This is a genomic window from Mesorhizobium sp. M0518, assembly GCF_040321125.1.
Classification (GTDB): domain Bacteria; phylum Pseudomonadota; class Alphaproteobacteria; order Rhizobiales; family Rhizobiaceae; genus Mesorhizobium.
The window spans coordinates 1-45,703 of record NZ_JAMYQY010000034.1; the positions used below are offsets into that span (position 1 = coordinate 1).

43 protein-coding genes and 1 tRNA gene are annotated in these 45,703 nt (G+C 63.6%); 25 read left to right on the forward strand and 19 right to left on the reverse strand.

What is annotated here, in order from left to right; all coding sequences use genetic code 11:
- The first annotated feature begins 58 nt into the window (after positions 1–58).
- The 10 genes from NKI66_RS30465 to NKI66_RS30510 all read left to right on the forward strand — a co-directional run bounded on the left by NKI66_RS30465 (position 59) and on the right by NKI66_RS30510 (position 12,327).
- Positions 59–135 (forward strand) — tRNA-Met (locus tag NKI66_RS30465).
- 830 nt (positions 136–965) lie between these two features.
- Positions 966–1,997, forward strand: a complete 1,032-nt coding sequence (locus NKI66_RS30470; RefSeq protein WP_013529471.1) for a substrate-binding domain-containing protein — start codon at positions 966–968, stop codon at positions 1,995–1,997.
- Between the two features lie 96 nt (positions 1,998–2,093).
- Entirely contained in the window at positions 2,094–3,629 is a 1,536-nt protein-coding gene (locus NKI66_RS30475; RefSeq protein WP_023812423.1) for a sugar ABC transporter ATP-binding protein, read from the forward strand.
- 76 nt (positions 3,630–3,705) lie between these two features.
- A complete protein-coding gene (locus tag NKI66_RS30480; RefSeq protein ID WP_236383556.1) occupies positions 3,706–4,629 on the forward strand; it encodes an ABC transporter permease in 924 nt (307 codons plus the stop codon).
- A gap of 25 nt (positions 4,630–4,654) precedes the next feature.
- A complete protein-coding gene (locus tag NKI66_RS30485) occupies positions 4,655–5,635 on the forward strand; it encodes a sugar-binding transcriptional regulator (protein WP_023812425.1) in 981 nt (326 codons plus the stop codon).
- Entirely contained in the window at positions 5,632–6,627 is a 996-nt protein-coding gene (locus NKI66_RS30490) for an aldo/keto reductase (RefSeq protein WP_023812426.1), read from the forward strand. Before NKI66_RS30485 ends, NKI66_RS30490 begins: the two co-directional genes overlap by 4 nt.
- 19 nt (positions 6,628–6,646) lie before the next feature.
- Positions 6,647–8,344, forward strand: a complete 1,698-nt coding sequence (locus NKI66_RS30495; protein ID WP_023812427.1) for a glycerol-3-phosphate dehydrogenase/oxidase — start codon at positions 6,647–6,649, stop codon at positions 8,342–8,344.
- Positions 8,335–9,177, forward strand: a complete 843-nt coding sequence (locus NKI66_RS30500; RefSeq protein ID WP_352753818.1) for a class I fructose-bisphosphate aldolase — start codon at positions 8,335–8,337, stop codon at positions 9,175–9,177. The genes NKI66_RS30495 and NKI66_RS30500 overlap by 10 nt, the downstream gene beginning before the upstream one ends.
- Positions 9,178–9,199: 22 nt before the next feature.
- The gene (locus NKI66_RS30505; RefSeq protein ID WP_352753819.1) at positions 9,200–10,714 is read left to right on the forward strand and encodes an FGGY-family carbohydrate kinase; all 1,515 of its coding nucleotides are present in this window, start codon (positions 9,200–9,202) and stop codon (positions 10,712–10,714) included.
- A complete protein-coding gene (locus tag NKI66_RS30510) occupies positions 10,711–12,327 on the forward strand; it encodes a GMC family oxidoreductase (protein ID WP_352753820.1) in 1,617 nt (538 codons plus the stop codon). The genes NKI66_RS30505 and NKI66_RS30510 overlap by 4 nt, the downstream gene beginning before the upstream one ends.
- A 12-nt stretch (positions 12,328–12,339) precedes the next feature.
- On the opposite strand, the gene NKI66_RS30515 is transcribed toward NKI66_RS30510, so the two are convergent.
- Entirely contained in the window at positions 12,340–13,257 is a 918-nt protein-coding gene (locus NKI66_RS30515) for a LysR family transcriptional regulator (protein WP_352753821.1), read from the reverse strand.
- A gap of 131 nt (positions 13,258–13,388) precedes the next feature.
- Between NKI66_RS30515 and NKI66_RS30520 the strand changes: the two genes are divergently transcribed.
- On the forward strand, positions 13,389–14,027 hold the full coding sequence (locus NKI66_RS30520; protein ID WP_352753822.1) for a DsbA family protein: 639 nt from the start codon (positions 13,389–13,391) through the stop codon (positions 14,025–14,027).
- Between the two features lie 35 nt (positions 14,028–14,062).
- The gene (locus tag NKI66_RS30525) at positions 14,063–14,674 is read left to right on the forward strand and encodes an NAD(P)-dependent oxidoreductase (RefSeq protein WP_352753824.1); all 612 of its coding nucleotides are present in this window, start codon (positions 14,063–14,065) and stop codon (positions 14,672–14,674) included.
- A gap of 25 nt (positions 14,675–14,699) precedes the next feature.
- Here NKI66_RS30525 and NKI66_RS30530 read toward each other — a convergent pair whose 3' ends face one another.
- From NKI66_RS30530 to NKI66_RS30555, 6 genes are all read right to left on the reverse strand, one after another.
- Positions 14,700–14,822, reverse strand: a complete 123-nt coding sequence (locus tag NKI66_RS30530) for a hypothetical protein (protein ID WP_352753825.1) — start codon at positions 14,820–14,822, stop codon at positions 14,700–14,702.
- Between the two features lie 23 nt (positions 14,823–14,845).
- A complete protein-coding gene (locus NKI66_RS30535; protein WP_352753826.1) occupies positions 14,846–15,622 on the reverse strand; it encodes an ABC transporter ATP-binding protein in 777 nt (258 codons plus the stop codon).
- Entirely contained in the window at positions 15,619–16,623 is a 1,005-nt protein-coding gene (locus tag NKI66_RS30540; RefSeq protein ID WP_352440806.1) for an ABC transporter ATP-binding protein, read from the reverse strand. Before NKI66_RS30540 ends, NKI66_RS30535 begins: the two co-directional genes overlap by 4 nt.
- Complete coding sequence (locus tag NKI66_RS30545; RefSeq protein WP_352753828.1) at positions 16,620–17,450, reverse strand: ABC transporter permease; 831 nt, start codon at positions 17,448–17,450, stop codon at positions 16,620–16,622. Before NKI66_RS30545 ends, NKI66_RS30540 begins: the two co-directional genes overlap by 4 nt.
- Entirely contained in the window at positions 17,447–18,433 is a 987-nt protein-coding gene (locus NKI66_RS30550) for an ABC transporter permease (RefSeq protein WP_352753830.1), read from the reverse strand. Before NKI66_RS30550 ends, NKI66_RS30545 begins: the two co-directional genes overlap by 4 nt.
- Before the next feature lie 264 nt (positions 18,434–18,697).
- Positions 18,698–20,308, reverse strand: a complete 1,611-nt coding sequence (locus NKI66_RS30555) for an ABC transporter substrate-binding protein (RefSeq protein ID WP_352753831.1) — start codon at positions 20,306–20,308, stop codon at positions 18,698–18,700.
- Positions 20,309–20,679: 371 nt separating this feature from the next.
- On the opposite strand from NKI66_RS30555, the gene NKI66_RS30560 reads away from it, so the two are divergent.
- On the forward strand, positions 20,680–21,870 hold the full coding sequence (locus NKI66_RS30560) for a M24 family metallopeptidase (protein WP_352753832.1): 1,191 nt from the start codon (positions 20,680–20,682) through the stop codon (positions 21,868–21,870).
- 197 nt (positions 21,871–22,067) lie between these two features.
- Here the strand turns inward: NKI66_RS30560 and NKI66_RS30565 are convergent, their stop codons facing one another.
- From NKI66_RS30565 to NKI66_RS30575, 3 genes are read right to left on the reverse strand one after another with little or no spacing between them, the layout of a single operon-like run.
- Positions 22,068–22,484, reverse strand: a complete 417-nt coding sequence (locus NKI66_RS30565; RefSeq protein WP_352753833.1) for a cupin domain-containing protein — start codon at positions 22,482–22,484, stop codon at positions 22,068–22,070.
- Between the two features lie 7 nt (positions 22,485–22,491).
- Positions 22,492–23,355 (reverse strand): phosphoenolpyruvate hydrolase family protein, encoded by an 864-nt coding sequence (locus tag NKI66_RS30570; RefSeq protein WP_352753834.1) that lies wholly within the window; start codon positions 23,353–23,355, stop codon positions 22,492–22,494.
- Positions 23,356–23,368: 13 nt separating this feature from the next.
- Positions 23,369–24,565, reverse strand: coding sequence for a Tm-1-like ATP-binding domain-containing protein (locus NKI66_RS30575; RefSeq protein WP_352753836.1), 1,197 nt, complete (start codon positions 24,563–24,565; stop codon positions 23,369–23,371).
- 111 nt (positions 24,566–24,676) lie between these two features.
- Between NKI66_RS30575 and NKI66_RS30580 the strand changes: the two genes are divergently transcribed.
- From NKI66_RS30580 to NKI66_RS30610, 7 genes are all read left to right on the forward strand, one after another.
- Positions 24,677–25,372 (forward strand): TetR/AcrR family transcriptional regulator, encoded by a 696-nt coding sequence (locus NKI66_RS30580; RefSeq protein WP_352753837.1) that lies wholly within the window; start codon positions 24,677–24,679, stop codon positions 25,370–25,372.
- Between the two features lie 359 nt (positions 25,373–25,731).
- Positions 25,732–27,048 carry an ABC transporter substrate-binding protein gene (locus NKI66_RS30585; RefSeq protein WP_127293507.1) on the forward strand — a complete coding sequence of 439 codons (1,317 nt, stop codon included), beginning with the start codon at positions 25,732–25,734 and terminating at the stop codon, positions 27,046–27,048.
- Between the two features lie 65 nt (positions 27,049–27,113).
- Entirely contained in the window at positions 27,114–28,019 is a 906-nt protein-coding gene (locus NKI66_RS30590; protein ID WP_013529495.1) for a carbohydrate ABC transporter permease, read from the forward strand.
- 1 nt (position 28,020) lies between these two features.
- Positions 28,021–28,980 carry a carbohydrate ABC transporter permease gene (locus NKI66_RS30595; protein ID WP_013529496.1) on the forward strand — a complete coding sequence of 320 codons (960 nt, stop codon included), beginning with the start codon at positions 28,021–28,023 and terminating at the stop codon, positions 28,978–28,980.
- Positions 28,977–29,198 (forward strand): hypothetical protein, encoded by a 222-nt coding sequence (locus NKI66_RS30600; protein ID WP_127293505.1) that lies wholly within the window; start codon positions 28,977–28,979, stop codon positions 29,196–29,198. The genes NKI66_RS30595 and NKI66_RS30600 overlap by 4 nt, the downstream gene beginning before the upstream one ends.
- Positions 29,195–30,298, forward strand: coding sequence for an ABC transporter ATP-binding protein (locus NKI66_RS30605; RefSeq protein ID WP_023812449.1), 1,104 nt, complete (start codon positions 29,195–29,197; stop codon positions 30,296–30,298). Before NKI66_RS30600 ends, NKI66_RS30605 begins: the two co-directional genes overlap by 4 nt.
- Entirely contained in the window at positions 30,298–31,401 is a 1,104-nt protein-coding gene (locus NKI66_RS30610; protein ID WP_128304526.1) for an ABC transporter ATP-binding protein, read from the forward strand. The genes NKI66_RS30605 and NKI66_RS30610 overlap by 1 nt, the downstream gene beginning before the upstream one ends.
- 13 nt (positions 31,402–31,414) lie before the next feature.
- Here NKI66_RS30610 and NKI66_RS30615 read toward each other — a convergent pair whose 3' ends face one another.
- From NKI66_RS30615 to NKI66_RS30625, 3 genes are all read right to left on the reverse strand, one after another.
- The gene (locus NKI66_RS30615; RefSeq protein ID WP_127293503.1) at positions 31,415–31,846 is read right to left on the reverse strand and encodes a DUF4437 domain-containing protein; all 432 of its coding nucleotides are present in this window, start codon (positions 31,844–31,846) and stop codon (positions 31,415–31,417) included.
- A gap of 171 nt (positions 31,847–32,017) precedes the next feature.
- Entirely contained in the window at positions 32,018–32,989 is a 972-nt protein-coding gene (locus NKI66_RS30620; protein ID WP_352612888.1) for an AraC family transcriptional regulator, read from the reverse strand.
- A 298-nt stretch (positions 32,990–33,287) separates the two neighbouring features.
- Positions 33,288–34,271: an AraC family transcriptional regulator gene (locus NKI66_RS30625; protein ID WP_352612890.1), complete on the reverse strand. Its 984-nt coding sequence runs from the start codon at positions 34,269–34,271 to the stop codon at positions 33,288–33,290.
- Between the two features lie 92 nt (positions 34,272–34,363).
- Here NKI66_RS30625 and NKI66_RS30630 point away from each other — a divergent pair, with 92 nt between their 5' ends.
- Positions 34,364–35,578 (forward strand): MFS transporter, encoded by a 1,215-nt coding sequence (locus NKI66_RS30630; protein ID WP_128304523.1) that lies wholly within the window; start codon positions 34,364–34,366, stop codon positions 35,576–35,578.
- Positions 35,579–35,674: 96 nt separating this feature from the next.
- Here the strand turns inward: NKI66_RS30630 and NKI66_RS30635 are convergent, their stop codons facing one another.
- Positions 35,675–36,022: a GFA family protein gene (locus NKI66_RS30635; protein WP_023812455.1), complete on the reverse strand. Its 348-nt coding sequence runs from the start codon at positions 36,020–36,022 to the stop codon at positions 35,675–35,677.
- A gap of 106 nt (positions 36,023–36,128) precedes the next feature.
- Here NKI66_RS30635 and NKI66_RS30640 point away from each other — a divergent pair, with 106 nt between their 5' ends.
- Positions 36,129–37,424, forward strand: a complete 1,296-nt coding sequence (locus NKI66_RS30640) for an amidase (RefSeq protein ID WP_352723238.1) — start codon at positions 36,129–36,131, stop codon at positions 37,422–37,424.
- A gap of 18 nt (positions 37,425–37,442) precedes the next feature.
- Here the strand turns inward: NKI66_RS30640 and NKI66_RS30645 are convergent, their stop codons facing one another.
- The 5 genes from NKI66_RS30645 to NKI66_RS30665 are packed head-to-tail and all read right to left on the reverse strand — an operon-like array spanning position 37,443 to position 41,694.
- Positions 37,443–37,829, reverse strand: coding sequence for a hypothetical protein (locus NKI66_RS30645; protein ID WP_352723236.1), 387 nt, complete (start codon positions 37,827–37,829; stop codon positions 37,443–37,445).
- A gap of 42 nt (positions 37,830–37,871) precedes the next feature.
- Positions 37,872–38,852, reverse strand: a complete 981-nt coding sequence (locus NKI66_RS30650) for a hydroxyacid dehydrogenase (protein WP_352723235.1) — start codon at positions 38,850–38,852, stop codon at positions 37,872–37,874.
- A gap of 5 nt (positions 38,853–38,857) precedes the next feature.
- Positions 38,858–39,574 carry a FadR/GntR family transcriptional regulator gene (locus NKI66_RS30655; protein ID WP_023812459.1) on the reverse strand — a complete coding sequence of 239 codons (717 nt, stop codon included), beginning with the start codon at positions 39,572–39,574 and terminating at the stop codon, positions 38,858–38,860.
- Positions 39,575–39,576: 2 nt separating this feature from the next.
- Positions 39,577–40,746 carry a mandelate racemase/muconate lactonizing enzyme family protein gene (locus NKI66_RS30660; RefSeq protein WP_023812460.1) on the reverse strand — a complete coding sequence of 390 codons (1,170 nt, stop codon included), beginning with the start codon at positions 40,744–40,746 and terminating at the stop codon, positions 39,577–39,579.
- Between the two features lie 60 nt (positions 40,747–40,806).
- Positions 40,807–41,694, reverse strand: coding sequence for a sugar phosphate isomerase/epimerase family protein (locus NKI66_RS30665; protein WP_023812461.1), 888 nt, complete (start codon positions 41,692–41,694; stop codon positions 40,807–40,809).
- A 398-nt stretch (positions 41,695–42,092) separates the two neighbouring features.
- Here NKI66_RS30665 and NKI66_RS30670 point away from each other — a divergent pair, with 398 nt between their 5' ends.
- The 3 genes from NKI66_RS30670 to NKI66_RS30680 all read left to right on the forward strand — a co-directional run bounded on the left by NKI66_RS30670 (position 42,093) and on the right by NKI66_RS30680 (position 45,376).
- Positions 42,093–43,148 carry a sugar phosphate isomerase/epimerase family protein gene (locus tag NKI66_RS30670; RefSeq protein WP_023812462.1) on the forward strand — a complete coding sequence of 352 codons (1,056 nt, stop codon included), beginning with the start codon at positions 42,093–42,095 and terminating at the stop codon, positions 43,146–43,148.
- A 149-nt stretch (positions 43,149–43,297) separates the two neighbouring features.
- Entirely contained in the window at positions 43,298–44,485 is a 1,188-nt protein-coding gene (locus tag NKI66_RS30675) for a Gfo/Idh/MocA family protein (protein WP_023812463.1), read from the forward strand.
- Positions 44,486–44,524: 39 nt separating this feature from the next.
- Positions 44,525–45,376: a sugar phosphate isomerase/epimerase family protein gene (locus tag NKI66_RS30680; RefSeq protein WP_023812464.1), complete on the forward strand. Its 852-nt coding sequence runs from the start codon at positions 44,525–44,527 to the stop codon at positions 45,374–45,376.
- Positions 45,377–45,703: the final 327 nt, after the last annotated feature.

Consider the following 45,703-nt stretch of genomic DNA (forward strand, 5'->3'; position numbering starts at 1 on the left):
AGGGAATGCAAGCAAACGCTTGCTAAGGGAATGCAAGCAAACGCTTGCTTAGGGTTGACGCGGGGTGGAGCAGCCCGGTAGCTCGTCAGGCTCATAACCTGAAGGTCACAGGTTCAAATCCTGTCCCCGCAACCAAATACAAAAGAGCCCGCCCTCGTGCGGGCTCTTTTGTATTGTGCCGTGGTGCCGGCGATTTAACCTGTCATCAGGCGCCCGCAAGCAAGCGGAGCCGACGCCGCCGGACAGAAAACTCAATCCTGTCCCCGCAACCAATCTGCGGTAAACGGCCCGCCTGGCACAAAGCCCGCGGGCCGTTTTGATGTTCGGCTGGGCTGGCCATCGATTGCCCCGGATCAGGCGCCCGCAACAAGGCGAAGCCCAAGCTGCGGGACAAAAAACCCAATCCCGTCCCCCGCAAACCAATCTCCACCAAGCAACAGTCCCCCAGGCACCAGCCAGCGGGCCGTTCGCATTCGGGGGACTGCCGAAGCTTCTCGGAATACGCCGGATGGTCCGAAGGCTGCCGTAAGCCGACGCAGCAGCAGACTTCTTGGCTAAGCGACATGGAGAGCGTCACGCCGCGCCCGGAATAGATGCTATCAAAGACAAGATCGTGGCTTCACGCGATAAAGACGCGGCCGGCGGGAGGGCACCACGCGAGCTCCTGGGTGCCGATACTCTAACCACACTCTCCGCGGTTCGCGGCCAAAGGCCGGAAAGGCCCTGCCTAGCCCGTACGGCACCTTGGCGGCCCGCGACCAGCTTCGTCGATCGGAGCGTATAGGTCCCCGAAGGAGGTCGTGAAATATATTTCAATATGTGAATTATATTGACAACATGCGCCGAGGCTGTAATGTCCCGATCGTCGGCTTTCGGAGGAAGGTCGGCATCATCAAATCCATACGGCAGCGCTCGCCGAGTGCCTGCGACGGTCATTGAGGATGGCTTCGGCCAAGGGAGGAAACTTGCGCAAATTTCTGAGCACGCTCGCAATCGCGGCGGCTGCATCGACCTGCTTTGGGTCGATGCAGGTACGCGCCGAAACCCCCAACCCGTTCAAATGCGAGCCGGGTGAAAAATACGTCATGAACGTCATGGTCTCGGGCGTCGAATACTGGTTCCCGGTCTATGAAATGTTCAAGCAGGCCGGCCAGCAGTTCGGCTGCGAGACCGCCTATACGGGTACGCCGGAATACGACGTCAACAAGCAGATCGCGACCTTCGACCAGGCGCTGGCGCAGAAGCCTGCCGGCATACTGGTACACCCGATGAATTCCGATCCGTTCATCGAGCCGATCAACCGCGCCATCGAACAGGGCACCGCAGTGGTGACCTTCGCCGCCGACTCGCCGAATTCCAAGCGCGTCTCCTACATCACCTCCGACAACAATGCCGAAGGCACCTATGCCGCCGACGCCGTTGCCAAGGCGATGGACGGCAAGGGCGAATATGCGGTGCTGGAGAATCCCGGTCAGGACAACCACGACAAGCGCGTCAACGCGTTCGTTGCCCGCATGGAAGCCAAATGGCCTGACATGAAGCTCGTCGGCCGCGCCGCTTCGAACCAGGATCCGACCAAGGCCTATCAGGCGGTTCTGAGCCTGGCGCAGGCGCATCCTGATCTTGGCGCCGTGTTCATGCCGGAGGCCAACTCGGCCATCGGCGCTGCCCAGGCCGCCAAGGAAGGCGGTGGCAAGATCCGCGTCATGCTCGCCGACGTTAATGCCAAGATCCTCGACATGATCAAGGCCGGCGAGATTTTCGGCTCGGTCAATCCAAACCAGGGTATGCAGGGCTATATGGGCTTCATGCTGTTGTGGATGGCCAAGCATCCCGGCCTGATCGACCCGATGAACGACGCCAAGCGTTCGGGTTTCAACCCGATGAGCGTGCCCTTCGTCGACAATGGCTTCTCCATCGTCTCCAAGGACAATGCGGACGACTTCTACTGGGACAAGTACCTCAAGCGTCGCGGCACCAAGGGCATCGAGGAATAGTCTCGATCCCGCTGCCCGGCCTCGGCATGGCCGGATTAACCGGGAAGGAGGCTTCGGCCTCCTTCCTCCCCCGCAGGTTCATCGCAGGAGCACGGCGTGACCCAGGCGCCCATTCTTGAAATCCGTCGCCTGTCCAAGGCGTTCGGCCCGGTCAAGGCGCTGAGCGACGTACGGTTCGAGCTGCGGCGCGGCGAAATCCATGCACTGTGCGGAGAGAACGGCGCCGGCAAGTCGACGCTGATGAACATGATCGCCGGTGTATTGCAGCCCGACGAGGGCGACATCCTGATCGATGGTGAGCGTGTTTCGATCCACTCGCCCGCGGCCGCCCAACGTCTTGGCATTGCGCTTGTCCACCAGGAGATCGCGCTCTGTCAGGACGCGACGGTTGCCGAAAACATCTACATGGCCGCGATCAACAGCCGGCGCGCGCCGCTGATGAATTTCCAAAAACTCTACGCCGACGCCCAGAAGGTCATGGACCTGCTCGCGCCCATTCCGGTGCGCACCAGGGTTGCCGATCTCTCCATTTCCAACCAGCAGCTTGTCGAGATCGCCAAGGCGCTGACGCTCGACTGCAAGGTGCTGATGCTCGACGAGCCGACTGCGGCGCTGACCGAAAGCGAAGCGCAGCGCCTGTTCTCGATCGTGCGCGGGCTCAAGGAGCGTGGCATTTCGGTGGTCTATATCAGCCACCGCATGGCCGAGATCTTCTCGCTGTGCGACCGAGTCACCGTCTTCCGCGACGGCCGCTACGTGGCGACCGATCAGGTCGCCGCCGTCTCACCGGACGATGTCGTGCGCAAGATGGTGGGCCGCGAAATCACCCAGCTCTATCCCGACAAGCTGGCGCCGCAGGCGCCTGGGCGCCTGCTCCTCTCGGTCGAGGGGCTTTCCGATGGGCGCCGCTTCGCCGACGTCGATCTGCAGCTTCGCGCCGGCGAGATCCTGGGCATAGGCGGCCTGATCGGCGCCGGTCGCAGCGAGATCGCACAGACGGTCTGCGGCCTCAGGCCAATGACCTCTGGAACCGTCGCGCTCGACGGAAAGCAGCTCCGGCTGCGCGGCTATGGCGATGCGGTCAAGGCGGGGCTGGTCTATCTCTCTGAGGATCGCAAAGGCTCCGGCGTATTCCTTGACCTGCCGATCGCGGCGAACATCTCCGCGCTCGACCTCGGCAGGCTGACCGGGCCACTTGGCCTGCTCGACCGCAAGGCCGAGGATCGTCAGGCGCGGGAACTGACCGGCAGGCTCGGCGTGCGCATGGCCGGCATCGAGGCCACCGTCTCGACGCTGAGCGGTGGCAACCAGCAGAAGGTTGCCATCGCCAGGCAGCTGTCCGTCAGTCCCAAGGTCATCATCATGGACGAGCCGACGCGCGGGATCGATGTCGGCGCCAAGGTCGAGATCCACCGGCTGCTGCGCCAGCTTGCCGGCAGCGGTGTCGGCGTCATCGTTATCTCGTCGGAACTGCCGGAGCTGATTGGCTTGTGCGACCGCGTCCTGGTGGTTCGCGAAGGCAGGATCGCCGGCGAACTCACCGCCGGCGAGCTCGGCGAGGAAGCCATCATCATGCTCGCCTCGGGCGTTCAGGATAGTTCAAATCAAAGGCAGGCCCAGAATGTCGCCTAGGGAATCAGGAGAAGCGCTCGTGCACGCCGAGATCAAGGCCGCCGGGCGGCGCGTCAATTTCGCTCAGCTCGCCTCGATGCGCGAGGCCGGACTGATCGTCATCATCCTGGCGCTGTGTATCGCCATGAGCTTCGCCTCGCCGCACTTCCTGACATGGGGCAATTTCCGCGCCATGCTGATGAGCTTTTCCATCGAAGGCATCGTCGTCGTCGGCATGACTATCCTGCTCATCGTCGGCGGCATCGACCTTTCCGTCGGCTCGGTCGTGTGTTTCTCGATGGTGGTCTCGGGTGCGCTGTTCCTCGCCGGCCTCGATCCCTGGACGGCAAGCCTGATCGGCATCGGCGTCAGCGCGCTGATCGGCGCGGCGATGGGCTTCTTCGTGACCGTGATAGGCCTCAATCATTTCATCACGTCGCTGGCGGCCATGGTCATCGTGCGGGGCATGTGCCTGGTGGTCACCAAGGGCACGCCGCTGTCGCTGTTCACACTGCCGCCGGCCTTCAAGGCCATCGGCCAGGGCAGCTTCAACAACATCCCCTATGTCATCCTGATCTTCATCGTCGTGGTGGCGATCTTCGACTTCCTGCTGCGCCGCGCCACGGCCTTCCGCAAGGTTTTCTACACCGGCTCCAACGAGAAGGCCGCGCAGTTCTCCGGCATCAGGACGAATCAGGTGAAGTTCTGGGTCACGGTGCTGTGCTCGACCCTCGCCGGCCTGGCCGGCGTCATCTACATGGCGCGCTTTGGCGCGGCGACGCCGACCTTCGGCGCCGGCATGGAGCTCAACATCATCGCCGCGGCCGTCATCGGCGGCGCCTCGCTGAATGGCGGCTCGGGCACCATCTTCGGAGCGATCCTCGGCATGGCGTTGCTGTCGGTGGTGACGAGCTCGCTTATCCTGCTCGATGTCTCGGTCTATTGGCAGGACATGATCAAGGGATGCATCCTGCTGGCGGCGGTGTCGATCGATCACTTCCTGCACCGCAAGAAGTCCTGAACCTCAAAGGCGGCGAAGCAAGACCATGGCCCCTCCCAACACCCGAGACGACATCGCCGCTGTTCGTCAGATGCACCAGGCGCTTGTCCTGCATTATATCGAAGGCAAGACCCAGGCCGAGATCGCCGGGGAACTCGGCCTCTCGCACGCCACGGTCAACCGGCTGATCAAGCGCGGCCACCAGCTCGGCCTCGTCGAGATCAAGATCAAGTCGCCGATCGACCATCTGGTCGACCTGGAAGCGCGGCTGGTTGCGCTGGGCGGCATCGAGCGGGCGATGGTGGTGCCGTCGGTTTCCGAAAATCCGCACACGGCCCTGCAGCGGGTCGGCGAGGCGGCGGCTGGGCTGCTGCTCGACACCATCAAGGACGGCGACACGATCTCGATCACCGGCGGCAAGGGCGTCAGCGCGCTGGTCGCCGGTCTCAAGCCGGGGCGCCGATACGACGTCGAGATCATTCCCGCAACCGGCCTGGTGCAGGGCAAGCACTATACCGACGTCAACCACGTCGCCTCGCTGATGGCCGACAAGCTCGGCGGCCGCGCTTACCAGATCCATGCGCCGCTGTTTGCCGACACCGCGCAGCAGCGCGAAATGCTGATGGGCATCAGCTCCGTCGCCGACGTGTTTCGCAAGGCGCGCGAGGCGGATGTCGCGGTGGTGGGTGTCGGCTCCATCCTGACCGACGATTCCAGCTACTACGACCTGCATCCGTCCTCGAATGCCGATCGCCAGGCGATCGAGAAGTCCGGGGCGACAGGCGAGCTGCTCGCTCATCTCATCGACCGCCAGGGCAAGCTTTGCAACTACTCGCTCAACCGTTCGCTGGTCTCGTTGACGCTTGACGAGTTCGCGACCATCCCGCGCTCGATCGGCATTGCAAGCGGCCCCAGCAAGGTCGCGCCGATCCTCGCCGCCCTGCGCGGCAACCATCTCGACACCATCGTCACGGACGAGGCCACGGGGCTCCAGATCCTCGAGCTGGCCGAACAGGAGGTAGCATGAATTCTCGACAGATCCAGCGGCAGATCGGCAAGTCCGGCATATCGGCGTCGGCTGTAGGCCTGGGCACCTGGGCGATTGGCGGGTGGATGTGGGGCGGCACCGACGAGAAGGAGTCGGTCAAGGCGATCGAAGCCTCGATCGATGCCGGCCTCAGCCTGATCGACACAGCGCCGGCCTACGGTCTTGGCCGCAGCGAGGCGATCGTCGGCACCGCCATCAAGGGCAAGCGCGACAAAGTGGTGATCGCGACCAAATGCGGGTTGAACTGGCATTCGGGCAAGGGCGGCCATTTCTTCGATCAGGACGACAAGCCTGTGCATCGCTATCTCGGCGCCGATGGCATCGCCTATGAGGTCGAGCAGAGCCTGCGGCGTCTGGGCACCGACTACATCGACCTCTACATCACCCATTGGCAGGATCCGACGACCCCGATCGCCGAGACGATGGCGGCGCTGGAAAAGCTCAAGGCGGCCGGCAAGATCCGCGCCATTGGCGCCAGCAACATCAGCGCCGAGGATCTTGGCCAGTATATCGATGCCGGCCAGCTCGATGCGATCCAGGAGCGCTATTCGATGATCGACCGCGACATCGAGAGCAGCCTGCTGCCGATCACCCGCCGCCATGACATTGCCACCCTCAGCTACTCGTCGCTGGGGTTGGGGCTACTTACCGGCACGGTCGACCCTGAGCGCACATTCGGCGGCGACGACCAACGCAAGGACAACCCACGCTTCTCCACGGCCAACCGGCAGAAGGTCGCAAAGCTGAAAGAGGCAATCGCCCCGATCGCGGAAAGCCACCAGGCGTCGATGGCGCAGATCGTCATCGCCTGGACGCTCGCCCAGCCGGGCATCACCTTCGCCCTGTGCGGCGCACGCAATCCTGAGCAGGCGCTCGACAATGCACGGGCCGGGGAGATCACGCTTGCCGCAAGCGAGCTTGCGGCAATCGACGCCGCGGCAGCCGCACATCTCACCGCGATGGATGCCTGAGAAAAAGGCAACAGCCCCGATGAAGCGTAGTCATACAATCGCCGGTCTGCGCGACCGGCCGGACATTACCGTGCTCGTCATTGGTGGCGGCATCAACGGCATCAGCGTCTTTCGCGAACTGGCCTTGCAAGGGGTCGATGTCGTGCTGGCGGAAAAGGGCGACTATTGCAGTGGTGCGAGTGCCGCCCTGTCGCGCATGGTGCATGGCGGCCTGCGCTACCTCGAAAACGGCGAATTCAAACTGGTGCGCGAATCGCTGCTCGAACGCGACCGGCTGCTGAGGAATGCGCCGCACTATGTGGCTCCGCTGCCGACGACGGTGCCGGTCTTCGACATTTTCTCCGGTCTCGCCAACGGTGCGGTGCGTTTCCTGGGGCTGACGCGGCGGCCCAGCCGGCGCGGGGCGCTGGTCATCAAAGCCGGGCTTGCCATGTATGACCTTTTCACCGCTGCACGGCGTTTGATGCCGACGCACCGGTTCAGGGGCCGCGCCGAAACCCTGAAGACATGGCCGGCGATCAACCCGGCGATCCGCAATTCGGCGACCTATTACGACGCCTGGGTGAGCCGGCCCGAGCGCCTCGGCCTGGAGATGCTGCTGGACGCCACGACGAGCGGGGCGAACGCGCGCGCCCTGAACTACGCTCAGGCGTCGTCGACCGGCGACGGCCTTGCCATTACCGACACGTTGACCGGCGAGAAGTTGCCGGTGCGGGCGCAACTGGTCATCAACGCCACCGGTGGCTGGATCGACCTGACCAACAAGGCCATCGGGGCGACGGCGCAGACGATGATGGGCGGTACCAAGGGCTCGCATCTGATCGTCGACAACAGCGAACTGTTCGACGCGCTCGGCGGCCACATGGTCTATTACGAAAACGAGGACGGTCGCATCTGCATCCTGTTTCCCTATCTGGGCAAGGTGCTGATTGGCTCGACCGACATCCGGGTCGATGATCCAGACCTAGTCCGTTGCGAGGAGGACGAGCAGCGCTACATCCTGCAGTCGCTCGCTTTCGTCTTTCCCTCGATCAAGGTTACCGAAAACCAGATCGTGTTCCGCTTCGCCGGCGTGCGCCCTTTGCCGGCCAGCGAGGACAGTTTTACGAGCCGCATACCGCGCGATCATTTTTGCGAGTTCGTGGAAGCGAGCGGGCATCTGCCGGCGACGTTGTGCATGATCGGCGGCAAGTGGACCACCTTCCGTTCGTTTGGAGCGCTGGCCGCCGACATGGCGCTGAAGCGGCTCGGCCTCGCGCGCAGCCAGGGAACGCAGGACATGGCCATCGGTGGCGGCCGCGATTTTCCCACCGATCCGGACGCCTGGTGCGCATCATTCGCTGCCGAGCATGGCCTGCCGGTCGAGCGCGCGCACACACTTCTGCAACGCTATGGCACGTCGGCCAGGGATTTCGTTTCGCACCCGGCGGGCGAACAGATGCTGCCGCGGTCGGACTATTCGGCAAGCGAGATAGGGCGCATCATCGAGCGCGAGCAGGTCGAGTGCCTCGCCGACCTGTTCCTGCGCCGCACCACCATCGCCATTTCGGGCGGTCTCAGCTTCGACCTCGTCAATGCCGTTCTCGACATGCTGGCGGCGCACAAGGGCTGGAGCGCCAGCGAGGCCGCCATTGAGCGCTCGACCTTCCTCACCTTGCTGGCCTACCGGCACGGCATCGATCTCCAGACGCATCAAAGGAGCGCCCTATGCGCGTAAACAAGAAAGTCCGCATGAACCGTCTGTTCGGCGGCGGCCGCTGTCTCGACGTCGCCATCGATCACGGCGTCTGCAACGAGCCGAGTTTCCTTGCCGGGCTGGAAGACATGGCCAGCGTCGTCAACCAACTGGTCAAGGCCGGCCCCGACGCCATCCAGATGAACTACGGCCAGGCCGACCTGCTGCAGGCCGTGCCTGGCAAGGACAAGCCGGCGCTGGTGATGCGCATCGACATGGGCAATCCCTACAACAGGATACGCCACCGAGCGATGTGGGCGGTGCTGCAGAACGAAGCCGAGCCCTTGCTTGGCGCCATCGAGATGGATGCGGCTTGCGTCGTGGTCAATCTGTTCATGCTGCCCGACGAGCCGGACCTGTTCCGGCAATGCGTGCAGAACATCGCCCGCGTGCGCGCCGATTGCGAGAAATACGGCCTGCCGCTGATGATCGAGCCGCTGGCCATGCTGCCGGTCGCAGAGCATGGCGGCTACATGGTCGACGGCGATGCCGAAAAGATCGTCACCTTGACCCGGCTTGCCCGCGAGATGGGTGCCGATATCGTCAAGGCCGATCCGACCACCGATCCCAACGACTTCCACCGCGTCGTCGAGGCGGCGCGCTGCCCGGTGCTGGTGCGCGGCGGCGGCAAGGAGGATCTGCGTGCCGTGTTCGACAAGTCGGCTGCCTTGATGGCACAAGGTGCGCTTGGCATGGTCTATGGCCGCAACATCTACCAGCATGCCAACCCGAGCGCCGTCGTGCGCGGGCTGATGGCGATCATTCACGACGATGCCAATGGCGGCACGGCCTGGGATCTGTACAACCAGGCTTAGGCTGCGGCCTCGGGAGGCGCCAATGGCAAGCTATATCCTCGGTCTCGATGCCGGCAACACCGTCATCAAGGCTATCCTCTTCGACCTGTCCGGCCGCGAACTGGCATTCGCCGCTCGTGACGGCCGCTCATCCATGCCAAAGCCCGGACATGTCGAACGCGACCTCGACGAACTCTGGCGCAACGCGGTTTCGGTCATCGCCCAATGCATCGCTGAAGCCGGTATCGACGCCCGCGAGATCGTTGCCATCGGCTGCGCCGGTCATGGCAACGGGCTCTACGCGCTCGATCGCGATGGTGCGCCATTGATCGGCATCCAGTCGCTCGACACACGCGCGGTCGGCATCGTTGCCGAATGGGCAGAGCAGAATGTCGGCGACCGCACCTATGCACACTGCCTGCAACGGCCGTGGGCGGCGCAGACGCCAACCCTGCTTGCCTGGCTCAAGCGCTTTTCGCCGGCCTTGTTCGCCAGCATCGGCACCGTCTTCCTGTGCAAGGATTTCGTCGTCAACCGCCTGACAGGTGCGCGCAGCAGCGATACCTCCGACATGTCGGGCTGCGGCCTGCTGCAGATGCGGGATCGGCGTTACGAGCCGGACCTGCTTGCCGCCTATGGGCTCGGCGACTGCGCGGACCTGCTGCCGCCAGTGCTGGAATCGGCCGACATTGCCGGTCATGTCAGCGAGGACGTGGCGGCCCTGACGGGACTGCGCGCCGGCACGCCTGTCGTCGCCGGGCTGTTCGATGTCGTCGCCAGCGCGGTCGGTTCGGGCGTGACCAGAACCGGTGCCGCCTCGGTCATCGCCGGAACCTGGAGCATCAACCAGGTCATCACCGACGAACCGATCCGCGACCCTTCGATCTTCATGCTGTCGACTTTCGATCGCCAGCGCTATCTGGCGATCGAATCCAGTGCCACCTCGGCCGCCAATCTCGAATGGATCGTTCGCGAATTCCTCGAACATGGCGGCGAAGCCGGCAAGTCGCCGTTCGAATTGTGCAGCGAACTGGTGGCGTCAGTCGATCCTAACAGTGACATCCCGATCTATCATCCCTTCCTGTACGGCTCGCAGCAGAATGGCCACGCGCGCGCCGGCTTCTACGGTATCGCCGGCTGGCACAGCCGAGCACATCTGCTTCGTGCGCTGTTCGAGGGCGTCGCCTTCGAGCACAAGCGCCATGTCGAGACCTTGCACAAAGCGGGCGCCGATTTCGACCAGGTGGTGCTGTCTGGCGGCGGCTCGCGCAGCAGCGTCTGGCCGCAGATATTCGCCGATGTGCTCGGCGTGCCCGTCACTGTGGCGCGCAGCCGCGAAACCGGCGCGCTGGGAGCGGCGATCGCGGCGGGCACCGGGGTCGGCATCTTCGCGGACTACAGCGCAGGTGCCGCCGCCATGACTGCGGCCGCTCGACACTTTGTACCCAACGAGGCGGTTGCCGACGCGTATGCACGGCGGTATCGACTGTACGGCGAGATCAACCAGGCGATGACCCCGATGTGGGAGCGCATCGCCGGACAGCAGGCGCGCACGTGACCGAAGCTCCACCGTCCCCGTTCGGCAGTTACGACTACGTCATCGTCGGGGCCGGCTCCGCCGGCTGCGTGCTCGCCAACCGGCTCTCCGCCGATCCGCGCAACAATGTGCTGCTGCTCGAGGCCGGGGGCAGCGACCGCTATCACTGGGTCGATATCCCGATCGGCTATCTCTTCTGCATGGGCAACCCGCGCACCGACTGGATGATGAAGACGGAGCCGGAAGCCGGTCTCAATGGACGCAGCCTCAACTATCCGCGCGGCAAGGTGCTCGGCGGCTGTTCATCGATCAACGGCATGATCTACATGCGAGGCCAGGCTGCCGACTATGATGGTTGGCGGCAGGCCGGCAATGCCGGCTGGGGCTGGGACGACGTGTTGCCCTATTTCCTCAAATCGGAAGACTATCACGGCGGCAAGAGTGCCATGCACGGCGGTGGCGGCGAGTGGCGGGTCGAACGGCAGCGGCTGTCGTGGCCGATCCTCGACGCCTTTCGGGACGCTGCCGAGGAACTCGGCATTCCGCGCACCGAAGACTTCAACACCGGCACCAATGAAGGCTCGGGTTATTTCGAGGTCAACCAAAGGAAGGGCGTGCGCTGGAACACGTCGAAGGCGTTTTTGCGCGGCATCGCGGGGCGCAAGAACCTGCGCGTGGTGCTCGGCGCGGAGACCGAACGGCTCGAATTCGACGGCCGGCGCGTCACCGGACTGGTTTTCCGCCAAGGCGGCCGCCTACACCAGATCCGCGCTGGACAGACGATCCTTGCGGCCGGTGCCATCAACTCGCCGAAGCTGCTCGAACTGTCGGGGGTGGGCCGCCCCGACCTGCTTTCGAGCATCGGCCTGGATGTTCGTCATGCCTTGCCGGGCGTTGGAGAAAACCTGCAGGACCATTTGCAGATTCGCACCGTCTTCAAGGTCGCCAACACCGCCACGCTCAACCAGCGCTACCACAATCTGGTCAGCCGTGCGTCGATGGGGCTGGAATACGCGCTCAAGCGCAGCGGGCCACTGTCGATGGCGCCGAGCCAGCTCGGCATCTTCGCCAGGAGCGATCCACGCCTCGCAACGCCCGATCTCGAATATCACGTGCAGCCGCTGAGCACCGACCGTCTGGGCGAGCCGCTGCATCGCTTTCCCGCGGTCACCGTCTCGGTCTGCAATCTGCGCCCCGAAAGCCGGGGCAGCGTGCACATGGGTTCAGCCGATGCGCGGGAGGCGGCGAAGATCCGCCCGAACTATCTTTCCACCGAGGGGGACCGCAGCGTGGCCGTCGCGTCGTTGCGCCATGTCCGCAGTCTGATGAAGGCACAGGCGGTGGCGCGCTTTGCGCCGGAAGAGATGCTGCCCGGCATGCAGTATGACAGCGACGAAGAGCTCATCCGCAAGGCCGGCGATATCGGCACGACGATCTTCCACCCCGTCGGCACCTGCAAGATGGGTTCGGATACGATGGCGGTGGTCGACGAGGCCCTGCGTGTTCACGGGCTTGGCGGGCTGCGCGTGGTCGATGCCTCGATCATGCCGACAATCGTTTCGGGCAATACCAACTCGCCGGTCGTCATGATCGCGGAAAAGGCAGCCGAGATGATCCTGCAAGAGGCCCGCTGACCGCCATCGGCTTCAAGCCGCGGCAACACCGCGCGATCGCCGTCTCTCGGCCGCCGCGAGCAGATCGACGAAGGTGCGCACCTTGGCGGGCCGGAACCGGGCCGGCGGAAAGACCGCGTGGATGCCGCCTGACGGCAGGCTCCAGTCGGCAAACACCGGCACCAGCCGCCCCTCGGCGATATCGTCGCTGACGCTGTAGTCCGGAAAGACGCCGAGCCCGATGCCGACGAGCACGCAAGCCAGGGCGGCGGGGCTCTTGTCGCACATGATGACCGGATTGAGTTCGGTCAGCACCGTTTCGCCGTCCCTGGAAAACAGCCATTGGCCGATGCCGCGCAACTGGGTGTTGCCGACCCAGGCCAGCGATCTTGCCTGGCGCGGCGTCACGTCGGGCGGCAGGCTCGTCGCGAAGCCAGGGCTCGCCACCACGATCTGCCGGATCGTCCCCAGGCGCCGCGCCTGGTTCGAGGAATCGGTGAGCCAGCCGACGCGGATGCCGAGATCGATCTGCTCGTCCACCAGATTGCTGACGGCGTCGTCGAAGATCGCCTCGACGCGCATATGCGGGTAGGTTCTGAGATAGGCCGCCATGACCGGAGCCACCATCTTGGTGCCGTAGTCGAGTGGCGCCGTGAGCCTCAGCGTTCCGCTCGGTTCGACGGCTCCGCGCGAGATTTCGCCATAGGCCGCCTCCGCTTCGCGCAGGATGATCATCGCGCGGTCATAAAAGAGGCGACCCTCTTCGGTCGGCGTGACACGCCGGGTCGTGCGCTGCAGCAGCGTTGCGCCCAGCTCCTCTTCGAGCTTGCCGATCTGATGGCTGACCACGGCCTTGGCGACGCCAAGCCGGTCGGCCGCGGCAGTGAACGAGCCGGTTTCCATCACCGTGGTGAAATAAGCCAGCCGATTGAGGTTCAGAAGTTCGGCCAAGCTGGCTGCCCTTTGTATGATCAGATCAGACAGTTTGTATAATTGGGCGCCATTTATCGCAAGGCCTCCGGCTGCCACATATGAGCGACGGCCTCGATGAGTCCGGTGGCCGGACAGGAATGGCAGCGACTATGAGCAATTCAGAAGTGACCTATCTTTTCGATCCGCTCTGCGGCTGGTGCTATGGCGCCACCCCGATGCTCGACCGGTTGCCGGCCGCCGGCCTGAACGTCGAACTGCTGCCGACCGGCCTGTTTTCCGGCGCCGGCGCGCGGCCGATGGATGAAGGTTTTGCGGCGCATGCCTGGGCGAACGACCAGCGCATCGAGCGCCTGACCGGACAATCGTTCACCCCGGCCTACCGGCACAATGTCCTCAATGTCCGTGGGACCCTGCTCGACTCACATGCCGCCACACTCGGTATCACTGCCGCCGGCCTGGAAGATCCCAGCCGCCGGCTTGCCGCGCTGAAGACGATGCAGCATGCGCGCTATGTAGAAGGACGCGATGTCGTGACGATCGGCGGTGTGGCCGAGGTGCTCGCCGCCGCCGGCATGGCGGACGCCGCCGAGATGCTCAAGGCGCCGACCGAAACATTGCTGACGGCCCACCGCGAGATGGTCGGCCGCGGCCGCGCGCTGTTCCAGCGCCTGCATGCCGATGGCGTGCCTTCGCTGGCGGTCATCCGCAACGATGCGCCCCGGCTCATCGGTTCGAACGCACTGTTCGGCAGCTTCGACAATCTCGTCGCCCATATCGCGGCGGCGTGATCCCCAGCAAATCTTCAACAAGGGAACTGAAAGACATGGCAAAAGTCGCTCTCATTGGTGCATCCGGCGCAGTTGGTTCGCGCCTTCTCAAAGAACTCTCCGATCGCGGCCACACCGTCACCGGCATTGCGCGCAACCCGGAAAAGATCGCGGCGCTGCCACGCGTGACGGCCAGGAAGGGCGACGTCTTCGACGAGCAGGGTCTTGCCGATCTGATCCGCGGCCATGATGTGGTGATCAGCTCGGTGCATTTTCTGGACAGCGACGCCGACACGCTGATTGCCGCTGTGCGGGCCTCCGGCGTGAAGCGCTATCTCATCGTTGGCGGCGCCGGCAGTCTCGAAGTCGCACCGGGCAAGCGGCTGGTCGATAGCCCCGACTTCCCGGCGATCTACAAGGCAGAAGCGCAGAAGGGCGCCGACTTTCTCGACAGATTGAAGACGGTCAGCGACCTCGATTGGACGTTCCTGTCGCCATCCGCCATGTTCGTGCCTGGTGAGCGCACCGGCAAATTCCGCCTCGGCAAGGACACGCTTCTCGCCTCCGAGAAGGGCAGCAGCATTTCCTTCGAAGACTACGCGATCGTCATGGTCGACGAGATCGAGAAGCCGGCCCACATCAGGCAGCGCTTCACCGTCGGCTATTGAGCGAACGGGTGGTGGCGGCCGGAACTCAATCGAGGCCGGCCGACGCCAGCCGCATCAAGATTTCGCGGGCGGCGACGCCCCGGTAGGTCATCGGTGCCGACGCCGTCCCGTCTCGGTGCCTTGGGCAAAGCAAATGCTGGGCTGTCATGCCTGCGATCCCACTTTTCGGGATCATGGTCCGGCCCGGCTCAATCTTGGCGCGGCCGCCACCAGCGCCTTGCCGATGGCCGATTGCGGAGCGTCGATGACGCCACGGGCGTCGCCGCTCTCGGCAATCCGGCCGGCATCGAGAAGGATGACGCGGTGGGCGACCGACCTGATGACGCCGAGATCATGTGAAATGAAGAGATAGGCGATCTTTTCCTGGCGTTGCAGGTCGAGCAAAAGCTTGAGGATCTCCCCGCGCACGGAGACGTCAAGCGCCGACACCGCCTCGTCGAGCACGATCAGCGACGGCTTCGTGGCGATGGCGCGGGCAATGGCGACGCGCTGCCGCTGGCCGCCGGAGATTTCATGAATGGCACGCGGCGCGAGATCCGCCGTCAGCCCGACGCGCTCCAGCAGGGCGGCGATGCGGCGCGGGCGCTCGGAGCGGGAGGCGATGCCATGGATGCGCAAGGGATCGTCGAGCACACGCGCCACCGTGGCGCGAGGGTTGAAGGCGGCAAGCGGGTCCTGGAACACCATCTGCAGGCGCGCGCGGCGTGCTCGCAGCGCGGCGCCGCTCAAGACCAGGAAATCACTGCCTTCGAAGTCGATGCGGCCAGCGTCCGCCTCAATCAATCGCAGCACCAGCCGCGCGATCGTCGACTTGCCGCTGCCGGAAGGTCCGGCCACCGCAAGTGTCTCACCGGGGTCGATGTGAAAGGAGACATCCTCGACGGCAGCGATGGTCTTGCCGCCGCGACGGTAGCGCTTGGTGAGGTTGGACACCGCCAGCAGGCTCATGCGTGGAGCCTGGCTCGGTTCAGCAACGGCCTGGTGTCGAGGCCTATATGGGCGTCGAGCAATGCACGCGTATAGGGCTGGGCCGGGGCGCCGACAATCTGCGCCGTCATGCCAAGCTCGACCAACTGGCCATGACGGAAAACGGCGATGCGCTCGGCAAGCTCGGCCGCCAGCGCGATGTCATGGCTGATGAACAGCAGCGTCATGCCGTCCTCGTTCACCAGTCGTCTGATCAAGGCGACGATCTCGGCCTGCACGATGGTATCGAGCGCGCTGGTCGCTTCGTCGGCGATCAGCAACTTCGGACCGGCCGCAATGGCGGCGGCGATCGCCACACGCTGCTTCTGGCCGCCGGAGAGCTGATGCGGGAAGGCGCGCAAGGCCGAGTCCGGATCTGGCAAGCGGACGCGCTCGAGCAGGCTTTTGGCCCTGGCATAGGACTGGGACCAGGTGAGGCCGAGATGCGTGCGCGCCACTTCGGCGATTTGCTTGCCGATGGTCATCACCGGATCGAGGCTGGCGGACGGGTCCTGGAAGACGAAGCCGATGTCGCGGCCGAGGCGGGGGATTTTGTTGAGTTCGGGTTTGAAAGGCTGGCGTTCCGTCACACCCCCCTCTGTCCTGCCGGACATCTCCCCCGCAAGGGGGGAGATCAGCAGCTTCGCCGACCGCTCCCCTTCCGCGACATTGGTGATTGGCGAAGGCAGAGGTGAGAGCGTAATCTCCCCCCTTGCGGGGGAGATGTCCGGCAGGACAGAGGGGGGTGCCTTGGCGCCCGATGAGGACAAAAACCAATCGATGCGACCTCCAACCTTGGCAGAAGCCGGCAGCAGCCCGGCAATGGCCAGTGCCAGCGTGCTCTTGCCCGAGCCGCTTTCGCCGATGATGGCGAGGCGTTCGCCAGCGGCGATGTCGAGGCTGACGCTCTTCAGTGCCGCCACCTCGCTGCCGTCGCGGCGGTAGGTCACCGTCAGGTCGCGGATCGTAGCCAGGGCGGTCACGAAAGGCCTCTCCTGACTGCCGTCGTCTCGACGATGCCTTCACCAGCGAGATAGACGCCGAGCACGGTCAGAACCAACGCTATGCCCGGGACGATCGACAGGAAGGGCGCGGTGCGCAGCACGGCGCGGCCTTCTGCTATCATGCCGCCCCAGGTGACCCGGTTGGGGTCGCCCAAGCCGAGGAAAGACAAGGCCGCTTCGATGAGGATCGCGGCGGCGACGATCACCGACGACATCGCCAGCACCGGTGGCAAGGCGTTGGGCAGCACCTCGCGAAAGGCGATCGCCAGCGGGTGCATGCCGATGACCCTGGCCCCGGCGACATAATCGCGTTCGCGAATGGAGAGGACTTCAGCGCGGGCTACTCTAGCCGGTCCGGTCCAGGTGCCGAGAGCGATGGCAATCACGACGACGCCGAGCGACGGTCCGACGACGCTGACGAAGGCCAGCGCCAACAGGAAGCTCGGCACGGTCTGAAAGGCGTCGGTGACGCGCATCAGCACCTCGTCGACGAGGCCGCCGGCAAAGCCGGCCAATGTGCCGACCACCGCGCCGACGACAAGTGCCGCCGCCGCGGCCGCGAGCCCGACGGCCAGCGACGTGCGGGCGCCATGAAAAAGCTCGGCCAGCACGTTGCGGCCAAGCCGGTCGGTGCCGAGCGGCAGCGACCAGTCCTGGAACGGCGGCAGCAGTGCGGGGCCGGCGATGGCTTGGGGATCGCCTGGGAACAGCAGCGACGCCGACAGCGCCATGGCAATCAGCGCCGCGAGGAGGATGGCACCGGCAACCGCCTCAGGCACGCGCAGAAAGCGGCGGAGCGGGCTCATGCGCGGGCCTCGCTCGCGCCGACGCGCGGATCGAGGAAGGCATAGGCGATGTCGACGAGAAGGTTGATGACAATGACCAGGACGGCGCTGGTGAGGATAATGCCAAGCAGAAGCGGCGTGTCGCGGGAGGCGACCGCCTCCTGCGCCAGCCGGCCGAGGCCGGGCACGGAAAAGACGCTCTCGATGACGACGCTGCCGCCGAGCATTTGCGCCGATTGCAGGCCGAGCATGGTGACCAGCGGCAGCAGCGCATTGCGGGCGACGTGGGCGAGAACGATGCGCCGGCGGGATAGCCCCTTGGCGCGGGCGGCCAGGACGAAATCCTGCCGCCAGACCTCGGCCATGCCGGCGCGCATCATGCGCAGATAAAGCGCCAGATAGATGAAGCCGAGGGCAGAAACCGGCAAGACGAGATGAATAGCGATGTCGGTTGCACGGTCGAGCCCCGTCTTGTCCGAGGCCAGGGTTTCGATGCCGCCGATCGGCAGCCAGCGCAGGTCGACGGCAAAGACGACGATCAGCACCAGGCCGAGCCAGAAACCCGGCACGGCATAGAGCGCCAGCGAGCCGATCGACAGGAAGCGATCTCGGAAACTGCCTGGCCGCGCACCGGCATATATGCCAAGTGCCGAGCCAAGCCCGAAGGAGAGCGCGGTGGCGCTGACCATCAACAGCAGCGTGTTGGGCAGGCGTTCGAGGATCACATCGCGGATCGGCCGGGAGAAGGTCACCGACTGCCCGAGATCGAGATGCAACAGCGCCCAGAGATAGTTGGCGAGCCGCGTCAGCTCCGACTGGTCGAGACCCCAGCGATGACGCAACAGCTCGATCATGCCGGCATCGCCGCCGGTCGAGACGATATAGGCGTCGACCGCGTCGCCGGGGGCGGCTTCGAGCAGCAGGAAGGTGCCTATGACGACGATCAGCAGCACGAAGATGCTGCCGACGAGGCGACGGCGGATGAGCGTGAGGGCGCGGGTCATGGGAAAAGGACGCCGGCCTGATCGTGAGAGGTGCGGTGTCTGGGCACCCCCCTCTGTCCTGCCGGACATCTCCCCCGCAAGGGGGGAGATTGGATGTCACCGACGGTTTCGCCAATTTCCGAGGTTGCATAATTGGCGGGGCGGACAAATAGCCGATCTCCCCCCTTGCGGGGGAGATGTCCGGTAGGACAGAGGGGGGTGTGAAGGAACTCGGCCTTCGGCCAAATTCCCCTTTTCTCGCAAACTCTCATCCGCGCAATTGTCTCACGATTCCAAATACGTGTCCGCCCAGTTCGACACCGCCCAGCGCGGGTTGTTGGCGATGTTGCCGACAGTGTCGCGCGCGACGCTGATAAAACTCCATTCGGCGACGTTGATCAGCGGCAGGTCGGTGGCCACCTCCTTCTGGAATTCCTTGTAGAGGTCGGTGCGGGCTGATGCGTCGAGCGTCTCCGATGCCTTGGCGATGAGCGCATCGAGCGCGTCGTTCTTGTAGCCGCCCTGGTTGGAGAACGGCACGCCGTCCGGAATGCCGCTCTGCACCAGGATGGTGGTGGAAATCGCCGGGTCGCCGCGGAACACCGGCGGGCCGACGGCGAGGTCGAAGGCGTGATCGGTGTAGACCGCCTTGATATGCGCGGCCGAGTCGTTGTTGACGAGCTCTGCGTCGATGCCGATGGCGGCGAGCGCCTGGCGCAGATAGTCGCCGAACTGCTTGGTCTCGTTGAAATAGGGCGCAGGCAGCAGTTTTAGCGTGAAGCGCTTGCCGTCCGGACCTTTCTTGTAGCCGGCCTCGTCGAGCAGCGCGTTGGCCTTGGCGACGTCGAAGGCATAGGTCGGCACATCGGCGGTGTAGAATTGCGGATCGTTCTTCGGCACCGGACCGGTGGCCGTGGCGGCATAGCCGAGGAACACCGTCTTGATGACGAAATCCTTGTCGATGGCATGCGCGATCGCCTGGCGTACTTTCAGGTCGGCCAGTTCCTTGCGGCGATGGTTGATCTCGACGACAAGCTGATAGGTCAGCCCTTCGTAACCCTTGGAGATCACCTTCAGGCCCGGCACTTTCGAGATGCGGTCGAGGTCGGCCAGCGGCACGGCGGAAAAGGCTGCGAGCTGGATCTCCTCGGCCTCCAGCGCGCTCGCCGCTGACGTGCGATCCGGCAGCACCTGATAGATGATCTCGTCGAGATAGGGCTCGTCCTTGCCCCAGTAATCCGTGTTCTTCGTCAGCCGGTAATATTGGCCGGCCTTGTACTCGCCGAATTTGAACGGCCCGGTACCGATCGGCGCGTTGTTGGCCGGGTTGTCCTCGATCTTGCCGACCTCGTAGATGTGCTTCGGCACCACGCTGCTCAGCGCCGGCAGCGCGTTGCGGATCAGCTGGAACGGCGTCGGCTTGGCGAATTTGAAGACGGCGGTGAGATCGTCAGGGGTGTCGACGCTGGCCAGATCCTTGAACACGGTGCGGCCGAGATTCTGCAGCGGCTTCCAGATCTGCAGCGCCGAGAAGGCGACGTCGGCCGAGGTGAACGGCTTGCCGTCATGCCATTTGACGCCGTCGCGCAGTTTGAACGTCAGCGAGAGCCCGTCGGCGGCACCCTCCCAGCTCAGCGCCAGCCGTGGCGCGAGCCCGTCCTTGCCGTCGAAGGAGGCTTCGGCCAGCGTTTCGACGATCTTGCTGGAGATGAAGAACACACCGTTGGAGGCGACAATCGCCGGGTTGAGGTTGCGCGGTTCGGAATCGGCGGCAAGCACCAGCCGCCCGCCCTTCTTTGGCGTCTGCGCCCAGCCCGGTGCCGGCATTGCGGTGGAGGCCAGCAGCATTGCCGAACCGGCAAGCATCGTGCGTCTGGAAATCGTGAAACCTGACATGATCGAACTCCGTCCTCTCCGCGACCCGGTCGGATGCGCCAATACCCCTCGGACGCCGGCAAGCCCGCCAGCATCCCTTGCGGCGGCGATTATGAGCCTTGCCGAGGGTTTCGCCAGAGACGGAATTGGCGCATCCTCGCTTGGCTTTGAAATTTTCGTCCGCTGGACCAGTTTGGAGGGCGTGGCTCAATTTGATCATTCTGGTAGGACCAGATTGATTGGATGTGCGACGAATGACAACACAGAGGCGTAGAGAGGCGACATTTCATCTCTTTCTGGCTGGACCAGAATGGGCAAAATGGTGCAGATTTGACCACTGCCAAGGGATCGGGAGCGGAACAGCGGCGATCCGGCTATTCAGGGAGAGAGAGATGAACATTGCTCCGGGCAAGAATGCGGTCGGCAATATCCCGTTCGACCAGGCAAGGGTCGACCGGTTGATGGAGGAGGCCGGCATCGATGTGCTGCTCGCCACCTCCAAGCACAACACGCAATACCTGCTGGGCGGCTACAAATTCATCTTCTTCGCCGCCATGGATGCGATCGGCCACAGCCGCTACCTGCCGATCGTCGTCTACGAAAAGGGCGGGCCGGATCATGCCGCCTATATCGGCAACCGCATGGAGGGCGGCGAGCATCAGAACAACCCGTTCTGGACGCCGACGCTGCACGCCGCCTGCTGGGGCACGCTCGACGCCGCAAACCTTGCGGTCGAGCATCTGCAGAAGATCGGCAAGGCCGGCGCCCGCATCGGCATCGAGCCCGGCTTCCTGCCGTCGGACGCCTATACGCTGATCCGCAAGGCGTTGCCGGATGCCAGGCTGATCGACGCGACCGACATGCTGGAGCGCATGCGCGCCATCAAGACCGATGCGGAACTGGAGAAGCTGCGCACGGCCTCCGAACTGATCACCGATTCCATGCTGGCGACCATTGCCTGGGCGCGCGAAGGCACGACCAAGGGCGAGATGATCGAACAACTGCGGCGCGAGGAAACCAATCGCGGCATTCATTTCGAATATTGCCTGCTGACGCTGGGCTCCAGCCACAACCGCGCCGCTTCACCGCAGGCGTGGAAAAAAGGCGAGGTGCTGTCAATCGATTCCGGCGGCAATTATCACGGCTATATCGGCGACCTCTGCCGCATGGGCATCCTCGGCGAACCGGATGCCGAACTTAGAGATTTGCTGGCCGAGGTCGAGACGGTGCAGCAGGCGGCCTTCTCCAAGGTCAAAGCGGGCACGCTGGGCGGCGACATGATTTCGCATGCCGAGGGCGTGCTGAAGGCTTCGAAGGTCGCGCCCTACACGGATTTCTTCGGCCATGGCATGGGGCTGATCACGCATGAAGCGCCGTTCCTGATGACGAACCATCCGGTCACCTATGAAGGCACTTACGCGGCAAAGCCGCTGGAGACGAACATGGTGTTGTCGGTGGAGACAACCATGCTCCACCCGACGCGGGGCTTCATCAAGCTGGAGGACACGCTGGCGGTTACCGACACCGGCTATGTGATGTTCGGTGATCGTGGCAGGGGATGGAACAGAGGCGCGAGCGCCTAGCTGGTATTGAGGCTGCTGCCCCCTCACCCGGATTGCCATCCGAATAGCGAAGAGCAATTCGGGGCAATCCGACCTCTCCCCGAGGGGAGAGGTCGGAGCCGGCGATGATGCTCGTCTCTTCTCCCCTTGGGGAGAAGGTGGCCGCGAAGCGGCCGGATAAGGGGGGCCTCCCAGCAAACGCGGGAACGGAGGAAAGATCACTGCCCCGCCGGAACCAGCCTGAAGTCCGGTAATTCCCGCAAAACCAGTTCGGGCCCTGCCGGCGAATAGACGACGAAAAGCTGCATCGGCCCGTCGCCGGTGTTCAGCGTCGAATGAAAGCGGCTTTCCGGCACATAGATGGTGCAGCCGGGGCCGACTTTTGCGACCACCGGATTGCCCTTTTCGTCCTCAACCATCTGCTCGCCATGACCGGAGATGACGAAGATGATTTCTTCCGCGCCCGGATGATTGTGGCGCGTGTGACCCTTGCCGGAAGGCAGGTCCACCACACCGCCGGAAAAGCGGGTTGCGCCATTCACTTCGGGCGCCACCGTCAGCGCCAATTTTCCCCAGTCGAAGCCGAAGGCGCTGACGTCCTTCGGGTAGACAAATACCTTGCTCGTGTCAGTCATCGTCTCATCATCCCTTCTTTTTCTTCGTGGTCTTGTCACCACCAAGTGTCACCGCCTTGAAATCGGCCGTCTGTTTGGCGATCGCGGCTTCCGCCGGCAGCCGTTCCATCGAACTTGCGCCATAGAAGCCGTGCAGGCCCTTGGCCTGGGAGAGAATATAGCGGGCGTCGTCGGGCATCGAAATCGGGCCGCCATGGCAAAGCAGGATGACATCCTTGCGCACCGAGCGCGCGGCATTGGCGATGGCGTCGATCTCCTGAACGCAGTCGTCGAGCGACTTGGCTGACGTGGCGCCGATCGAGCCGCCTGTCGTCACACCCATATGGGCGACGACGATGTCGGCGCCGGCTTTTGTCATGGCGCGGGCTTCGTCGGGGTTGAAGACATAGGGCGTGGTCAAGAGATCGAGCTTGTGCGCCGAGGCGATCATGTCGACCTCGAGGCCGAAGCCCATGCCGGTTTCCTCGAAGCTTTGCCGCATGCTTCCGTCGAACAGACCGATGGTGGGAAAGTTCTGCACGCCGGAAAAGCCCATGGTCTTCAGCTCGGCCAACAGCAGCGGCATGATGACGAACGGGTCGGTGCCGTTGACGCCGGCAAGCACAGGCGTGTGTCTGACCACCGGCAGCACCTCATAGGCCATTTCCTTGACGATCTCGTTGGCATTGCCATAGGCGAGCAGGCCGGCGGCCGAGCCGCGCCCGGCCATGCGGTAGCGGCCGGAATTGTAGATGATGATGAGGTCGATGCCGCCGGCTTCCTCGGCTTTCGCCGACAGGCCGGTGCCGGCGCCGCCACCGACGATCGGCACGCCCTTGTCGACCATTCCCCTGAATTTCTTCAATATGTCCTTGCGCGGTATGGCGGGCATTTTTTGAGATCTCTCACTGTCTGGCGATGTCGAGGAAGGCTGATGTTGCAGCCTTTGCGAATTCGGGATCGTTGATGTGCAGCGGCAGGCGCGTCACGCGGCGCTTGCTGTTGGGCTTGATGGTGCGCTCGATGGCATCGAACAGAACGGCGTCGGCTTCCGGGTCGAAGAAGGCGCCGCCTTCGATGTCGAGCGCCGAGACGCCTTTTTCCGGGATGAGAAAATGCACCGGCCCCCCGCAGCGGGCGAGCCTGGTGCCGATCCACTCGCCGATCGCACGGCATTCGTCCGCCGTGGTGCGCATCAGCGTGACATTGGGATTGTGTTCGTAGAACAGCCGATCGCGATAGTGCTCCGGGATGGTCGAAGGCGCCCAGAAGTTCACCATGTCGAGCGCGCCGACGGAGCCGACATAGGGCAGCCCCGTGCGAGCGATGGCGCCGAAACGATCGTCAGTCGCCGGCAGCACACCGCCGAACAGCAGGTCGCAGACTTCGGTCGTGGTGATGTCTACGACGCCGGACAGCAAGCCGCTGTCGGCCAGCTTTTCCATGCTGCGGCCGCCTGTGCCGGTGGCGTGGAAGACCATGCAGTCATATCCAGAACGGAGCTGGTCGGCGATGGCGGTCACGCAAGGCGTGGTGACGCCGAACATGGTGAGGCCGATCGACGGCCGGCCGTCTGGCGGCGGCGCCGGTCTGGCCGCCATGCCTGATATGGCGTGAGCCGCATTATGCAGCACGACACGGGAGAGCCGGTTCAGTCCGGCCATGTCTGTCACCGCCGGCATCATGATGATGTCGGAGACATCGACGTAGGGTGCGGTATCGCCGGAGGCGAGCGTCGAGACCATGATCTTGGGCAAGCCGAGCGGCAGGGCGCGCATGCCCGACGTGATGATCGATGTGCCGCCACCGCCGCCGATGCCGATCATGGCTGCGATGTCGTTGCGCGATTGGGCAAAGCGGGCGAAGGCGATGCCCATCGCGGCGACCGCGGCGCCACGATCATTGCCGCCGAGCACGGCGTCACGGCCGCCGGGATGATGGTCGGCGATTTCCCTCGCGCTGATATCGACGGGGATGGTTGCGCCGCGCGTTCCGACATCGACACGGCTAACGAGGGCGCCCGCAGCAGCGATCGCATCGGCCAGGAAGGCGAGTTCCTCGCCCTTGGTGTCCGCGGTACCCACCACATAGATACGCTTCATTGCGCTCCCCCAATCCTGGCAGGCGCGATGCCGCCTCCATCGCTCATTGCCCGGGCCGCTCGACGATGCGGACGCCATTGCAAATTTTTGAGACGAGCGTATCGTATTGGCATGAATGTCTCACGTCAACAATCCGCTGCGAGCGACGACGCTGAACGGGCAACCGGTCCAGTGCCCGAACGTGGGCCGCGCGCGCGGACGAAACGGCTGATGCTGGAGACGGCAACAAGGCTGATGCAGGCGGGCGTCACACCCTCGGTCAGCGAGGTCGCCGAGGCCGCCGAGGTTTCCCGCGCCACCGCCTATCGTTACTTCCCGAGCCAGTCGGCACTGGTGCAGGCCGTCGTCGACGAGGGGCTGGGGCCGATCCTCACCTGGCAATCGACCTCCGCCGATGCCGAGCGCCGGGTCGCCGAGCTGTTCGATACGGCCATGCCGCGCATCGAGGCCTTCGAAGCCACGTTCAAGGCAGCACTGAAGCTGTCGCTCGATCAATGGGCGCGACGTCAGGCCGGCACGCTGGGCGGTGAGCCCGCCTTTACGCGCGGCCATCGCATCGACTTGCTGAAAGATGCGATCGCGCCGCTCAAGGGCCGTTTGCCGCCGCGCGGCTTCAAGCGGCTGGCGCAGGCGCTGTCGCTGATCTTCGGCGTCGAGGTGCTGATCGTGCTCAAGGATATCTGGGGGCTGGACAGCCGCCGGACGAGGGCGGTCGCACAGTGGGCGGCCGGGGCGCTGGTGCGTGCGGCAGTCGCGGAATCGGTCGATGAAGGAGGCAGCCTCGATCCGAAGGCAGTCATGAAATAGAGCCTAACTGGTTCGACCAGATTGGCATGCACACTACCGATCTTAGCCGTTGGGTGGAGTATCGGACAATACCCAATCATATCACTGAGTAGGAAAATCTTGGTAAAACAGGCAGATAAAGCGGGAATCCCATGGCAATGGCCATGTCAAGCTGCCAAGAAAGGGCTTGACGTGCATGCAAAATTGGTAATACCAGATTGGATCAGAAATGCGGATCGAAAGTGAGGGCTGCGATCCATTTTCCGGCGGGGCGAGGAGGCTCGAAACCGGAAAGGTGCGATCACGGGAGGAACTACCAGGGCCGGCCACGTTGCCGGCTCGCACGATAAGGTAGAACGCGCACAAGGGAGGAAATCATTATGCGCAAGTTAGTGACCAGCGTACTTGCTGGTATCGGCTTAACGCTTGCCTGCGGAACGTCCGTTTACGCGCAGGAAAAGTCACTCACCATCTTCTGGGCTGAATGGGATCCCGCAAACTATCTGCAGGAACTCGGCAACGAGTACGAGAAGCAAACCGGCGTCAAGATCACGGTGGAAACCACCCCGTGGGCCGATTTCCAGACCAAGGCCTTCACCGAGTTCAACGCCAAGGGCAGCGCCTATGACCTGGTCGTCGGCGACTCGCAATGGCTTGGTGCCGCCTCCGAGGGCGGTCACTATGTCGACCTCACGGACTTCGTCAAAGAGAACCAGGTTCTCGACAAGATGGCTCCGGCGACGGTCAAGTTCTACTCCGAATATCCCGGCAACAGCGGCAAATACTGGTCTATCCCGGCCGAGGGCGACGCAGTGGGCTGGGCCTACCGCAAGGACTGGTTCGAGGACCCGAAGGAAATGGAAGCGTTCAAGGCCAAGTATGGCTACGAACTTGCCGTTCCCAAGACCTTCAAGGAAATGACCGACATCGCGGAGTTCTTCAATAGGCCCGACCAGAACCGCTACGGCATCGCCATCTACACCCAGAACCAGTATGACGGCCTGGCGATGGGCTTCGAGAACGCGCTGTTCTCGTATGGCGGTGAGCTCGGCGACTTCGGCACTTACAAGGTCGACGGCATCATCAACTCGGACAAGGCGGTAGCCGCGGCAGAAAACTACCGCAAGCTGTTCGGCTTCACGCCTCCGGGCTGGACCAACGCCTTTTTCGTCGAGAACAACCAGGCCATCACCGAAGGCCTGGCGGCGATGAGCATGAACTACTTCGCCTTCTTCCCCTCGTTGATCAACGAGGCGTCGAACCCGCATGCCAAGAACACCGGCTTCTTCGCCAACCCGGCAGGTCCAGGTGGTGAGCAATTCGCCGCGCTCGGCGGCCAGGGCATTTCCGTCGTCTCCTATTCCAACAACAAGGAAGAGGCGATGAAATTCCTGAAGTGGTTCATCCAGGACGATACGCAGAAGAAGTGGGCAGCCCTCGGCGGCTACACCTGCAACAAGGCCGTGCTGGAATCGGCCGAGTTCCAGAACGCCACGCCCTACAACAAGGCCTTCTACGACACGATGTTCAAGGTCAAGGACTTCTGGGCGGTGCCGGAATATGCGGAACTGCTGCAGCAGCTCAACCAGCGTGTCTATCCGTACATCGTAAATGGCGATGGTACGGCCAAGGAAATGCTGGATGCGCTGGCGAAGGATTGGGACGCCACGTTCAAGAAATACGGCCGCGGCCAATAACCGACATGTAGTGCGGAGGAGGCCCGTGCCTCCTCCGTTTTCTTTTTCAGGAATGGGAGCAGGTCTTGGCGACCACAATGATCACACCGCTGAATACCTCCTCCAGAGCCGCCTCTCGCGGCCTCAGCGACATTTCGATACGCAACCTCTTCATCATCCCGACGATCGTGTTCCTGATCGTCTTCAACATCTTTCCGCTGATCTATTCGCTCGGCTATTCCTTCACCGACTTCCGCGCGTCGACCAATGCGCCGGCCAATTTCGTCGGACTGAAGAACTATCGCGAACTCCTCAGCGACCCTTATATCTGGAACAATTTCGCGGTGACCGCGAAATACGTCATCGTCTCGGTCGTCGGTCAGGTTGTCGTCGGCTTTGGAACGGCGATGCTGCTCAATCGCACCATTCCGCTCAAGGGCCTGATCACGACATTGCTGCTCTTGCCGATGATGCTTTCGATGGCGGTGGTCGGCCTGTTCTGGAAACTGCTCTACGATCCGTCCTGGGGTGTCATCAACTACGTGCTCGACCTCGGCAAATTCCAATGGCTCGGCGATCCGAAGATGGCGCTCTACGCGGTCGCGTTCACAGACATCTGGATGTGGTCGCCCTTCGTCATGCTGTTGTCGCTCGCCGGGCTTTCGGCGGTGCCGAAGCATCTTTATGAAGCTGCCGCGATCGACCGCGCCGGGCCGTTCTATACCTTCTTCCGCATCACGCTGCCGCTGGTCGCGCCGATCCTGATGATCGCGGTCATCTTCCGCACCATGGAAGCCTTCAAGACTTTCGATCTTGCCTATGTGCTCTCGACGCAGCCGAGCACCGAGGTGATTTCCATCCGTCTCTACAAGATGGCTTTCCAGGAATGGCAGACAGGGCGCTCCTGCGCGCTTGCCTATATCGTGCTGATCATGGTGCTGGCGATCACCAACATCTATGTGAAATACCTCAACAAAGTTAAGGAGCGCTGAGATGGCGGCCGTCCAGACTTCGGGTGAACGGGCGCTCAACAAGGTCGCTATTGTCGCCGTCCTTTTGGTGACGATCATCTTCCTGGCGCCGATCTACTGGATCGTGGCGACCTCGTTCAAGCCACGCAACCTGGCCACGACGATCCCGCCGACCGTGATGTTCGAGCCGACCATCTCGCCTTTCGTCAAACTTTTCACAAAGCGCTCACAGTTGCGCAGCCCGCCGTCGGCTGAAGAATATGCCGCCGCCCCGTGGTGGGAGCGCGTCGTGTTCGACGGCGGCGAGAAGATCGTGCGCGACGGCAAGGGCCAGGTGCAATGGTCGGGATATCCGAGCCGCTTCCTGAACTCGCTCATCATCGCCATCACCTCGACGGTGTTGGCGGTCGGCATGGGGACATTCACCGCCTATGGCTTCTCGCGCTTCAAGGTGAAAGGGGAGGCGGACCTGCTCTTCTTCATCCTGTCGACGCGCATGTTGCCGGCGGTGGTGGTCGCCATTCCGATGTTCCTGATGTACCGGGCAGTCGGGCTCAACGACACGCATCTGGGCCTGATCATTCTCTACACCGCCTTCAACCTGTCCTTCTCCGTGTGGCTGATGAAGGGTTTCATGGACGAGATCCCGAAGGAGTATGAGGAGGCAGCGCTTGTCGACGGCTACACGCGCATGGAGGCGTTCTTCAAGATCGTGCTGCCGGAGGCCGCCACGGGCATCGCCGCCACCGCCGTGTTCTGTTTCATCACCGCGTGGAACGAATACGCCTTTGCGCTGATCATGACCAACCGCCGCGCCCAGACCGCGCCTCCTTTCATCCCGAGCCAGGTCGGTTCGGGCCTGCCGGACTGGACGGTGATCGCCTCCGGAACCTTCCTGTTCCTGCTGCCGGTCGCCATCTTCACCTTCCTGCTTCGCAACCATCTGTTGCGCGGCATGTCCTTCGGAGCGATCCGCAAATGAGTTTTCGCGCCATCAACCAGAAATACCTCGAGCCCGGATCGCAGATCCTGATGGTGCTCGGCATCATCGCGCTCTGCCAGCCCTGGAGCATGCTGCTGCACACCTATGGCCTGACCATCATCCTGATCGGACTCGTCGGCTTCAACGTAACCTCCAAGATCGCGCCCGAGGAAAAGGCCGGCACCGGCCAGGTGCGCAATCCGGGAGCACAGCATTGACCCAAATCGAGCTTCGCGGCGTCCAGAAATTCTTCGGCGCCGTCCAGGTCATCAAGGACCTTAACCTCAAGATCGCCGACAACGAGTTCATCGTGCTGCTCGGCCAGTCGGGCTGCGGCAAGACGACAACGCTGCGCGCCATCGCCGGGCTGGAAACCATCGACGAGGGCGACATCTTCATCGACGGCAAGCCGGTACAGCATTTGAAGGCCGCCGACCGCGACATCGCCATGGTGTTCCAGTCGTTCTCGCTCTATCCGCATATGAGCGTCTACGAGAACATCGCCTTCCCCTTGCGTGCCACGCGCAAGAGCAAGACGGAGATCGACAGCGAGGTTCGCTCCGTGGCCAAGACGCTGCAGATCACCGATCTGCTGGACAAGAAGCCGTCGGCCCTCTCGGGTGGCGACATGCAGCGCGTCGCCATCGGCCGGGCGCTGGTGCGGCGGCCGAAGGCCATGCTGATGGACGAGCCGATCGGCGCGCTCGACGCCAAGCTGCGCGAGGAGATGCGCGCGGAAATCAAGCGGCTGCACATCAAGCAGGGCTCGACCACCATCTATGTCACGCACGACCAGATCGAGGCCATGAGCCTGGCCGACCGCATCGTCATCATGCACGCAGGCGTCTTGCAGCAGGTCGGCACGCCGGACGAGGTCTATTCGCAGCCGGCAAATCTGTTCGTGGCGCAATTCGTCGGCAGCCCGGTGATGAATGTCACCGATGCCGCAGTCGCCGAGACCGGATCCGCGGTCTCGGTAACGGTCGGCGGCGCGGCTTCCGGCTTCGAATTTCCGCAGGCATTGCTGTCGAAGCTCAACGGCCATGCCGGGCGGCAGCTCGCGCTGGGCATCCGCCCGGAGGGCGTGCTCATTCGGCGCGAGGCAACCGAGGGCTTCGTGCCTGTCGACACGCATATCGTCGAGCCGCTCGGCTCCTTCGACATCGTCGATCTCAAGGTGGGAACCGAGTTGCTGCGGGCCCGCACCAAGAGCGGCTTCGTTGCCGGACCCGGTGAAAGGGTCTTCGCCAGGATCGACCCGACCCAGGCGCACTTCTTCGACAAGGCAAGCGGCAAGTCGCTTGAGGTGAGACTCTGATGGCCCATATCCAGCTCAAGAACATCTCGAAGACCTTCGGCAACCACACTGCGCTCACCGGGCTCGATCTCGATATTGCCGATGGCGAGTTCTTCGTGCTGCTGGGCGAGACGGGCGCCGGCAAGACGACGACGCTGCGGCTTATCGCCGGCCTGGAAAAGCCGAGCGAAGGCCAGGTCTTCATCGACGGCGTCGACGTCGCCGACTGGGGTGCGGCCGAGCGTGACGTGGCGCTGGTGCTGCAGCAATACTCGCTTTATCCGCGCTACACGGTGCGCGAAAATCTAGAATTCCCGCTCAAGCCGAAAATCCGCCGGCTGCCCGACGCCGAGATCAAGGATCGCGTCGACCGTGCCGCCCGTACGCTGCGGATCGAGCATCTGCTCGACCGCAAGACGGATCGGCTGTCCGGCGGCGAGATGCAGCGCGTCTCGATCGGCCGCGCCATCGTGCGCAAGCCGCGTGTGTTCCTGATGGACGAGCCGCTGTCGGCGCTCGACGCAAAGCTGCGCGAGGCGCTGCGGACTGAACTGAAGAACCTGCAGATGCAGCTCGGCGCCACCTTCCTGTTCGTCACCCACGACCAGATCGAGGCGATGTCGATGGGCGACAAGGTGGGCGTGCTCAACCATGGCCGCATCGTCCAGACCGGTACGCCGCACGAGATCTACAACAACCCGCGCGACACCTATGTGGCAAGCTTCGTCGGCTCGCCGCCGATGAACCTCATCGACGGCAAGCTTGTGAACGGCCGCGCGGTGATGGCTCCGTTGAACTTCGAACTGCCTTTTTCGCAGGGCGCCAAGACTTTTGGGGGGCTAAAGGCGGGTGCGGCGACCGACGGTCGCCCGCTCGTCTTCGGCATTCGTCCCGAGGACGTCTATCTCGAGAGCGGCGCGCCGGTCGAGGCGCGCGTCCACGACGTCGAGAACCACGGCGTCGAAAAGATCCTGACGCTGCGCGTCGGCGACGCGACGCTGCGTGCCACCGTGCCGGCCAGGACCGACGTCGCCATCGAGCAGGCGGTGCGCTTTGCCTGGAACCCCGACAAGGTGGTGCTGTTCGACAAGGGCAGCGGCGTCAGCTTGCGACACGCCTCATAGGCTGCATCCCAGCCTATTTCTGGAAGTAGGTTTCGTAGGGCGTGTCGTTGATCAGCAGGATCACGCATTCCGTGTCGGAGACGCAGGCGTCGTCATGCATCTCATCGGCCTTCTGGGTCCAATAGGATCCAGGAGGCAGTTCGACCTTGGTCGCCTCGCCGCCATCCATCTGCCAGTGCGCCCACAGCCCCTTTATGACCACCGCGCGATAATCCGCGGTGTGCGCATGGACCGGTGCACGCCAGTTGCCGGGAACCTTCAGCAACGTGCCTGCCGGGCCCTTGGCCCGCTCGCCCCACAATGGGCCAAGACGATGCGGCTGGTCGGGTACTTCCGCCACATAGGGGATCTTGTCGGCCGGCAGGTAGCTGTCCTCGAGGGCAAAGGCGCGCCCGGGAACCGCAAGCATGACGGCGAGTGCGATGACCTTCGGATGATTTGGCATTGGTTCTCCTCTTCGGACCGACTGGCCGCCGGCCTCTCGCTGCTTGGTTCTGGCAAGCTATTGCATGCGGGTGGCCCGGCAATGGCATTGCGTCCGGAAGGCTTGGCAATTCATCCAGACCCGGCAATTCATCCAGACCCGGCAATCCGCGGCCGCGGATCCGGGATCGCCTCAGCGGTTTCCGGAGGTACCGTCGACAGTGCGCAGGTGGCTGGGCGCGATGCCTATGATGCGCTTGAACGCCCGGCTGAACGACGCTTCGGAATCGTAACCCAGTCTGGCGGCGACCACTGATACCCGCATCCGATCGTCGATCAGCCATTGCCGCGCCTGGTGCATGCGTATGCGGGCGACATATCTCGCCGGTGTTTCGCCGACGATGGCCGTGAAGCGTTCGGCGAAGGCCGATCGCGAGGCGCCCATTTCGCGCGCGAGCGCTTCGACGGTCCAGTTCCTGTCGGGTTGCAGATGAATGGCGGCAAGTACGCGGCCGATGTCGCGATCCTTGATCGCCGCGATCCAGCCTCTGGTGTCGCCGCCACTGTTTTCTACCCAGGAACGGATGATGCTTGCAGCCAGCACGTCGGCCAGTCGCGCCAGCATGCCGCCAGAGCCGGCCCGGTTCATGGTGATTTCGGCGGCCATGGCTTCCAGCAGATGCGGAATACCTGGCTCGCCAGCCATCAATTCCTTGGCGCGCATCATGTCCGGCATCATGCCCAGCAAGGGGTGCGACCCGTCCAGGTTGAAGTGCATGCTGCCGCAAAACAGCAAGGTTTTCGGGCCGTGGCCGCCGTTGGAGACATTGAAGACATTGTCCTGCAAAGGCTCGACAGTGTAGCTTTCGATCGGCACGGCCGGAATGCCAGGCGCGCTGGCAACGACATGCTCGGCACCGCGCGGCAAGAGCAATGCATCGCCGGGTGTCAGCTCAATCCATTCCCCGGCTGGCGAAAACAGCCAACATTGGCGGCGGCCGATAAAGTGAAACCTTGCTGCCTTCTGGGCAGGAAACAACACGGCCCATGGGTCTGAAAGTTCGCAGCGGCCATAGTCGACGCCATCAAGCCGCAATCCGCGCAAGATGTCGGTTAGCGGACCGTCCGAGGCCGGGAAGGCAGTCTTGGGCGAGGTGAAAACCATGCTGATTTCTCTAGCCTGGAATCACCAGTCCGTCACGGCCTCCATGCGTCAGCTCAGGGGCAACAAACTCGGGCCAACGGGTTCCTCCGCCGGGGCGTCGGCTGACGTAGCATCAAACGCAAAACCCACCTGTGCGGCGGGTCACTGGCGCAAATCAGCACCATGGGCAAAAATGTAGCATAGCTGAGGTCACCGAGTCAAGAAAAAATTCCTATCGCGAAAAGCTGCCGGCAAAAAAACTGCCGGGACCGCCGAACTGGGTGCTGCCTTTGTCAAGCTGAGTTCGGAACCCTGTGCGTCAGCTGGCCTGGCGGATATCGGCCTGTTCCTCGGCCCGGAGATGGCTGGGCGCCGAGCCGATGACGCGCTTGAAGGCGCGGCTGAAGGCGGCGTCCGATTCATAGCCGAGACGCGCCGCAACGACGGAGATCTTAATCCGGTCGCGGACCAGCCATTGCCGTGCCTGATGCATTCTGACCTGGGTGACATATTTTGCCGGGGTTTCGCCGACGATGGTGGCGAAGCGATCGGCAAATCCCGATCGCGAGGCGCCCATCATCCTGGCCAGCGACTCGACCGTCCAGTCATGGTTTGGCTCGAGATGGATGGCGGCCAGCACGCGGCCGATTTCCGGGTCCCTGACGGCGGCGATCCAGCCGGAGGCGTCGCCGCAGCCGCGCTCGACCCATGAGCGGATGACGGTGGCGGCCAGTACGTCGGCCAGCCGCGCCAGGATGCCGCCGGAGCCGACGCGCTCCATCGTCACCTCACGCTCCATCGATTCCAGCAGATGCGGAATGCCGGGCTCATAGGCTTCCAACTCATGCGTGCGCATCACATCCGGCATCATGCCGAGCAGGGGGTGCAGGCCATCGAGATTGAAGTACATGCTGCCGCAAAACAACAGGGTTCCCGGCCGGCAGCATTCCGACATGCCTTCGTTCGACGTGCAGTAGACGTCCTTGCAGACCTCCTCGACTTCGTAGCCGTGGATCGGCCAAGCCTGGGCGCCGGGCTCGCTGGCCAGCACGTGCGCCGCACCGCGCGGCAGCAGCACCGCGTCGCCTGCCTTGAGTTCCACCCATTCGCCGGATGGCTGCTTCAGCCAGCAGCCTTTGCGGCCGATGAAATGAAACCGCGCCGCTGGCTGGGCTGGAAACTGAATGCCCCAGGGTTCCTTCAGTTCGAAGCGGCCGTATTCGACGCCATCGAGGCGCAAGCCACGCAAAATGTCGGTGAGCGGGTCGCCAGTGATCGGAATTTTGGACGAATTGTCAAGCATGATGGGGTTTCTAGCATGGAAGCTCCAGGTGGTCACTCCCTATGTTGCGTTGCAGCCAAATGCTGCGCTGCAAAACAACTCGGAGACTGACCATGGCCGAACAGGCGACAGGCGTCATCGACGCCACACTTTTGAACCCTGCGGACTCCGACGAACGAACCGAGCCGGCCTGGGGCGCCGTTGTTTCGCTGGCACTTGGTGTTTTTGGCCTCGTCACCGCTGAATTTCTCCCCGCCAGCCTGCTGACGCCGATGGCGCGTGATCTCGGCGTCAGCGAAGGCGTGGCCGGACAGGCGGTGACGGCAACCGCGATCGTCGGAGCCATTGCCGCACCCACCATGGCCATCATCACCAGGCGTATGGATCGCAGGCTGGTGATGTGGATGCTGACCGTATTCCTGATCCTGTCCAATCTTCTGGCCACCTTTGCCTCATCGCTGCCCGTGCTTCTGCTTGCCCGTGTCGTGCTCGGCGTAGCACTTGGCGGCTTCTGGGCGATGTCGGCAGCGATGGCGCTGCGGCTGGTGCCGATGCGATTGATGCCGCGCGCCATGTCGATCATCCTGACCGGCGTCTCGCTGGCGACCGTCTGCGCGGCGCCGGTCGGCGCTTACGTTGGTGACATCTGGGGCTGGCGCACGGCATTCATGATTGCGACCGTCGTCGCCGCCCTGGCGCTGCTGGTGCAGCTGGCCACCATTCCGAAATTGCCCCCCGTGGGTGTTGCAAGCTTCCGCACCTTGCTCGACGTGCTGAAGCGTCCGTCGATCAGGGTGGCGCTGCTGGTCGTGCTGCTGGTCGCTTCTGGACACTTTGCCGGCTTCACCTATGTCCGTCCCTTCCTCGAGAAGGTCCCCGTGCTCGACATCGAGACGATCTCGCTGGTGCTGCTGGCCTATGGCATTGGCGGTTTCTTCGGCAATGTCGCCGGCGGTATCCTGGCCGAGCGCAGCCTCAAGGCAGCCGTTGCGCTGGCGCCGTTGCTGATCGCACTGGCCGCCGCCTCGATGCTGGGTTTCGGGGCTTCGCCGACGATCGCCGCTGCCGCCGTCGCGGTCTGGGGCTTTGCTTTCGGCGCGGTGCCGGTCGGGCTGCAGAGCTGGCTGGTGCGGGCCGCGCCCGATCAGGCCGAAAGCGCCGGCGGGCTGATGGTGGCGACGTTCCAGGTGGCGATTGCGCTCGGCGCAGTCTTCGGCGGTCTGCTGGTCGACCATACCGGCGTGGCCAGCGCCTTCGCCTATTGCGGCGCGGCGACACTGCTGGCGGCCATCGTGGTGTTCCTGCGCGGCCCGAAGCGCGCCGAGTAGCCTGGACGCGATCAGGCTTCCCTGACACTGCGCGTCGGCCTGAGAACTGTCACGGTTCTCGGGCCGCTGCCGTTGTGATGGCAGGGGCGAACAAACTCAGGCCGACCGCCCGTCGAAATCGAAAACCGACAGGGTCGAGGGGTCGAGATCGGCCACGCAGTTGATGTTGATGTAGGCACTGCGTTCGCTGCCTTCGCGGACATCCTCCGCAAAGGGATGGATGCCGCAGGCCCGGCAGAACCGGTGCGCGATGGCATGATTGCCGAATGTGTAGGTGCCGAGATCGTCGCCCCAGGCCAGGACCTGCAAGGTCCCGTGCGGGATGGCACACAACAGGGCGCCCTTGCGCGAGCAGATCGAGCAATTGCACCGCAAGGCGCCCGTCAGTTCGGCCTTGAATTCGAAGGCGACCTTGCCGCAGTGGCAGCTGCCTTTGTAGAGCATCGGATTTTCCTCGCATTAGACAGGGTGCAAAACCGCCTGCGCCGGGTTAAGTCTCGGCAAGCCATGCCCCAAGGACGTTCAAGGCGTTCGGAGTCCGACACCGAAAATGCAATCCGTTCGTGATCATCTGGAAACCATTCTCGCGCGCCTCGCCGCCCGTGCCGGCGAAGAGCGCGTGTTCACGAAGCTCTATGCCGAAGCCGCACGGGCCGCGGCTGATGCCAGCGATGCCCGCAAGCGGGCAAGTGTGACGCTAGGGCCGCTCGACGGCACCATCGTCTCGATCAAGGATTTGTTCGATGTCGCCGGCGAGCCAACCACGGCTGGCTCGCTGATGCTTAGGACCGCAGCACCTCCGCTGCGCGATGCCGTGATCGTCAGCCGGCTGCGGCAAGCCGGCGCGGTCATTATCGGCAAGACCAACATGACCGAATTCGCCTTCACCGCGATCGGCGACAACCAGCACTATGGCACGCCCGGCAATGCCGTGGACACCAGCCGCATTCCGGGCGGTTCATCCTCAGGCGCCGGCGTCTCGGTCGGTGAGGCGACGAGCGAAATATCGATCGGTTCCGACACCGGCGGTTCGATACGCATTCCGGCTTCACTCAACGGTGTCGTCGGCTTCAAGCCGACTGCGCGGCGCGTGCCTCTTGCCGGCGCGTTCCCGCTGTCCGCCACGCTGGACTCGATCGGTCCGCTTGCCCGAACCGTCGCCCAATGTGCCGCCGCCGACGCCGTAATGGCCGGTGAAGTGCCGACCGCGCTGACGCCGATTGCCCTTGCAGGGCTTCGCGTCGGCATTCCGCGCGGCATTCTTTTCGAAGAGATGGAAGACGAGGTGGCGACCGCGTTCGACCGCTGCCTTGGCAAGATCGAACAGACGGGCGCGCGGATCGCGGGCTTATCGATCGATGATCTGCTTGCCGATTTGCGGGCCGCCACCAAGCATGGCTCGATTGCTGCCATGGAAGGGGCCGAAGTGCATGCCGACTGGCTGGCGGCTGGGGCTTCGGTGCCGGTCGACCCGCATGTCAGCGGACCTTTGTCGCGGGCGGCAATGCTGCCGACGCCTGTCTACATCAGGGCAATGCGCCGCCGCACAGCGCTCGTTGCCGCCATGGACGAGCGGCTGGCATCGGTCGATGTGCTGGCTCTGCCGACCACGCCGGTGACGGCGCCGACCATCGTTTCGATGTCTGACGATGCCGAGTTGCGCGACCGCACCGAAGGCCTGCTGCTGCGCAACACGCAGGTCGCCAACCAGTTCGATCTCTGCGCAATCTCGCTGCCGATGCCGGGCACTCCGCTGCCCGCCGGATTGATGCTGGTGGCGCGCAACGGGCATGACCGGCGCCTGCTGCGGATTGCGGCTGAAGTGGAGCGGCTGCTTGGCGCGTGACCAGGGCTGAACCGACTATTAATGCGACGAACAGTGCTTGCGTTCGCTGTCCTTGGCGGTGCGTACGATACTGGTCGCGACCAGCCAGGGCAGATTGTACTCCTTGCCGGTGATCGACTGGGTGCGTTGCTCGAGCGAGCCCCTGACGACGATCTTTCCGGCATAAAGCGCGTCGGAAAGATCGGTTATCGCCTTGTCGGCCCGAGGCAATCCGCTGGGGTCGATCGACACGCCCTTGATGATCGTCCCGGTGGCAAGGTCGAGTGCGCTGTTGGATGGGCAGGGCGCCTTGAAGCAGCGCAGCCCGTTGTCACAATAGACATAGCTGCTTTCGGCCGCGAATGACGGCATGGCGCAGAGCGAACACACGACGGCTACCAGGGATGCGAGGCGTGGATCGGACATGGCTCTCAACGTCGCGGAGAATTGGGGCGAAACCGCGATGTGTTACAGGCTCGCCGGAAACCGCCGCCGGTAGTGATCGACCACTTCCGGATTGCGCAGATTGACCGGCAGCTTGCCCGCCAGCACCAGCAAGGCTTCACCCGCCGCGCCGACGCCCATGCGCATCATCGATTCTTCGGTGATCCCGGCCATGTGCGGCGTGATGATGACATTGTCGAAGCCGAAATAGGGATGGTTCGACGGCAGCGGCTGCGTGGCAAAAACGTCGAGCGCGGCACCGCCGATACGGCGTTTCTGCAACGCCTCGATCAGCGCGTCGTCGTCGATGACCGGTCCGCGCGACACGTTGATCAGCAGCGCCTGCGGCTTCATGCGGGCGATCCGCTCACGGTTGATCAGGCCGCGCGTTTCCGGGGTCAGCGGACAGCACAGCACGATGATGTCGCTCTGCTCGACCAGCGCGTCGATCGACAGGAAGCCGACCTTGTCCGGCGCCGGCTGCATGCTGCGCGTCGTTGCCACCACCTTCAAGTCGAAGCCGTGCGCGGCGATATGGCCGACCGCCTGGCCGACGGCACCAAGGCCGACGATGCCGATCGTCTTGCCGGCAAGCTCGCTGTTGGCATTGGCATGCTCGCGGCCGGCGAGCCAGCCTTTGGTGCGCAGGTCGCGGTCGACGACGCGGAAGTTGCGAAGCAAGGCAAGGGCCACGAACATGACGTGCTCGGCAACCGAGCGGGCATTGACCGCCGGCACGTTCGCCACCAGCACGCCGGCGGTGGTCGCTGCTTCCATGGGGATCATGTCGAGCCCGGCGCCATGACGGATTGCCGCCCGCAGCAGCTTTGCGCCGTCGAAAAGCTGTGGTGGCAGCGACGCGCGCACGATGACGATGTCGGCATTTTTAGCCTCGGCGGCCAGCGTGGCCGGATCGATGGCGGAGGCGACGACGAGTTCGCCGGCGCCTGAGAGCATGGCCGAGGCGCGCGGGTGCAGGGCGTGGGTCGTGAGGATACGGGCCATGTCGATCAGGCTCTTTCGAGCGCCGGGCTTTGCGGCTCCTCGCCATGGCCCTCGATCAGGCCTTTCCAGTAGCTCTCAGCCCCTTGAAGATGGGCGCTCATCAGCGCCTGGGCGAGATTGCCGTCGCGGCGCAGCAGCGCCTCATAGATCTGGATATGCTCGGCATGCGAGCGCAGGTTGCGCTCGGGGTCGTTGAAATAGATCGGCAGGCGCTGCTCGCCCATCATGTAGTAGACGCTGCAGACATTGTGGAAGACGCTGTTCTTGGTGGCGCGCACGATTTCGAGGTGGAATTCGCGGTCTTCCCTGGCAAGCCCTTCGCCGGCGGCGATGCGCTCTTCCGAAGCCTTCAGGATTTCGCGCAGCCGCTCGAAATTCTCCTCCGTGGCACGCGAACAGGCAAGTTCGGCCGCCTTGATCTCGTGGATCTTGCGCAGTTCGACCGTCTCGTAGATCTGGATCGGGTCGAGCGGCAGGCCTGCGCGGGCAAAAAGCGCCATGGCCTCCACACTGGCCTGCTTGGTGTCGATGTAGATACCGGACTTGGCCCGGCGCTCGACGATGCGCATGGCCTCCAGGATGGCCAGCGCCTCGCGGATCTGACCGCGGCTGACGGCGAAATGCTCCGCCAGTTCGCGTTCCGAAGGCGTTCGGCCGCTCTCCTTGTCCGAATGGGAGAACAGGTAGGCAGCGAGTTCTGCGAGGAGGTTCTTTTCTTTCATCGTCAACCGCGTTGCGCGTGCGCCTCCAGGAACCGCTCCGAAATGGTGAATCCCAGACCCGGTTTTTCCGGGATCGCTATCATACCGTCCCTGGCTTCGACAGTCTCTTCGACCAGATCATGGATCATCGGGTTGGCGCCAAGCGAATATTCGACGGTGAAACTCGACGGCGAGGCGGCGCAGACATGCAAGCCTGCGAAAAAACAGGGCGCGCCGGCCCACAAATGGGGTGCAAAGCGCAAATTGAAGGCGCTGGCGATGGTGCCGATCTTCATCGCCTCGCTGATGCCGCCGCAGAAAGCGGGATCAGGCTGGAAGATGTCGGCGGCTTTGAGCACGGCAAGGTCGCGGAAGGCATAGCGTGTCGCCTCGCTTTCGCCGGTGGCGATCGGGACGGCACCTGACGCCCGCACTTCAGCCATGCCGGGCTTGTCGTCAGCGATAATAGGTTCCTCGAACCAGGCGAGGTCCAAATCGTTGACAAGGTGGATGAAGCGCTTGGCCTCGGCCACCGTGTAGGTGCCGTGCGCGTCGACCATCAGTTCGACATCGGGGCCGAGCGCCTGCCGTGCGGCCCGCACGCGGGTGGCGGAAATGTGTGCCGCGCCATCCATGGCGCCAACGCGCATCTTCAGTGCCTTGAAACCGCCCTTGGCGATATAGGACTTCAACTGCTCGCCGATGGCGTCGGCGGCCGCCCAGCCGCCGGACGCATAGGCCGGCATGCGATCGAGCTTGCGGCCGCCGAGCAGCCGCCAGACCGGAACGCCAAGCGATTTGCCAAGAATGTCCCACAGCGCGATGTCGACGGCGCTGATGGCGGCGATGCTCATGCCGCGCCGCGCCAGTTGCGGCATGGCGTGGCCGCCACGCGCGGCGCTGTCGTGGCGCACGCCATTGTAGAGCATCTCCCATATGACGCCGATGTCGGCCGGATCGCGGCCGACCAGTTGCGGCCCGACCTCATGGTTCAGCATGTGGACGAGCGCACCGTAGCTGCCGGCACTGCCAGCGGCGTTCTTGCCTTCGCCCCAGCCGACCAGCCCGTCATCGGTCTCGATGCGCAGGATGGCGGCGTCGAAGGTCGTCACCTGACCGAAGTCGCTGCGGTGCTGCCGAGCGGCTTCGATCGGAACGCGGATCCACCAGGCTTGGACGGACTTGATGCGCATATTCTTCCCCAGCCCCGCCGCCGGTCAGGGCGGAAGGGCGAATTTCCCAGAGGCAGTCGGCTACTTGATCAGCGGCAGCAACGTCTCGGCGTTGATGCGCATCTGGTCGGTGTAGAATTTCTCGGTGAGCACGCTGGAGCCGTGGTCCTGGATGAACTTCAGCTGCTCGGGCGAGATGTCGACCGGATTGCGCTCGACCATGTCGGGATAGGGGGCTGCCGGCGTCCGGTCGACGGGCGCGACGAACTCATTGGTCAGCGCGCCATCGTAGCCGATCTCGCGCAAGGTGGCGACGATCTTCGGCCAGTCGATCTGGCCGAGGCCGGCGGCAAACCGGTTGTTGTCGGCGACATGGAAGTCGAACAGGCGCTTTCCGGCCTGCCGGATCGCGTCATAGACGTTAAATTCTTCCATGTGGATGTGATAGGCATCGAGGCAGACGCCGCATTCGGGGCTGACCGCGTCGGCCAGAGCGAGTGCCTGGGCGCCGCGATTGAACAGATAGGTCTCGAAGCGGTTGAGCGGCTCTACCGCGATCTTGACGCCGACCTTCTTGGCGTGGGTGAAGCATTCACGGGTGGCGTCGACGACCCACTTCCATTCCTCTTCTTCGGTCCCGTCAGGCACAACCTTGCCGACGGTCGCCGGAACCAGCGTGATGATCTCGCCATCGAGTTCGCTGACCATGGTCAGCACGTCCTTGACATATTGAACGGAACGCTCGCGCTGGCCCTGGTTCCTGGCGGCAAGGTTGCGCTCGCCCAGCATCAGGGTCACCGCGCCCCAGCAGCGAATACCATGCTCCTTCAGCAGCGCCCGGGTCTCCTTGGTCTTGTACTGCTCGGGCTCGCCGGAAATCTCGATCGACTCATAGCCGAATTTCTTGATGCGCTTGAGCGTCGTCTCCAAGGGTTCCGCGCGCATCCAGTTGTGCGTCGAAAGATGCATGGTCTGTCCTTCCCAAATCGTCTCTATGGTTCGCCTGCGACATGCATCGCCAAAAGGCGACACAAAGGTTCCTCCCCAAGGCGTTCCCAGCCTTTTCTCGCAAACTGGTTCGACCAATTGGGCCTGAAGCGAGGTCTACAGCAAATTCTCTAAATCGGCAAGAAGCGCTGGGATGCAACTTTCGCTGTGGATTATTTGCTTGATTATATTGAGATATATAGGCCTGCACCGGGTGATTTTGGGGTCTTGGTGGCGCATTGCATGGCTTGACCAAATTTCCACATTTGGTAATACCAGAATGGCGGTGCGTGCAAGCACCCGTTGAGAAAAGACCAAAGTGGCTGGCCCTGTTTCCAATCGGCGCTATGCTCGGTCGAGAGAAATGAGGGAGGATGCCGATGCCGACGACAATGAAGGGCCCTGGGCTGTTTCTGGCGCAGTTCGCGGGCGACGCCGCGCCGTTCAACTCACTGGCGTCGATCACCAAATGGGCGGCCGGTCTCGGCTACAAGGGCGTGCAGATCCCGACCTGGGACGCGCGGCTGTTCGACCTCAAGAAGGCGGCTTCCTCCAAGGCCTATTGCGATGAGGTGAAGGGCATCTGCGCGGATGCCGGCGTCGAGATCACCGAACTGTCGACGCATCTGCAGGGGCAACTGGTGGCGGTGCATCCTGCCTATGACGCGCAGTTCGACGGCTTTGCGCCGGCTTCAGTGCACAACAATCCCAAGGCGCGGCAAAAATGGGCGGTCGAACAGATGGAGTTCGGGGCCAAGGCCTCGAAGAACCTTGGCCTCAAGGCCTCGGTCAGCTTCTCGGGAGCGCTGGCCTTTCCCTACCTCTACCCCTGGCCGCAGCGGCCGGCCGGGCTGATCGAGGAAGCGTTCGCGGAGCTCGGCAAGCGCTGGAAGCCGATCCTCGATGTCTATGAGGATAATGGCGTCGATATAGGCTACGAGATTCATCCCGGCGAAGACGTGTTCGACGGCGCCACCTTCGAGATGTTCCTCGATGCGGTCGGCGGCCACAAGCGCTGCAACATCAATTACGATCCGTCGCATTTCCTGCTGCAGCAGCTCGACTATCTCGAATTCATCGACATCTATCACGAGCGCATCAAGGCGTTCCACGTCAAGGACGCCGAGTTCAACCCGACCGGCCGGCAAGGCGTCTATTCCGGCTATCAGAGCTGGACCAACCGTGCCGGCCGCTTCCGTTCGCTGGGCGACGGACAGGTGGATTTCGGCGGCATCTTCTCCAAGCTGACCCAGTACAATTATGATTCCTGGGCGGTGCTGGAGTGGGAGTGCTGCCTGAAGCATCCGGAGGACGGCGCGGCCGAGGGCGCGCCTTTCATCGAGCATCACATCATCCGGGTGACGGAAAAGGCATTCGACGACTTCGCCGGCGGCGCTACCGACAAGAAGTTGCTGCGCGCCATGATGGGAATCTAGCTCGACTTTCCCTCCCCCCTCGCGGGGAGGGTGGCCTGAAGGGCCGGGAGGGGTCGGTTCATGCCGAGCTCTACGTCCGGCAACCCCACCCGATCCGCTGCACGGATCGACCTCCCCTCAAGGGAGGTGAGACAACGAGGGAGAAAGACATGGTCGGCGCATCAAAGTCGGAAACGGGAGGCGGCCCGATCCGCTACGGCATGGTCGGCGGCGGGCAAGGTGCCTTCATCGGCGCGGTGCATCGGATCGCGGCGCGGCTGGACAACGACTTCGTGCTGGTTGCCGGCGCTTTGTCAGCCGACCCGGCCCGTGCCAAGGCATCAGCGGCCGAACTGGGGCTTGATCCCGCACGCAGCTATGCATCCTATGCCGAGATGGCCATGGCCGAGGCGAAGCGCCCCGACGGCATCGAGGCGGTGGCCATCGTCACGCCCAACAATGTCCATGTGCCGGCGGCAAAAGCCTTCCTCGAGGCCGGCATCCACGTCATCTGCGACAAGCCGCTGGCGACGACGCTCGCCGAAGCAAAAAAGCTTGCGGCGATAGTCGAGAAGACCGGCAAGGTGTTCGTGCTGACGCACAACTACACCGCCTATCCGATGATCCGCCAGGCGCGCGAGATGGTCGCCAAGGGTGTGCTCGGCGACATACGCATCGTGCAGTCCGAATATCCGCAGGACTGGCTGACTGAGGATTTGGCCGCGACAGGTCAGAAGCAGGCGGCGTGGCGCTCCGACCCCAAGCAGGCAGGCGCCGGCGGTGCGCTGGGCGATATCGGCACGCATGCCTACAACCTCGCCCGCTTCGTCTCGGGGCTGGAACTGGACTCCCTGTCGGCCGATCTCGACGCCTTCGTGCCGGGCCGGCTACTCGACGACAACGTCAACGTCATGCTGCGCTTCAAGCCTATCGGCAAGACGCATCCCGCCAAAGGCATGATCTGGGCAAGCCAGGTGGCGCCCGGCCATGAGAACGGGCTGAAACTGCGCATCTACGGTTCGAAGGGTGGGCTGGAATGGGTGCAGGCCGACCCGAACTATCTCTGGTACACGCCGTTCGGCCAGCCGAAACAACTGATCACCCGCAATGGCGCCGGCGCGCTGCCGGTGGCGGGCCGTGTCAGCCGCGTGCCGTCAGGCCATCCCGAGGGCTATCTCGAAGGTTTCGCCAACATCTACCAGGAGGCCGCGCGCGCCATCCGCGCGGCACGCCGCAAGGGCGGCAAGCCGGCCAAGGACGTCGTCTTCCCGACCATCCAGGACGGCGTCGAGGGCATGGCCTTCATCGAGGCCTGCGTGAAGTCGTCGAAGAAGAATGGGGCGTGGACGAAGCTCTGAAATAGAGGCGGTCCGGGGAGCCAAGGGGAGGGAGTGTCGATGAAAATCGGCATGTGCATGTTCTTGTGGACGACGGCCGTGTCGAAGAAACACGAGCCGCTGCTGCGCGACATCAAGGCGACCGGCTTCGATGGCGTCGAGATACCGATCTTCGCCGGCGCGCCGGACGACTATAAAAAACTCGGCGATCTGCTCGACCGCATCGGGCTGGAGCGGACCGCTGTTTCGGCCATGGGCGATCCGGCGATGAATTTGATCTCGGCCGACGCGGCGACGCGCAAGGCCGGTGTCGACTACATGAAATGGGCGATCGACTGCGCGCAGGCACTTGGCGCCGACACGCTGAGTGGCCCGCTGCATTCGACGCTCGGCGCCTTTTCCGGCTCCGGACCGACCGCTGCCGAGAAAAAGCGCTCCGTCGCCTCGCAGCGGGCGATCGGCGACCATGCCGGCAACAAGGGCGTCACCATCGGGCTCGAGGCGCTGAACCGCTTCGAATGCTATCTCCTCAACACGATGGCGGATCTGTCGGAGCATATCGACGCCATCGACCGGCCGCACATCAAGGCGATGTACGACACCTTCCACGCCAATATCGAGGAGGCCGATCCGATCGGCGCCTACACGAAACACCGCCGGAATGTCGCGCATATCCATATTTCGGAGAATGATCGCGGCGTGCCGGGGCGCGGCAACATTGCGTGGAAGGAAACATTCTCGGCCATCCGCAAGAGCGGCTATAACGACTGGCTGACGATCGAAGCGTTCGGCCGTTCGCTGAAAGATTTGGCGGCGGCGACCAAGGTGTGGCGCGATTTTTCCGAGACACCGGAAGCGGTCTATCGGGAAGGGTATAGGCATATCAAAAATGGGTGGAAGAAGGCGGCGTAGGCGCCTTCCTTATAGTGGGACTGAGCGAAGCCGCCCAACACCTGCCGCCGCGTTCCTTCACACCCCCCTCTGTCCTGCCGGACATCTCCCCCGCAAGGGGGGAGATTGGCGGTTCCGCTGGCGGCGCCTTCCTTCCAACGCTGGAGACTAGCGAAGGCCGACGGACATCTGATCTCCCCCCTTGCGGGGGAGATGTCCGGCAGGACAGAGGGGGGTGCTGTCCCGCCGGCTTCTCATGAGACGGCAGCCGGCGCCTACCCCTGCTCAGTCTGGATCCTGTTGTAGTCGTGGATGGTCTGGCTCAGCCGGCGGCGCAGGAAGTTGGAG

Excerpts from the sequence above, each read along its gene's own strand:
- NKI66_RS30570 (WP_352753834.1), bottom strand. The coding sequence starts at position 23,355 with ATGCCCGCCATACCGCGCAAGGACATATTGAAGAAATTCAGGGGAATG.
- NKI66_RS30490 (WP_023812426.1), top strand. The coding sequence starts at position 5,632 with ATGAATTCTCGACAGATCCAGCGGCAGATCGGCAAGTCCGGCATATCG.
- NKI66_RS30545 (WP_352753828.1), bottom strand. The coding sequence starts at position 17,450 with ATGAGCCCGCTCCGCCGCTTTCTGCGCGTGCCTGAGGCGGTTGCCGGT.
- NKI66_RS30680 (WP_023812464.1), top strand. The coding sequence starts at position 44,525 with ATGAAAATCGGCATGTGCATGTTCTTGTGGACGACGGCCGTGTCGAAG.
- NKI66_RS30665 (WP_023812461.1), bottom strand. The coding sequence starts at position 41,694 with ATGCATCTTTCGACGCACAACTGGATGCGCGCGGAACCCTTGGAGACG.
- NKI66_RS30675 (WP_023812463.1), top strand. The coding sequence starts at position 43,298 with ATGGTCGGCGCATCAAAGTCGGAAACGGGAGGCGGCCCGATCCGCTAC.
- NKI66_RS30525 (WP_352753824.1), top strand. The coding sequence starts at position 14,063 with ATGGCAAAAGTCGCTCTCATTGGTGCATCCGGCGCAGTTGGTTCGCGC.
- NKI66_RS30485 (WP_023812425.1), top strand. The coding sequence starts at position 4,655 with ATGGCCCCTCCCAACACCCGAGACGACATCGCCGCTGTTCGTCAGATG.
- NKI66_RS30650 (WP_352723235.1), bottom strand. The coding sequence starts at position 38,852 with ATGGCCCGTATCCTCACGACCCACGCCCTGCACCCGCGCGCCTCGGCC.
- NKI66_RS30505 (WP_352753819.1), top strand. The coding sequence starts at position 9,200 with ATGGCAAGCTATATCCTCGGTCTCGATGCCGGCAACACCGTCATCAAG.
- NKI66_RS30645 (WP_352723236.1), bottom strand. The coding sequence starts at position 37,829 with ATGTCCGATCCACGCCTCGCATCCCTGGTAGCCGTCGTGTGTTCGCTC.
- NKI66_RS30630 (WP_128304523.1), top strand. The coding sequence starts at position 34,364 with ATGGCCGAACAGGCGACAGGCGTCATCGACGCCACACTTTTGAACCCT.
- NKI66_RS30520 (WP_352753822.1), top strand. The coding sequence starts at position 13,389 with ATGAGCAATTCAGAAGTGACCTATCTTTTCGATCCGCTCTGCGGCTGG.
- NKI66_RS30655 (WP_023812459.1), bottom strand. The coding sequence starts at position 39,574 with ATGAAAGAAAAGAACCTCCTCGCAGAACTCGCTGCCTACCTGTTCTCC.
- NKI66_RS30555 (WP_352753831.1), bottom strand. The coding sequence starts at position 20,308 with ATGTCAGGTTTCACGATTTCCAGACGCACGATGCTTGCCGGTTCGGCA.
- NKI66_RS30575 (WP_352753836.1), bottom strand. The coding sequence starts at position 24,565 with ATGAAGCGTATCTATGTGGTGGGTACCGCGGACACCAAGGGCGAGGAA.
- NKI66_RS30600 (WP_127293505.1), top strand. The coding sequence starts at position 28,977 with ATGAGTTTTCGCGCCATCAACCAGAAATACCTCGAGCCCGGATCGCAG.
- NKI66_RS30565 (WP_352753833.1), bottom strand. The coding sequence starts at position 22,484 with ATGACTGACACGAGCAAGGTATTTGTCTACCCGAAGGACGTCAGCGCC.
- NKI66_RS30530 (WP_352753825.1), bottom strand. The coding sequence starts at position 14,822 with ATGACAGCCCAGCATTTGCTTTGCCCAAGGCACCGAGACGGGACGGCG.
- NKI66_RS30580 (WP_352753837.1), top strand. The coding sequence starts at position 24,677 with ATGAATGTCTCACGTCAACAATCCGCTGCGAGCGACGACGCTGAACGG.
- NKI66_RS30495 (WP_023812427.1), top strand. The coding sequence starts at position 6,647 with ATGAAGCGTAGTCATACAATCGCCGGTCTGCGCGACCGGCCGGACATT.
- NKI66_RS30610 (WP_128304526.1), top strand. The coding sequence starts at position 30,298 with ATGGCCCATATCCAGCTCAAGAACATCTCGAAGACCTTCGGCAACCAC.
- NKI66_RS30535 (WP_352753826.1), bottom strand. The coding sequence starts at position 15,622 with ATGAGCCTGCTGGCGGTGTCCAACCTCACCAAGCGCTACCGTCGCGGC.
- NKI66_RS30635 (WP_023812455.1), bottom strand. The coding sequence starts at position 36,022 with ATGCTCTACAAAGGCAGCTGCCACTGCGGCAAGGTCGCCTTCGAATTC.
- NKI66_RS30585 (WP_127293507.1), top strand. The coding sequence starts at position 25,732 with ATGCGCAAGTTAGTGACCAGCGTACTTGCTGGTATCGGCTTAACGCTT.
- NKI66_RS30660 (WP_023812460.1), bottom strand. The coding sequence starts at position 40,746 with ATGCGCATCAAGTCCGTCCAAGCCTGGTGGATCCGCGTTCCGATCGAA.
- NKI66_RS30595 (WP_013529496.1), top strand. The coding sequence starts at position 28,021 with ATGGCGGCCGTCCAGACTTCGGGTGAACGGGCGCTCAACAAGGTCGCT.
- NKI66_RS30560 (WP_352753832.1), top strand. The coding sequence starts at position 20,680 with ATGAACATTGCTCCGGGCAAGAATGCGGTCGGCAATATCCCGTTCGAC.
- NKI66_RS30615 (WP_127293503.1), bottom strand. The coding sequence starts at position 31,846 with ATGCCAAATCATCCGAAGGTCATCGCACTCGCCGTCATGCTTGCGGTT.
- NKI66_RS30550 (WP_352753830.1), bottom strand. The coding sequence starts at position 18,433 with ATGACCCGCGCCCTCACGCTCATCCGCCGTCGCCTCGTCGGCAGCATC.
- NKI66_RS30620 (WP_352612888.1), bottom strand. The coding sequence starts at position 32,989 with ATGGTTTTCACCTCGCCCAAGACTGCCTTCCCGGCCTCGGACGGTCCG.
- NKI66_RS30500 (WP_352753818.1), top strand. The coding sequence starts at position 8,335 with ATGCGCGTAAACAAGAAAGTCCGCATGAACCGTCTGTTCGGCGGCGGC.
- NKI66_RS30670 (WP_023812462.1), top strand. The coding sequence starts at position 42,093 with ATGCCGACGACAATGAAGGGCCCTGGGCTGTTTCTGGCGCAGTTCGCG.
- NKI66_RS30640 (WP_352723238.1), top strand. The coding sequence starts at position 36,129 with ATGCAATCCGTTCGTGATCATCTGGAAACCATTCTCGCGCGCCTCGCC.
- NKI66_RS30480 (WP_236383556.1), top strand. The coding sequence starts at position 3,706 with ATGCGCGAGGCCGGACTGATCGTCATCATCCTGGCGCTGTGTATCGCC.
- NKI66_RS30625 (WP_352612890.1), bottom strand. The coding sequence starts at position 34,271 with ATGCTTGACAATTCGTCCAAAATTCCGATCACTGGCGACCCGCTCACC.